General features: G+C 66.7%; 41 protein-coding genes, 1 tRNA gene and 1 pseudogene (1 of these 43 cut by a window edge). 21 read left to right on the top strand and 22 right to left on the bottom strand.

Annotation, left to right across the window (positions count from 1 at the left end):
- The 9 genes from ABLE91_RS02855 to ABLE91_RS02895 form a co-directional block, all read right to left on the bottom strand.
- Window positions 1–8, bottom strand: the 5' end (the start) of a protein-coding gene (locus ABLE91_RS02855) for an ABC transporter ATP-binding protein (protein WP_348928215.1). 769 nt of this gene lie to the left of the window's left edge; the window shows 8 of its 777 coding nt (coding positions 1–8); the start codon lies at window positions 6–8; its stop codon lies beyond the left edge, outside the window.
- Window positions 5–1198, bottom strand: a complete 1194-nt coding sequence (locus tag ABLE91_RS02860) for a branched-chain amino acid ABC transporter permease (RefSeq protein ID WP_348928217.1) — start codon at window positions 1196–1198, stop codon at window positions 5–7. Before ABLE91_RS02860 ends, ABLE91_RS02855 begins: the two co-directional genes overlap by 4 nt.
- A gap of 7 nt (window positions 1199–1205) precedes the next feature.
- Window positions 1206–2129: a branched-chain amino acid ABC transporter permease gene (locus ABLE91_RS02865; RefSeq protein WP_348928219.1), complete on the bottom strand. Its 924-nt coding sequence runs from the start codon at window positions 2127–2129 to the stop codon at window positions 1206–1208.
- A 79-nt stretch (window positions 2130–2208) separates the two neighbouring features.
- Window positions 2209–3375 (bottom strand): branched-chain amino acid ABC transporter substrate-binding protein, encoded by a 1167-nt coding sequence (locus tag ABLE91_RS02870; protein WP_348928220.1) that lies wholly within the window; start codon window positions 3373–3375, stop codon window positions 2209–2211.
- A gap of 497 nt (window positions 3376–3872) precedes the next feature.
- Complete coding sequence (locus tag ABLE91_RS02875) at window positions 3873–5006, bottom strand: DUF1513 domain-containing protein (RefSeq protein ID WP_348928221.1); 1134 nt, start codon at window positions 5004–5006, stop codon at window positions 3873–3875.
- Between the two features lie 13 nt (window positions 5007–5019).
- Window positions 5020–6093, bottom strand: coding sequence for an imelysin family protein (locus ABLE91_RS02880; protein ID WP_348928222.1), 1074 nt, complete (start codon window positions 6091–6093; stop codon window positions 5020–5022).
- 22 nt (window positions 6094–6115) lie between these two features.
- Entirely contained in the window at window positions 6116–7336 is a 1221-nt protein-coding gene (locus tag ABLE91_RS02885; protein WP_348928224.1) for a di-heme oxidoredictase family protein, read from the bottom strand.
- Window positions 7333–8805: a multicopper oxidase family protein gene (locus ABLE91_RS02890; protein WP_348928225.1), complete on the bottom strand. Its 1473-nt coding sequence runs from the start codon at window positions 8803–8805 to the stop codon at window positions 7333–7335. The genes ABLE91_RS02885 and ABLE91_RS02890 overlap by 4 nt, the downstream gene beginning before the upstream one ends.
- A 181-nt stretch (window positions 8806–8986) precedes the next feature.
- On the bottom strand, window positions 8987–10303 hold the full coding sequence (locus ABLE91_RS02895) for an imelysin family protein (RefSeq protein WP_348928227.1): 1317 nt from the start codon (window positions 10301–10303) through the stop codon (window positions 8987–8989).
- A 565-nt stretch (window positions 10304–10868) separates the two neighbouring features.
- On the opposite strand from ABLE91_RS02895, the gene ABLE91_RS02900 reads away from it, so the two are divergent.
- The gene (locus ABLE91_RS02900) at window positions 10869–11705 is read left to right on the top strand and encodes an FTR1 family iron permease (RefSeq protein WP_348928229.1); all 837 of its coding nucleotides are present in this window, start codon (window positions 10869–10871) and stop codon (window positions 11703–11705) included.
- Between the two features lie 168 nt (window positions 11706–11873).
- Window positions 11874–12095, top strand: a complete 222-nt coding sequence (locus ABLE91_RS02905) for a YodC family protein (protein ID WP_348928231.1) — start codon at window positions 11874–11876, stop codon at window positions 12093–12095.
- 191 nt (window positions 12096–12286) lie between these two features.
- Here ABLE91_RS02905 and ABLE91_RS02910 read toward each other — a convergent pair whose 3' ends face one another.
- Genes ABLE91_RS02910 through ABLE91_RS02925 form a run of 4 tightly spaced genes read right to left on the bottom strand, consistent with a single transcriptional unit; the run spans window position 12287 to window position 14971 of the window.
- Window positions 12287–13507: a CCA tRNA nucleotidyltransferase gene (locus tag ABLE91_RS02910; RefSeq protein WP_348928232.1), complete on the bottom strand. Its 1221-nt coding sequence runs from the start codon at window positions 13505–13507 to the stop codon at window positions 12287–12289.
- The gene (locus ABLE91_RS02915) at window positions 13504–13764 is read right to left on the bottom strand and encodes a DUF6111 family protein (RefSeq protein WP_348928234.1); all 261 of its coding nucleotides are present in this window, start codon (window positions 13762–13764) and stop codon (window positions 13504–13506) included. The genes ABLE91_RS02910 and ABLE91_RS02915 overlap by 4 nt, the downstream gene beginning before the upstream one ends.
- Window positions 13761–14417 carry a CoA pyrophosphatase gene (locus ABLE91_RS02920; RefSeq protein WP_348928236.1) on the bottom strand — a complete coding sequence of 219 codons (657 nt, stop codon included), beginning with the start codon at window positions 14415–14417 and terminating at the stop codon, window positions 13761–13763. The genes ABLE91_RS02915 and ABLE91_RS02920 overlap by 4 nt, the downstream gene beginning before the upstream one ends.
- Window positions 14414–14971 (bottom strand): DUF1285 domain-containing protein, encoded by a 558-nt coding sequence (locus ABLE91_RS02925; RefSeq protein WP_510181896.1) that lies wholly within the window; start codon window positions 14969–14971, stop codon window positions 14414–14416. Before ABLE91_RS02925 ends, ABLE91_RS02920 begins: the two co-directional genes overlap by 4 nt.
- Before the next feature lie 249 nt (window positions 14972–15220).
- Between ABLE91_RS02925 and ABLE91_RS02930 the strand changes: the two genes are divergently transcribed.
- From ABLE91_RS02930 to ABLE91_RS02945, 4 genes are all read left to right on the top strand, one after another.
- Window positions 15221–16222, top strand: coding sequence for an AAA family ATPase (locus ABLE91_RS02930; RefSeq protein ID WP_348928240.1), 1002 nt, complete (start codon window positions 15221–15223; stop codon window positions 16220–16222).
- Window positions 16223–16293: 71 nt separating this feature from the next.
- The gene (locus ABLE91_RS02935; protein ID WP_348928241.1) at window positions 16294–17148 is read left to right on the top strand and encodes a DUF58 domain-containing protein; all 855 of its coding nucleotides are present in this window, start codon (window positions 16294–16296) and stop codon (window positions 17146–17148) included.
- On the top strand, window positions 17145–19976 hold the full coding sequence (locus tag ABLE91_RS02940) for a DUF4159 domain-containing protein (protein WP_348928243.1): 2832 nt from the start codon (window positions 17145–17147) through the stop codon (window positions 19974–19976). The genes ABLE91_RS02935 and ABLE91_RS02940 overlap by 4 nt, the downstream gene beginning before the upstream one ends.
- Window positions 19977–20163: 187 nt before the next feature.
- The gene (locus tag ABLE91_RS02945; RefSeq protein ID WP_348928245.1) at window positions 20164–22230 is read left to right on the top strand and encodes a hypothetical protein; all 2067 of its coding nucleotides are present in this window, start codon (window positions 20164–20166) and stop codon (window positions 22228–22230) included.
- A gap of 3 nt (window positions 22231–22233) precedes the next feature.
- Here ABLE91_RS02945 and ABLE91_RS02950 read toward each other — a convergent pair whose 3' ends face one another.
- The 7 genes from ABLE91_RS02950 to ABLE91_RS02980 all read right to left on the bottom strand — a co-directional run bounded on the left by ABLE91_RS02950 (window position 22234) and on the right by ABLE91_RS02980 (window position 30161).
- The gene (locus ABLE91_RS02950; RefSeq protein WP_348928247.1) at window positions 22234–22563 is read right to left on the bottom strand and encodes a DUF6968 family protein; all 330 of its coding nucleotides are present in this window, start codon (window positions 22561–22563) and stop codon (window positions 22234–22236) included.
- A gap of 14 nt (window positions 22564–22577) precedes the next feature.
- Entirely contained in the window at window positions 22578–22904 is a 327-nt protein-coding gene (locus tag ABLE91_RS02955) for a DUF6968 family protein (protein WP_348928248.1), read from the bottom strand.
- A 32-nt stretch (window positions 22905–22936) separates the two neighbouring features.
- Window positions 22937–24874, bottom strand: a complete 1938-nt coding sequence (locus tag ABLE91_RS02960) for an acyltransferase family protein (RefSeq protein WP_348928250.1) — start codon at window positions 24872–24874, stop codon at window positions 22937–22939.
- Between the two features lie 121 nt (window positions 24875–24995).
- A complete protein-coding gene (locus ABLE91_RS02965; protein WP_348928251.1) occupies window positions 24996–25814 on the bottom strand; it encodes an ABC transporter permease in 819 nt (272 codons plus the stop codon).
- A complete protein-coding gene (locus ABLE91_RS02970) occupies window positions 25811–26728 on the bottom strand; it encodes an ABC transporter permease (protein ID WP_348928253.1) in 918 nt (305 codons plus the stop codon). Before ABLE91_RS02970 ends, ABLE91_RS02965 begins: the two co-directional genes overlap by 4 nt.
- Window positions 26729–26739: 11 nt before the next feature.
- Window positions 26740–27900 carry an ABC transporter ATP-binding protein gene (locus ABLE91_RS02975; protein ID WP_348928255.1) on the bottom strand — a complete coding sequence of 387 codons (1161 nt, stop codon included), beginning with the start codon at window positions 27898–27900 and terminating at the stop codon, window positions 26740–26742.
- A 185-nt stretch (window positions 27901–28085) separates the two neighbouring features.
- Complete coding sequence (locus ABLE91_RS02980) at window positions 28086–30161, bottom strand: elongation factor G (RefSeq protein WP_348928315.1); 2076 nt, start codon at window positions 30159–30161, stop codon at window positions 28086–28088.
- A 370-nt stretch (window positions 30162–30531) separates the two neighbouring features.
- Between ABLE91_RS02980 and ABLE91_RS02985 the strand changes: the two genes are divergently transcribed.
- From ABLE91_RS02985 to ABLE91_RS03005, 5 genes are all read left to right on the top strand, one after another.
- Window positions 30532–31848: a DUF4910 domain-containing protein gene (locus ABLE91_RS02985; protein WP_510181897.1), complete on the top strand. Its 1317-nt coding sequence runs from the start codon at window positions 30532–30534 to the stop codon at window positions 31846–31848.
- Entirely contained in the window at window positions 31835–32794 is a 960-nt protein-coding gene (locus tag ABLE91_RS02990; protein WP_348928258.1) for an NAD-dependent epimerase/dehydratase family protein, read from the top strand. The genes ABLE91_RS02985 and ABLE91_RS02990 overlap by 14 nt, the downstream gene beginning before the upstream one ends.
- A gap of 261 nt (window positions 32795–33055) precedes the next feature.
- Window positions 33056–33130: transfer RNA gene (locus ABLE91_RS02995), tRNA-Thr, on the top strand.
- An 81-nt stretch (window positions 33131–33211) separates the two neighbouring features.
- Window positions 33212–33568 carry a DUF6538 domain-containing protein gene (locus ABLE91_RS03000; protein WP_348928260.1) on the top strand — a complete coding sequence of 119 codons (357 nt, stop codon included), beginning with the start codon at window positions 33212–33214 and terminating at the stop codon, window positions 33566–33568.
- Complete coding sequence (locus tag ABLE91_RS03005) at window positions 33519–34799, top strand: tyrosine-type recombinase/integrase (protein ID WP_348928262.1); 1281 nt, start codon at window positions 33519–33521, stop codon at window positions 34797–34799. Before ABLE91_RS03000 ends, ABLE91_RS03005 begins: the two co-directional genes overlap by 50 nt.
- Before the next feature lie 211 nt (window positions 34800–35010).
- Here the strand turns inward: ABLE91_RS03005 and ABLE91_RS03010 are convergent.
- Window positions 35011–35582 (bottom strand): annotated as a pseudogene (locus ABLE91_RS03010) (RES family NAD+ phosphorylase).
- A gap of 138 nt (window positions 35583–35720) precedes the next feature.
- On the opposite strand from ABLE91_RS03010, the gene ABLE91_RS03015 reads away from it, so the two are divergent.
- The 6 genes from ABLE91_RS03015 to ABLE91_RS03040 all read left to right on the top strand — a co-directional run bounded on the left by ABLE91_RS03015 (window position 35721) and on the right by ABLE91_RS03040 (window position 38412).
- Window positions 35721–36188, top strand: coding sequence for a helix-turn-helix domain-containing protein (locus ABLE91_RS03015; protein WP_348928264.1), 468 nt, complete (start codon window positions 35721–35723; stop codon window positions 36186–36188).
- 69 nt (window positions 36189–36257) lie between these two features.
- On the top strand, window positions 36258–36515 hold the full coding sequence (locus ABLE91_RS03020; RefSeq protein WP_348928266.1) for a hypothetical protein: 258 nt from the start codon (window positions 36258–36260) through the stop codon (window positions 36513–36515).
- Window positions 36516–36529: 14 nt separating this feature from the next.
- On the top strand, window positions 36530–36664 hold the full coding sequence (locus tag ABLE91_RS03025) for a hypothetical protein (protein ID WP_348928268.1): 135 nt from the start codon (window positions 36530–36532) through the stop codon (window positions 36662–36664).
- 41 nt (window positions 36665–36705) lie between these two features.
- Window positions 36706–37071, top strand: a complete 366-nt coding sequence (locus tag ABLE91_RS03030) for a type II toxin-antitoxin system RelE/ParE family toxin (RefSeq protein WP_348928269.1) — start codon at window positions 36706–36708, stop codon at window positions 37069–37071.
- 4 nt (window positions 37072–37075) lie between these two features.
- On the top strand, window positions 37076–37453 hold the full coding sequence (locus ABLE91_RS03035; protein ID WP_348928271.1) for an XRE family transcriptional regulator: 378 nt from the start codon (window positions 37076–37078) through the stop codon (window positions 37451–37453).
- Window positions 37453–38412 carry an SDR family NAD(P)-dependent oxidoreductase gene (locus ABLE91_RS03040; protein WP_348928273.1) on the top strand — a complete coding sequence of 320 codons (960 nt, stop codon included), beginning with the start codon at window positions 37453–37455 and terminating at the stop codon, window positions 38410–38412. The genes ABLE91_RS03035 and ABLE91_RS03040 overlap by 1 nt, the downstream gene beginning before the upstream one ends.
- Before the next feature lie 219 nt (window positions 38413–38631).
- Here the strand turns inward: ABLE91_RS03040 and ABLE91_RS03045 are convergent, their stop codons facing one another.
- Complete coding sequence (locus tag ABLE91_RS03045) at window positions 38632–39624, bottom strand: GntR family transcriptional regulator (RefSeq protein WP_348928275.1); 993 nt, start codon at window positions 39622–39624, stop codon at window positions 38632–38634.
- A 217-nt stretch (window positions 39625–39841) separates the two neighbouring features.
- Between ABLE91_RS03045 and ABLE91_RS03050 the strand changes: the two genes are divergently transcribed.
- The 4 genes from ABLE91_RS03050 to ABLE91_RS03065 are packed head-to-tail and all read left to right on the top strand — an operon-like array spanning window position 39842 to window position 43896.
- Window positions 39842–41032 carry an alpha-hydroxy acid oxidase gene (locus ABLE91_RS03050; RefSeq protein ID WP_348928277.1) on the top strand — a complete coding sequence of 397 codons (1191 nt, stop codon included), beginning with the start codon at window positions 39842–39844 and terminating at the stop codon, window positions 41030–41032.
- A gap of 54 nt (window positions 41033–41086) precedes the next feature.
- Window positions 41087–41851, top strand: a complete 765-nt coding sequence (locus ABLE91_RS03055; RefSeq protein ID WP_348928279.1) for an acetoacetate decarboxylase family protein — start codon at window positions 41087–41089, stop codon at window positions 41849–41851.
- 54 nt (window positions 41852–41905) lie between these two features.
- Complete coding sequence (locus tag ABLE91_RS03060) at window positions 41906–43153, top strand: ABC transporter substrate-binding protein (protein ID WP_348928281.1); 1248 nt, start codon at window positions 41906–41908, stop codon at window positions 43151–43153.
- Window positions 43150–43896, top strand: a complete 747-nt coding sequence (locus tag ABLE91_RS03065) for an SDR family NAD(P)-dependent oxidoreductase (protein ID WP_348928283.1) — start codon at window positions 43150–43152, stop codon at window positions 43894–43896. The genes ABLE91_RS03060 and ABLE91_RS03065 overlap by 4 nt, the downstream gene beginning before the upstream one ends.
- The last annotated feature ends 184 nt before the right edge of the window (window positions 43897–44080 follow it).

Below are 44080 nucleotides of genomic sequence, written 5' to 3' on the forward strand. Positions count from 1 at the left end.
TCGCTCATGATGCGCCTCCCTTAAAGAGCGAGGAGAGGTCGCGCGGCGCCCGCGGCAGCATGCCGGAGGGGCGGAAGCGCAGGATAGCGATCACCAGCAGCGCGAAGATGATGAGCCGGTATTCCTGGATCGCCTGGAGCTTTTCCGGGATCACCAGGATCACCATGGCCGCGCCCACCGCGCCCCACAGATTGCCCATGCCGCCCAGCACGATGATGGAGAGCATCATCAGCGAGTCGCCGAAGTTCGCGCTGTTGGGGTTCACGAAGCCGTTCATCATGCCGTAGAGCGCGCCGGCCACCCCGATGATGGCGTTGCCGATGAGGAAGGCCACCGCCTTCCAGCGGGCGATGGAGAGGCCGAACACGGAGGCCGCCACCTCGTCCGAGCGCACGGCATCGAGGGCGATGCCCACCCAAGACATTTCCAGCCGCCGCACCAGCACGAAGGCGAGCGCGAACAGCACGCAGCCCGCCACCGCATAGGGCAGATAGAAGGAGACGTCGAAGGGGCCGATCTCGTTCAGCCGGTTGAAGGAGAGGCCGAACAGGTTGAAGCCCGGCACCTTCATGCCCTGCGGCCCGCCGAACGTGTCGTTCACCTCCAGGAAGGAGCGCATGAGGAGGCCGAAGGCGATGGTGACGAGGGCGGCATAGTGCCCCCGCGTGCGCAGCACCGGCAGCAGCATGGCGAGGCCGAGAATGCCCGCCACCAATCCCGCCGAGGCGAGGATGAGAAGATGGGGCACGCCCACCTTGCCCAGCACGGCGGCGGTGTAGGCGCCCACCGCGAAGAAGGCGGCACCGGCGAAATTGGGCACGCCGGCAAAGGCCATCTGCAGGTTCAGGCCGGCGCAGGCGGTGGCGAAGAGGGCCACCGTCGCCATCATCAGCAGGGTGTAGTGCTCCTCGCGGAACACGGCGATGACGGCGAGGATGGAGAACGCCGCCACGAGGTTCACCGTGCCCTGATGGGCGCGGCAGAGCGCGATCACGGTGCGGCCCACAGCAACGCGGTCGGCCAGCGCGAACACGAGCACGAAGGCGCCGAGCAGCGCGATCACCTGGCCCTGGTGCTCCGCATGGAGCAGCAGCCCGCCCCCGGCGAACAGCAAAGCGACGGTGGCCGCCACGATGAGGCGCGGAAAGCGCCGCAGGAGGGAGCCGGAGGCGGCGAGAGGTGTGGAGAGTTCGGCCATGCTCATCTCACACCCGCTCGCTCGACTTTTCGGCGATGAGGCCGGTGGGGAAGAGGCCGATCAAGGCGATGATCACGGCAAAGGCGACCACGTCCTTGTAGGCGCTGGTGAAGGGCAGAGCGACGGTCACAAGGGTCTGGATGCCCGCGAACAGGAAGCCGCCAAGGATCGGCCCCAGAAGGCTGCCGAGCCCGCCCACCACGGCGCAGGCAAAGCCGATGATGCCGAGCAGCACGCCCATGTTGAAATTGATCTCCCGGTAATAGAGCCCCAGCATCAGGCCTGCGAAGGCGGCGAGCATGGAGCCCAGCGCGAAGGTGCCGAGCACGGTGCGGTGGAAATCGATGCCCGAGAGCCGCGCCACCTCCCCGTCCTGCGCCACCGCGCGGATGGAGAGGCCGAGGCGCGTGCGGGTGATAACGAGGTGGGTGGCGAACACCACCGCAAGCCCCGCGAGCAGGATCATCACGCTGTCGATGCCGACGCTGAAGGAGCCGGCGGACAGCGTGCCCTGGGGCAGCAGCGCGGGGAAGGGCTTGGGATTGCCGCCGTTCGGCACGCCGAGGCGGATGGCCTCGCGCAGCACCGTGCCGGCCATGAGGGTGGCGAGCAGCACGTTCACCGCCGGCGCGTTCTTCAGGGGCAGCACCAGCACCCGGCCGATGACGACGCCGGAGAGCGCGCCCGCCCCCAGCGCCGCGAGGAGCCCGAAGGCGAGCGCCACCGGCGCGGGAAGGAAGGCGAGGAAGCTCGCCGCCAGGGCCGCCGCGCCCAGGGAGGAGAAGGCGCCCACGGTGACCACGTCGCCATGGGAGAATTTGATGACGTCGAGCACGCCGAAGAACAGCGAGAAGCCGACCGCGACCATCGCGTAGATGGTGCCGAGCATCAGCCCGTTGAACAGATATTGCGCCAGCAGGCCGGGATCCATGGCGGTCTCCGGAGGATCGGGACAGGGTGCCCGGCGCCTTGCAAGAATGGCGCCGGGCGAGGCGATGGAAAGCCTCAGCTCATTTTCCCGCGAGCTTCTTCGTGCCCGCCGCATAGACGCTGTCGGGCCAGTAGACCCACTTGCCGTCCTGCGCCACGTAGACGTTGGCGCTGACGATATTCTGGCGGTGGTCGTCGAAATTGATCTCGCCCACCAGCGCCTTGTAGCCCTTGGTGGTGTTCAGCACGTCGCGCACCTTCTTGCGGTCCGGCCCCACCTTCTCGATGGCGTCCATGACGAGGTTGGCGGCGGAAAAGGCGAACGGGCCATAGGCGTCCGGGTCCTCGCGAAAGCCCGCCTTGGCATAGGCGTCGAGGAACTTCTTGCCGTCCGCATATTTCGTGATGGGCGCGCCGTTATGGAACGAGACGGTGCCTTCGGCGGCCGTGCCTGCGCCCTCGATGAAGCCGGCGGTCATGATGCCCGAGACCCCGGCGAGCTGGGCGTTGATGCCGAGCCGGTCCATCTGCGAGCGCACCCTGACGCCCAGCGGCGTGAGGCCGCCGATGAAGATCACGTCGGGTTTGAGCTCCTTGATCTTGGTAAGCTCGGCGGTGAAGTCCTGCTGGTCCGGGGAGACCGGAAAGGTGGCGAGGATATCGCCGCCCGCGGGCTTCAGGAATTCGGAGAAATACTTGTTCTGGCCCTTGCCGTAATCGGTGGTGTCGTGGATCACCACGAAGGTCTTGAAGCCCTGCTTGGTGAGGAACTCCGAGGCCATCTTGCCTTCATTGATCATCGTGCCGTTGACGCGATGGATCTCGGGGTAATCGTTGCCGTAGGTGATCTCGGGCAGAACGGCGCCCCACACCACCACGGGAAGCCCGAAACGGTTATAGGTATCCACCGTGGCGATGCCCACCGCCGAGCAGTAGTGCGTGATGCCGGCAATGATGGACTTGTCGGAAGCGGCCTTGGTGGCCACCTGCACGCCCACGTTCGGCTTGCACTCGTCGTCGAACACCACCAGCTCGTAGGTGTATTTCGCGGCCGGGTCGGCATTGCGCAGGTCCACGGCGAGCGTCGCGGAATTGCGCCCGCCGAGGCCGGGGGCCGAATTGCCGCCGGTGAGCGGGCCGATAAAGGCGAGCTTCACCGTGTCCTTGGCGGCGGCGGGGGTGGCAAGAAGGCCGAGGGCGGTGAGCGCGGCACAGCCGGATCGCAGGAGTTTTGCAGTCAGCGTCATGGTTTCACCTCTGGATTGTTGGCTTTGATTTGATGTGAGCCTAATCCAGCCGTGCCGCGATGCGGGATTGCAGATTTTTGCAAAGCGGTGTGCGAAAGGGCGCGTGATTTCGCGCGGGGGTCGAGGAGCCCCTCGCCTGGGCAGGCGAAACCGCAAACTGAGCACAGGTCCGGGAAAGGACCTGGCCTGATCCGTGTCGCCAAAAACCTCGATGAAGCAATCGAACCGTCATCCCCGGACTTGATCCGGGGATCCACGTCCATCCCTTAAGCTGCACCAAGCGAAGCCCCGTGGATGCCCGGGTCAAGCCCGGGCATGACGGTGGTTCCGGTGGGACGCGCCCCCCCTCTCCCCGCGGGGGGAGGGCTGGGGTGAGGGGGAACCACCCTCTCAGTTCTGAAGCGCCGGAGCCCCCTCACCCGGCTGCTCCGCAGCCGACCTCTCCCCCTCGGGGAGAGGTGAAACACACGGTCTAACAAGGGCAGAGGGAAACTCCCCTACCCCACCTCGACCATGTGATTGTCGAATTTCGGCCCACCCGTGTGGCGTGCGGCGACGCCCACCGCATCGCCCTCCACCGAAACCAGGATCACCTCGCCATAGCCGCTCGTTGCGATGAAGCGGCCCGGCTCGGACGTGCCGGCCAGCCCGCAGCCGTCCATGAGCGGCACGGCGCCGAGATAGCGCCCGTCCCGCCGCCACACGGCCACGCGGTTTCCTCGCGGGGTGGCGCAGGCGACGAACTGGCCGGAGCAGTCGAAAGCCACCGAGCCCACATAGCCGCGCAGGGCCATCAGCTCGTTCTCCGGGGCATCGAAGGGCGTGAGGGCGCCGTCGCGGGCGATGGAAAAGAGCAAGGGCCGCGAGACCCCGTCCTTCAGGAGATCCTGCGCCGCCACCACGGTGCCCCCCTGCCCGTCCCGCGCCAGATGGCGGAGCGAGAGGCTGGCAAGGTCGGCGGAGAGCGTGCCTTCGCCCCGCGCCGCGCCGGTGGCGGGGTCCAGCAGCGAGATGGTGCTGCCGGTGGCTTCGGCGTCCCGCGCCTCCGGCGTGTTGGGCTCGATGCCGCCATTGGCCACCACCAGCACCGCGCCGGAGCGCATGAGATCGTGCGGGCCATCGCCGCCGGTCGGCCATTCGGCGACGATCTCGAAATTGCCGGCAACGCTGCGCGCCGCCACCATGCCGCGCCCCATGGTGCGCACGGGGCCCTCCTCCGGGCGCTCGATCTCGTTGGTGAGGAACAGCGCGCCGTCCGCCGAGAAGCGGCCATGGCCGGAAAAGACACGTCCTGCGCCGGGGCCGAACTCACCCACCTTGCCGCCCTTCTCCCGGTCGAACACCAAAGCGATGCGGCCGGGCCGGCGCCCCACCGCCACCGCCAGCGGGCCGCGCGGGCTCGCCTCGATGCCGTGAAGCCGCGCGGGGGACGACACGCGGGCGGCGGCGTCCAGTCCGTCGCCCACCGCGAACGCGCCAAAACCCTCGCCCTCCCCGGCCGTGGTCAGCCAGCCCTCGTCCAAGGCGTGGGCCTTGGCGTGGAGGGCGTCGTTCACCTGCGCCAGGGCGGCGCGCGGGAGAAGGAGCGCGGCACCGGCGCCGACGAGGAGGCTGCGGCGGGTGAGCATCATCGTTTCCTCCCGGTCAGTCCCCGTCCAGCGCGTTGAAGCCCAGCGAGATGCCGAAATAGGACGCGATGGGCCGGTAGACGGTGACCTGCGCGCTCTTGAAGGCCTTCACCGCCGCCTGGATCTTCACCACATCCTCCGGGGTCGGCCCGCCATTGCCACCAAGGTTCGCCGGGAACTCGGCCGCGGCCTTGTCGGCGGCGGCGGCGGCCTTGTTCACCGCCCATTGCGGGCGGCTTGGAAGCTGCTTCGCCACCTCCTGGAGGAGCGCATCGGCGGAAGTGATCATCACCTTCACCACCTGCCCGGAGCGGCCGGAGCGCCAGCCTTCCGCCAGCATGGGCTTGGGGTCGCCATTGTTGAGCACGGGGAGGATGCGGACGTCGGTGACGCGCTGGTAGGCGCCGGAGAGGTCGGTGAGGATCATGCCGGGCACCGCGCCCACGTCCGGGAACAGCGCCGGGTCGCCCGCACGGGAAATGATGGCGCCGAGCGCGCCCGTCGCCCGGTCGCCCCAGCCGGTGCGCACCTCCTTGGCGATGGTGGCAAGGTTGACGGCGATGGCCGAGCCGAACATGCAGCGCACGGAGGCTTCCGGCCCGCCCGCCAATGCGGCATCGGCCCCCTCGTCATAAAGCAGCCGCTCCAGGGCCGGCAGGCCCTGCGTCGCCGCATTGGAGCGGGCGAAGCGCTCGGGCTCGAAGCGGGACGTGTCGGTGCTGGCCAGCACCTCGGCCATGCCGCGCTGGATGGCATTGCGGCGGTCCGGGAAGAAATTGAACCGGTCGGGGCGGAGCGACAGGGTCACCGGCCCCATGGTGACGAACTCCACCGCGCTCCAGGCGTCAGCCGCCTTGAGGAAGGCCGCCTTCAGGCCCGGCACGCCGGCAGGTGCCGGGGCGGCGCAGAAGGCGGTCCAGGCGTCCTTCTGGGCCGCGGTGGTGGCCACCAGGGCGTCGTAGCGCGGCAGGAGCCAGCTTTCGATCAGAACCACGGGGTCGAGGGCCGGCGCGGTCGCGGCTTTGGCGGGCGCCGCAAGGCCGGCAAAGGCCGCGACGGCGATGGCGAGGGGGCCGAACAGGGTTTTCATCTTCAGGCTCCAGTCCTCTTCCCTATAGCTTGGAAACATAAGCGATGAGCGCGGCCTTCTCGCGCGGCGGCAGGGCCGAAAAGCGCTTGGCCGCGCCTTCCGCCTGCCCGCCGTGCCAGGCGATGGCCTCCGCCACCGAGCGGGCGCGCCCGTCATGGAGCAGGCCGGTGTCGCGGGCGATGGCCTCGGAAATGCCGGCGAGCGGGGCCGTGCGCCATTCGGCGGCGGACGCGCCCGGCTCGGGCAGGGTGTCGGCAAGGCCGGGGCCGAGATCGTGCAGCAGCAGGTCGGTGAACAGGCGCGCCGCGCCACCGCCTTGGGTGGGCAAGGACGGCTGGTGGCAGGCGGCGCAGCCGGCGGCGGCGAACAGGCGCGCGCCTTTGGTGTCCTTGGGCGCCAGCGGCACCGGCAAGGAAGCCACATAGGCGACGACGCGGGAGAGCAGCTGGTTGGGGATCTCCACGCCGCCCTCTTCCTCGCGCCCCTGTGGGGCGTTGCGGCAGGCGATCTGTGCCTCGGTGCAGTCTCCCCATGGCTCGGGATGGAGCGGGGTGGACATGCCGATGTCGAGGAAGAAGGCTTCCGAGCTCTGGCTGGCGAGGCTCGGCTGGGACGCCTTCCAGCCATAGCGGCCGATGCCCTGCGTGCCGTCCGGCAGCGCGACATGCCGGATGCGCCCCCGCACCTCCGCCGGCTGCCCGGCGGCGACGGCGAGGAGTGCGCTTTCCGGCACCTGATCGATAAGCCCCCGCCCGCGCAGGTCCGGCGCGGCGCGCAAGGAGAGGCCGGTTGCGGGATCGAGCGGGCCATAGGCGAGATGGGTGGGCGCGGGCACGCGCTTCGTGCGGCCGTCCGGCAGCGGCGTGTCGGTGACGGCGAGGATCCCCTCGGGAATGAGGCCCGGCACGGCATCGAGCTGGAGGCGGCGGCCATAGACCGGATCGCCGGAGCCGTCCGGCCGCGCCAGAACGAGCACCGCGCCGCGCCCCTCGATGGCGCCGTCCTTGCCGAACATCACGGCCGCACGGCCGTCGCGGGGATGGCAGGCGGCGCAGGAGCGGGCATCGAACAAAGGCCCGAGCCCGTCATCGCCGCGCGTGGAGGCGGGCGCGGGAATCCAGGCGCGGTCGAACAGCGCCTTGCCGATACGCAGATCGAGCCCGTCCATTCCGCCGACCGCCGCCCCCGCCGCCAGGAGGCCGGCGGCAAGGCTCGCGAGCGCCGTGGCCCGGCGGCCCGTCACGTCACCCGGAACCAGCCCATGAGGCCGGTGTCCATATGTTCGAGGATGTGGCAGTGGAACACCCAATTGCCGCTCGCCGCCTTGAAGGCGAACTGCACGCTCTCATTGGGCTCTACCACCACCGTGTCCGCCAGATATTGCGGCATGCTCTGCTTCTTAGTGGAGGAGAGCACGCGGAACACGTGGCCGTGCAGGTGCATGGGGTGGACGTGCTTGGTCACATTGGTACAGGTGACGATGTAGCTGCTGCCGGCAGTGAGCTGCTCCAGCGGCGGCACGAGGCGCAGCGCATCCTTGGTGGACCATGAATCCCGGCTGATGGCCCAATGGGTCTTGTCGCCGACGCACAGCGAATCCACCAGCGCCTTGGAGAGCGGGTCGTCCGCCGGCAGAGCGGGACTCACGATGGTGGGCCCGGCGGAGACCTGGAGCAGATACTCCATCTTCTTCGCCTTGGAGACGTCAGGCATGGGCGCGGTGGAAGCGGGCAGCGGCTTCGGTTTGAAGGGGGTCTTGCGCTTGCCCTTGTCCACGGCCACCAGCGTGGTGAGGAGATAGGGCTCGCTGGAGCGATAATCGTAGATCTTCACTTCCTTGCCCGGCTCGGGCATGCGCACCTGGACGTCCGCGCGCATGGCGGGGCCCATGCGCCAGATGCCGTCCGGCAGCTTGTCGAGATGGGCGGGCGGCAGCAGCGCCTGCCCGTCGGTGGCGACGAGGAAGGCGTCCTCCGTATCGCAGCCGAGGTCGATGACACGGGTGGCGTCGGCGACGATGGTGCGTACGCGCACGTCGCCGTAAGCAGGGGCCTCGACGCGGGGCGCAACGGTGCTGCCATTGGTGGCGCGCACCGTGCCGAAGGTGCCGGCGGTGGAGGCGCCCTCGTCCGTGCTCATGGCGATCCACTGGCCGTCATCGCCCAGGCGCCAGTCCTTCACCACGATGAAGCATTCGGCATCGTAGCCGGCCTTCTTCTCGGCCGGGTCGTCCACCACCAGCAGGGCGAACAGGCCGCGGCCGATCTGGCCGGTCTCGTCGCAATGGGGGTGGAAGAAATAGAAGCCGCTGTCCGGTAACGGCACGTTGTAGCTGAACTTACCGCCCGGCTGGATCACCTCCTGGGTAAGCGGGGCGACGCCGTCGGAGAGATAAGGCACGCGGATGCCGTGCCAATGGACCGTGGTGGGGTCGGGAAGCTGGTTCTCGAAATCCACGGCGAGGCGCGTGCCCCGGTCGAAACGGAACACCTTGAAGGGCTCGCCGTCATAGGCGCAGAAGCGCTTCGTGGCTGGCTGGCCCGGGCCGAGCAGCTTCCAGTCGATCTCCCTGGCGATGAGGGGAAAGCGCTTCACCGGCGCAGAGGGCGGCAAAGTGTCGATGGAGGCGGGCACTTGGCCGATGGCGGACGGCGCGAGGGAGACGAGCCCCACCGCCGCGCTGCCGAGCATGAGTCCGCGCCTTGAGATCATGTCGGGTCCTCTCACCTTCTCCGCAAGCCGGATAAGCCCCCTCTCCCGCTTGCGGGGGAGGGTTGGGGAGGGGGTAGACGCGACCTCTCCCATTGTCCGGCCATTTCCGGCCTTCGGCCGGCCCCCTCCCTAGCCCTCCCCCGCAAGCGGGAGAGGGAACTTTCGGGCGAGGGTCACACCCTCACTTCTTCGTCGCCTTGGACGGGTTGTCCAAGCTGTCCGAGCCCTCGACCTTGATCTGGATCTTGAGCGCCGCGACGCCGCGCTCGATGGCATGGGCCTGGGCCACCAGGGCGTCCACGCCGTCCTGGATCATCTTGTTGCCCTTGTCGTTCCCCTCCGCGAGCATCATGTCGTAGAACATGTCGCCGCTGTCGGCGCTGTCCTTGATGACCTTCAGCTTGGCGAGGGCGTCCTTCATCTTGGCGTCGATCTCGTCGGCGATCTTCGGGTCGGCGGCGCGCACGAGGTCGGCCACGGAAGGGCCGCTCATGGTGGTGCCGTCGATCTTGGTGAAGCGGCCGTAATAGACGTCCTGGATGCCCACTTCGTCGTAATAATGCGAGTTGTGGGTGTTGTCGGAGAAGCAGTCATGCTCCTCCTCGGGATCGTGCAGCAGCAGGCCGAGCTTCATGCGCTCGCCGGCCAGTTCGCCATAAGAGAGCGAGCCGAGGCCGGTGAAGATCACCGCGAGGCCGGGCTTGTCCTTCTTCTTCAGCAGCGCGGCGCGGGCCTTGCCCCTCGCGCCCCAATCGTCCGCCATCTCCTTCAGGTCGGCCACCAGGGTGTCGGTGGCGACGCGCAGATATTCGGCGCGGCGGTCGCAATTCTTGTTGGTGCAGTTCTTCAGGTCGTAATCGGTCCACGGGCGCTCGCCGGCGCCGCGCTCGGTGCCGTGCAGGTCCTTGCCCCACAGCAGGAACTCGATGGCGTGCCAGCCGCTCGCCACATTGGCCTCCACGCCGGCCGCGGTGTTCAGCTGGTGCAGCAGAGCCGGCGTGATCTTGGTGAGGTCCACCGTCTTCTTGCCGATGCGCAGCGACTTCGAGGCGATGATGTTGGCGGTGTAGAGCGGGTTCTCGTCCGAGGACGTGCCGTAGCTCTTCACGTCCACATAATCGATCAGGCCCTCGTCCAGCGGCCAGGCATTCACGTTGCCTTCCCAGTCGTCGACGATGGAATTGCCGAACCGGAAGGCTTCCGTGATCTGGTAGGGGTCGCGCGCCTTGCGCCACGCCGCCTGGGCCGCCTTGTGGGTGTCGGCACTGGGATTGGCGAGGAAGGCGTTGATGGCCTTCTGCATCTCCACGGCCGCCAGATACGAATTCGTGTACATGGCCTGCGCCTGATCGGCGTAATGCACGATCACGTCGCGCGGCTTCGGCGCGGCGGGCTTCGCAGCAGCCGCGGCGGGCGGCGCGCTGGTCGCCTGGGCGGATGCCGGACCCGCTAGGCCGACGGCGAGGGCAAGGGCGGCGGCGGCAATCAGCGCGCGCATGGATCTACTCCTGTGATGGACGAACCGGGGCCGGTCCTCAGGCGCCGGTCGGCGCGGGCGCGACGGCTTGAAATCCCCCGCCCGCACGGCCGTCGGCACCCTAGACGTTGGCGGTACCGGGCGACAAGGTTGGCGCCAAATAATGGAATTATTCTATGTTTCAGCTTCGGAACAACTCTGGCGCCTCCCGCGCCGGCGCACCGGACTTTCCGGCTCCGTGCGGTCTCTTTCCCATGTCGGCGTGTGGAAACCCCGCGCCGGAAGGCCGCACGGCCTCACTTTAAAACTGGAGCGAAGAAAGCGAATACTTCAATCGTCATGGCCTGGACGATGCGGGAACACGGTGACAGGGCTCACCTTCCCTAAGAGAAACTTAGATTTTAATAATTCCAATGGAGTGTCTGCACCGGTGACAGACCCGGAAAGGGCGTGTACCACCCACTATAATACAAGCACTTTCATGCAAAGCGGCCTTTCACTGGGAAAGGCTTTGCTTTCAACGCGCAGGTGCTGCGCCGCTCCCTTTTCGGGATCGGCACAGCTTGCGGTGCGAAGGGATCGCCTCATGCTCGCTGCCTTGATCATCGTGTTCCGCGAGGTGCTGGAAGCCGGCCTCATCGTCGGCGTGATCCTGGCGGCATCCGAGGGCATCAAGGGGCGCGGCACGGTGATCGCGCTGGGCATTGCCGGCGGCGTCCTCGGCTCCGGCATCATCGCCGTGTTCGCGGAGCAGATCGCCAACCTGTTCGACGGCTCCGGCCAGGAACTCCTCAACGCGGCCATCCTCGCGGTGGCCGTGGTTATGCTCGTCTGGACCGTGGTCTGGATGGCGAGCCATGGCAAGGAGATGGTCATGGAGATGAAGGCCGTCGGCAAGGATGTGAAGGAAGGCAAGAAGCCCCTCGCCGCCTTGGGCATCGTGGTGGGCATGGCGGTGCTGCGCGAGGGCGTCGAGGTGGTGCTGTTCATGTACGGCATCGCGGTGACGGGCGAATCGCCCATCAACGTCGCCATCGGCTTCGCGCTGGGCGTTCTGGCGGGCGCCGCCGTCGCCTATGTGCTCTATCGCGGGCTGGTGGCCATCCCCGTGAAGCTCATGTTCAAGGTCACCACCATCCTCATCACCCTTCTGGCGGCGGGCCTTGCGGCGCAGTCCATCGGCATCCTCCAGGATGCCGGCTTCATCCAGTCGCTCTCCGATCCCCTGTGGGATTCCAGCTGGCTGCTGGCCGACGACAGCGCGGTCGGCCGCGTGCTGCGCACCATGGTGGGCTACCGGGCGCAGCCCACAGGCATGCAAGTGATCGGCTATCTCGGCACCATCGTGGTGATCCTGGTCCTCTCGCGCATCGTCAACGGCCAGCTGCAGAAGGCGAAGCAGACCTCCACCCGCGCCGCCTGAGCGCGCGGCCGGCGTCGCCTGCACGCAGAACGGAGTCCCGCCAAGCCTGCGATAGGTATAATATGCGAACAAGCGCCGGGCAGTGCGGCGCGGGGAAATCTGCACGGTGTGATCGCACTGTCACGGAAGATGGCTAATCCGGCGTCAGTTCGTCGAGGAGATGCCACCATGGCCTTCGCACCGGGTGAAATCGTCCAGCTCAAGTCTGGAAGTCCGGCCTTGACCATTGTCGCCGTGGACGGCGAGATGGTGGAAGTGGTGTGGTTCGCCGAGGAAGTGGCGGAGTTCCGCGCCCAGAAGATCCCCGCCATCGCCCTCGACGCGCTTGAGATCGAGGATTTCGATCTCGACGAAGACGAGGAAGAAGACGAGGAAGAGGGCGCGCACTGAGGCGGGATGCCTTCGCGCCGTATCCACCCTTAAGCTTATCCCAGCCTCAAGGGCCTGCCGTCATGGCCGGGCGTGTCCCGGCTATTCACGGGGCTCCGCTGGGTGCTGGCTTAAGGGATAGACGTGGATGCCAGGGACAAGCCCGGACATCACGGATGTAAGAGACGGAGGCCGCGCGCTTTTCGCCTCGCCTATGCTCTCTCCATCGCTCCTTTGACGAGTTCCGCAACAGCTTCCTCCCCTTGGGGGAAGCCGGCGGCGATCCAGGCCACCTCGGCCCGCGCCAGCGCCGCGCCGAGATCGGGCCCCGGCTTCAGCCCGCGTTCCAGAAAATGCGCCGCCCGCACCGGGAAAACCGGCGGCTCCCAGCCCTCTGCCAGCGCCAGCGCGGCCTGCGCATTCCGCAGCGGCACATCCTTGCGCGCCGCGCCCAGCAACACCCGGTCGGCGAATGTCGTGCGCCCCAGGCGATAGAGCAGCGCGTGCGCGGCGCGGGGCGCCATGTCCGCCGCGATCGCCCCCTCGGCCAGGGACAGCAGACGGCGGTGCTCGTCATTGGTCAGGCGCAGGCGCTCGCGCAGGCGGTCCGCATCTTCCGCCACGCGCACCGCCAGCACGGCGAGCCGCAGCACGGGGTCCGGCGCATGGCCCAGCGCCCGCTCCAGGCCCGCAAGGCGGCGGAGGCCGGGGAGATCCCCCACCCCGCCGAGCACGCGTGTCAGGAAACCGGCATCGCTCATGGCCTCAACGGTGGGCGGCGCATCCGGGGCGGCGAGCAGCTTCAGCATTTCCGCGCGCACCCGCTCGCGCGAGAGGCCGGAAAGGCCGGCGCGGCAGCGGATGGCGGCGGTGAGCGCCGCCGCGTCCAGGGGGCCGGTGCCGTATGTGGCGTGAAAGCGGAACAGGCGCAGGATGCGCAGATAATCCTCGCGGATGCGCCGCTCCGGATCGCCGATGAAGCGCACCTTGCGCGCGTCGAGATCGGCAAGGCCGCCCACGAGATCGATGACCGTCCCGTCCGGCGTCGCGAACAGGGCGTTCATGGTGAAGTCGCGCCGCTGCGCATCGTGCAGCCAGTCGCGGCCGAAGCGCACCACGGCGTGGCGCCCATCGGTCTCCACGTCCTCCCGCAGCGTCGTCACCTCGAAGGGCGCGCCGTCGATCACCACGGTGACGGTGCCGTGGGCGATGCCGGTGGGCACGGCCTTCAGGCCCGCCGCCTCGGCCCGGCGCGTGGTCTCATCGGGATGCGCGGTGGTGGCGAGGTCCACTTCCTTCACCGGCACGCACAGGAGCGCATTGCGCACGGCGCCGCCGACAATGCGGGTCTCCTCGCCCGCCCCGTTCAACACCTCGAGCACGCGGGCAAGGCGCGGGTCCGCGAGGAACGGCGCGCCCTGAAGCGTGGTCATTCGAAATGGCCGGGCTGGAACACGCCATCCTTCATCTGCGCCGGCACATAGCGGCTGCCGGGCGGCGCGCTGGTCCCCTCCTCGAACAGGAACAGGCCGGCGGCCACCAGCGCCACCGCCAGGACCGAGCAGATCACGATCGCCTGGGGCGACCAGTTGGCCGGCACCAGCGAGCCGCGCGTCGCCATGAGGATGACGGCATAGAGGACGAAGGGCGTGAGGAAGAGGGCGCCTTCGATCAGGATCTGGCGGATCATGATGCGTATATCCGCTCATAGAGGTTGCGCAGCATGCCTGCGGTGGCGCCCCAGATGAAACGCTCCTCATAGGGCATGGCGTAGAAATGCCGCAGCACGCCGTTGCGCATGGCGGACTGGCGCTGGTGATTGGCCGGCGTCATGAGGAAGTCGAGGGGCACCTCGAACGCCTCCTGGACCTCGGCGGGGTTCAGCGTGAGGGTGTAGCCCGGCATCACCGTCGCCACCACGGGGGTGATCCAGAAGCCGCTGCGCGCGAGATAGCCGTCGAGAAAGCCGATGGGGGTGATGAAATGCAGCCCGAGCCCCACTTCCTCCCACGCCTCCCGCAGCGCCGCCGCCACCTCGTCCTTGTCCTCCGGATCCATCCGGCCGCCGGGAAAGGCGATCTGGCCTGCATGGGTGGAGAGCGTCGTCGCCCTCAAGGTGAGAAGGACGGTGGGCTCCGGCCGCGCAACGATGGGTACCAGCACGGCCGCATGGCGCGGCTCGCGGTCGAAGGCATCCGCGGCCGGGTCGGGCGCCAGGGCATGGTCGCCGTTCACATCCCCCACCAAGGCGCGGGAGAAGGTGGTGGGCGGGGTGGAGCGAAGCCCGGTGCGGGCGCGTGCGAGGAAATCCTCCAGCGGCGCCACGGTCTGCATATGGTTCATTGCGACGCCCGCTCCAGATCGGCCGCCGGCATCATGGGATAGAAGCGCCCGCCAGAGGCGACGCCGAACATGGGAACACCCGATATCTCACGCACCTGCGCCACTTCCACCAGTTCCATGAACACGGCGCGCGTCAACCGCGCCTCCAGCCCCCGCCGCACATGGATATAGGGGATCACCTCGCCTTCGTCCCCCCCGCTCGCGAACCTGAGATCGTGCCCCTCCCCGCAGCGCACCAGATCGTCGAGATTGGTGCGGAAGACCAGGACCGGCCCCGCCGCCCCGTCCTCCTGCGCCATATCCACCGCCAGGAAGGGCGCATCGTCCACCCGGATGCCGATTTTTTCTGCCGGCGTCTTCAGGACGAAGCGCTCACCTTCGCGGGTCAGCACGGATGCAAAGAGCTTGACCAGGGGGAGCCGTCCTATGGGCGTTCCCGCATAGAACCAGGTGCCGTCTGCCGCGATGCGCATGTCCATATCGCCGCAGTCCGGCGGGTTCCAGCGCTCCAGAGGCGCCGGCCCGCGGCCTCCCGCAGCGGCAGCGGCGGCCATCAAACTGTCGAGCCGGCCACTGGCCGCCGGGGTGTTTTCGCCTTCCGCCACTGTCACAACCTCGCAATGAGTTGAGCGCTCTGCCCGGTGGATGGGCACCAAGCCGTGTCGACGCAGCGCAAACATATCGTAAGCTGCCCCTCCCATCCCAGGGAACGCATCCTGCTGCGCTTCTTGCATGGAGGGATTGTCGGGCCTCGTCTTGCCGTCTTTCGGCTCGAAGATGGCGGGCCAAGTGGAGATGCGTGCATGTCGGCACCGAGCGAGACCTTCGATCTGGACCAGATGATCATCCGCAATGCGGAGACCGCCGCGGCGAGCATCTCCGCCGCCAGAACCGCGATCGGCAGCGTGATTTTCGGCCAGGAGGCGGTGGTCGACCGCGCCCTCATCACCATCCTCGCCGGTGGCCACGCGCTGCTCGTTGGCGTGCCGGGATTGGCCAAGACCAAGCTTGTGGAAACAATGGGCACCGTGCTCGGCCTCGATGCACGCCGCGTCCAGTTCACGCCCGATCTGATGCCCTCCGACATCCTCGGCGCCGAGGTGCTGGAGGAAAGCGCCGGCGGCAAGCGTGCGTTCCGCTTCATTCGCGGCCCCATCTTCGCCCAGCTCCTCATGGCCGACGAGATCAACCGCGCGAGCCCGCGCACCCAGTCGGCTTTGCTCCAGGCCATGCAGGAATACCACGTGACCGTGGCAGGCGAGCGGCACGATCTGCCCAAGCCGTTCCACGTTCTCGCCACCCAGAACCCGCTGGAGCAGGAGGGCACCTATCCCCTCCCCGAAGCCCAGCTCGACCGCTTCCTCATGGAAATCGACGTGGACTATCCGGACCGGGACGCTGAGCGGCGCATCCTGTTCGACACCACGGGCGCGGAGGAGACCAAGCCCCGCGCCTCCATGAGCGTGGAAGATCTTCTGGCCGCCCAGCGCCTCGTGCGCCGGCTGCCCGTGGGCGAATCCGTGGTCGAGGCGATCCTCACCCTCGTGCGCTCCGCCCGCCCGGGCGCGGACGGCCCCGAGCAGCGGCTCATCGCCTGGGGCCCCGGCCCGCGCGCCAGCCAGGCGCTGATGCTGGCGGTGCGCGCCCGCGCGCTGCTGGACGGGCGCTATGCCCCTTCCGTGGATGACGTGGTGGCGCTGGCCGAGCCGGTGCTGAAGCACCGCATGGCGCTGACCTTCGCCGCCCGCGCCGAAGGGGAGAGCGTCACGCGCATCGTACGGCGCCTCGTGGACCGGCTGGGCTGAGGCGCGTGGAGGACAGCACGAAACAATCGGTCGCACGCGCTTCGCGGGACTCGGCGGCCCTTGCGGCCGCAATGCCCCGGCTCGTGCTGGAAGCGCGCCGCATCGCCTCTAGCGTGCAGCACGGCCTGCACGGACGCCGACGCGTGGGGACTGGCGAGAATTTCTGGCAGTACCGCCGCTTCACGGACGGCGAGCCGGCCAACCGCGTGGACTGGCGCCGCTCCGCCCGCGACGACCATTTGTATGTGCGCGAGCGCGAGTGGGAGGCCGCCCACACGGTGTGGATCTGGCCGAACCTCTCCGAGTCCATGGATTATTCGTCGGCTAAGTTAGCGCCGAAGCGCGAGCGCGCGCTGATCATCGCCTTTGCCCTGGCCGAGCTTCTGGTGAAGGGCGGTGAGCGGGTCGGCATGCCCGACCTCATGCGCCCCTCCGCCTCGCGCCGCATCGTCGAGCGCATGGCGGAAGCGGTGCTGCACGCCCCCGCAACGCCGGCCTTGCCGCCGAACTTCAACCCCTCCCCCTTGTCGGAGATCGTGCTGCTGGGTGACTTCTTCAGTCCCACGAGACAGGTGTGCGAGCGCATCTCCAGCCTCGCCGGCACCGGCGCCCACGGTCAGGTGGTGCAGATCGTCGATCCCTCGGAAGAAGCCTTCCCCTTCTCCGGCCGCATCGAGTTCCGCTCGCCTTCGGATGGACCGACCCTCACGGTGGGCCGCGCCGAGACCTGGCGCAACGACTATCAGGTGCGCCTCGCCGCCCACCGCGCTGCCATGCGCGCCGCCGCCGAGCATATGGGCTGGGGCTTTGCCGTGCACCGCACCGACCGGCCGGCCAGCGAGCTGCTGCTGGCGCTCCATGCGCGCATGGGCTCCGGCGACATCGCCTTGCCCACCGCGCCCGCCGAGGAGGGAGCAACCGCATGATGGGCCTGCCCCTCGGCTTCGCCGCGCCTCTGATCCTCACCGCCTTCCTGGCCTTGCCGCTGCTGTGGTTCCTGCTGCGCGTGGTGCCGCCCAAGCCCCGCGAGGTGGTGTTCCCGCCCACCGGCCTGCTTTTGGAGATCGACCCGAAGGAAGAGACCCCGGCCCGCACGCCCTGGTGGCTCACCGTGCTGCGTCTGCTTCTGGCTGCGCTGGTGATCCTCGCCGCCGCCGGCCCCATCTGGAACCCGCCCGCCGCCGTGCCGGGCGCCAGCGGGCCCATGGTGCTGGTCATCGACCAGGGCTGGCCCGCCGCCTCCTCCTGGGAAACCCGCATGGATGCCGCCGCCGGCTTCGTGGACCAGGCGGAGAGCGACGGGCGCGGCGTCGCGCTCGTCCCCACCGGCGAGGTGCCGAAGGACGTCTCCCTCCTCCTGCCCGTGCAGGCGCGCGACAAGCTGCGCTCGCTCAGCCCCGTGCCCTACGCCCCGGCCCGCAAGGAGGCGCTGGCGCTCGCCGCCCGGCATCTCGCCGCCGAGCCGGAAGCCGGCCTCGTCTTCATAAGCGACGGCGTGGACCTCAAAGCCGACAGCGATCTTTCCGCCGACCTCGCGGCCCTGAAGCCCGCGCGCCCGCCGCTCCTCATCAGCGGCGGCATCGCCTCTCCCCTGGCGCTTGCCGCCCCCGACAATGCCGCCGGCGCGCTGACCGTGAAGGTGCTGCGCCCCGACACCGGCGCCGGCCGCGCGGGCCGGGTGGAGGCGAAGGATCTGAAGGGCCTCAGCCTCGGCGAGGCGCCGTTCGCCTTCGATTCCGGCGCCACTGAGACCGAAGCCCGCTTCGACTTGCCCGTGGAGATCCGCAACGAGATCGCGCGCCTCGAAATCGTCGGCGAACGCTCGGCGGGCGCCGTGCAGCTCCTCGACAAGCGCTGGCGCCGCCGCGCGGTGGGCGTCGTCTCGGGCGCCTCCTCCGACACCGGCCAGCCGCTGCTGGCGCCCACCTATTACCTCTCCCGTGCGCTCGGCCCGTTCGCCGATATCCGCCTTGCGGAAAGCGGCGCGCCCAGCGAGGCCATCGCCCGCTTCATCGAGCAGCGCGTGCCCGTGATCGTGCTGACCGACGTGGGCACCATCCCGCCCGCCACCCGCCAGCGGCTGGTGAAGTATGTGGAGGAGGGCGGCGTGCTCGTGCGCTTTGCCGGCCCGCGCCTCGCCAATGCGCAGGACGACCTCCTGCCCGTGCGCCTGCGCCGTGGCGGGCGGGTGCTCGGCGGCTCGCTCTCCTGGGATACGCCCCAGCCGCTGGGCAGCCTCACCGCCGAAGGGCCGTTCCGCGACCTCACCTTGCCCAACGACGTGATGGTGAACCGGCAGGTGCTGGCGGAGCCGGACGGCGCATTGGGCGAACGCACCTGGGCGACGCTGAAGGACGGCACGCCGCTGGTCACCGGCGCCAAGCGCGGCAAGGGCATGGTGGTGCTGTTCCACGTCACCGCAGACACCTCCTGGTCGAACCTGCCGCTTTCAGGCACATTCGTTGAGATGCTGCGCCGCGTGCTCGCCCTTGCAGACACCACCGCCGCCACCGAGGAGGGGCCGGCCGGAAGCGCCGCCGTGCGGTCTCCGCAGGCCGCCATCCCGCCCGCCCACCTCCTGGACGGCTTCGGCGCCTTCCATCCCGCCGGCCCGCTGGCCCGTCCCCTGCCCGCCGGCTTCACCGGCCGCGCCGACGCCGAGCATCCGCCCGGCTTCTATGGCCCACCGGACGGCCTCGTGGCGGTGAATGCCCTCATGCCCGACGACCGCCTCGCCCCCCTCGATCTGTCCCCCCTGGCCGGCACCACCGAGCCGCTGAAAGCCAGCGAGCCGCGCGACCTGCGCGGCCCGGTTCTGGCCGCCGCCATGGGCCTGCTGCTGCTGGATGCGCTGGCCGTGCTGTTCCTGGCCGGCGGCCTCTCGCGCCTCGGCCATCGCCGGGCCAAGGCGGCGGCACTCCTGCTGGCCGCTGTGCTCGCGACCGGCGCGCTCGTGGGTACGCCTTTGCCGGCGCACGCCCAGACGCAGGCCAAGCCGGGCGACGACTTCGCCCTGAAGGCCACCTCCCAGACCCGTCTTGCCTATGTGACCACGGGCGATGGCGAGGTGGACGGCATCTCCCGCGCCGGCCTTGGCGGGCTCACCACCTTCCTCGGCCAGCGCACCGCGCTCCAGGCGGGCGAGCCCATGGGGGTCGACATCGCGCGGGACGAACTGTCCTTCTTCCCTCTCCTCTATTGGCCGATCCTGGCCAACACGCCCGTGCCCCCCGCCGCCGTTCTGGCGCGGGTGGACGCTTATATGAAGCAGGGCTGCACGGTCATCTTCGACACCCGCGACGCGCTGGAGAGCGCGGGCGGCCCCGGCGCACCGCTCACCCCCGCCGCGCAGCGGCTGCGCGAGATCCTCTCCGCCCTCGACATTCCCGAGCTGGAGCCGGTGCCGCGCGACCACGTTCTCACCAAGGCCTTCTATCTGCTGCGGGATTTCCCCGGCCGGTTCACCGGCGGCACCACCTGGGTGGAGGCGCTGCCCGCCGCCCATGACGGTGAGGAGCGCCCGGCCCGCGCGGGCGACGGCGTCTCCCCGGTTATCATCACCGGCAACGACCTCGCCGGTGCCTGGGCGGTGAGCGAGGCCGGAGAGCCGCTTCTGCCCCTCACCCCCGGCGAGCCGCGGCAGCGCGAGCTTGCGTTCCGCACCGGGGTGAACATCGCCATGTACGTGCTCACGGGCAATTACAAGGCGGATCAGGTGCACGTGCCCGCGCTGCTGGAGCGGCTGGGGCAATGAGGGAGATGATCTTCTCCGCGGAGCGCGGCACCATCCCCTCTCCCGCTTGCGGGGGAGGGTTAGGGAGGGGGCCGGCCGAAGGCCGGAAAGGACTAGGGACATGGAGAGGTCGCATCTGCCCCCTCCCCAGCCCTCCCCCGCAAGCGGGAGAGGGAGCCCGTCGCGCTACCCACCTTAAGGACGCCGCATGAATTACGGCCTCGCCTTCGATCCCTTCGTCCCGCTGCCCGTCCTTCTGGGCGCGGCGCTTGTCGCCCTCGTGCTGGCGGGCCTGCTGCTCGCCTCCCGCACGCGGGGCGCGGCGTTCCGGGCGCTGGCGCTGGCGGCGGGCCTCGCCGCGCTGGCCAATCCCTCCCTGACGCGCGAGGAGCGCGAGCCGCTCTCCTCCGTGGTGGCCGTGGTGGTGGACAAGAGCTCCAGCCAGGATTTCGGCGACCGCACCGCCCAAACCGAGGCGGCCCGCGCGGCCGTCGCCGACCGGCTCTCCCGCATTCCCGGCATCGAGGTGCGCACCATCGAGGCCAACGCCCGCGATGGCGAAAGCGACGGCACGCGCCTGTTCGGCGCCCTCTCCGCAGGGCTTGCGGACGTGCCGCCCGAGCGGGTGGCCGGCGCCATCATGATCACCGACGGGCGCGTCCACGATGCTCCGGCGGACACGAATGCCCTCGGATTCTCCGCGCCCGTCCACGGCCTCATCACCGGCCGCGCCGGGGAGCGGGACCGGCGCGTGACGCTGGAGAAGGCGCCGCGCTTCGGCATCGTGGGCCAGAGGCAGACCATCACCTTCCGCGTCACCGACGAGGGAGCCCCCGCCGGCGCCCGCATCCCCATCACCATCCGCCGGGACGGCGAGACCATCGCCACTCCCGTCGTCACCGCCGGCCAGAGCGCCAGCGTGGAGGTGGAGATCGCCCATGCGGGCCAGAACATCGTCGAGATCGAGGCTCCGCCGCTCGCCGACGAGCTGACCCCCGTCAACAACCGCACCGCCGTCTCCATCGACGGCGTGCGCGACAAGCTCAGAGTGCTGCTGGTCTCCGGCGAGCCGAACGTGGGCGAGCGCACGTGGCGCAACCTCTTGAAGAGCGATGCGAACGTGGACCTCGTCCACTTCACCATCCTGCGCCCGCCGGAGAAGCAGGACGGCACGCCCATCAACGAACTCTCGCTGATCGCTTTCCCCACCCGCGAGCTGTTCCAGACCAAGATCCGCGATTTCGACCTGATCATCTTCGACCGCTACTCCCAGCAGGGTGTGCTGCCGCAGATCTATTTCGACAATATCGTGCGCTATGTGCGCAACGGCGGCGCCGTTCTGGTGGCGGCGGGCACGGACTATGTGGACCCCGGCTCGCTCTACAACACGCCCTTAGAGGACATCCTGCCCGGCGTGCCCACGGGCAACACCACGGAAGAGCCCTACCACGCCCGCCTCACCGATCCGGGCAAGCGCCACCCCGTCACCCGCGCGCTCCCCGGCTCGGAGGCGAACCCGCCCCACTGGAGCCGCTTCTTCCGCGTCATCGACGCCGACGCGCGCTCGGGCACGGCGGTCCTCTCCGGCCCCGGCAACAAGCCGGTCCTGCTTCTGGACCGGGTGGGCGAAGGGCGTGTGGCGCTGCTGCTCTCCGATCATATCTGGCTGTGGGCGCGGGGCTATGAGGGCGGCGGCCCCTATATCGACCTGCTGCGCCGCCTCTCCCACTGGCTCATGAAGGAGCCGGACCTGGAGGAGGAGCGCCTGAAGCTCTCCACCTCCGGCCGCGACCTCGTGGTGGAGCGCCAGACCATGGGCGACAGCGTGCCCGTGGCCCGCGTGACGCCGCCCACGGGGCCAGAGCGCACGCTCACCCTCACCCAGGCCGAGCCGGGCCTGTGGCGCGCCACCACCCCTGCCGACCAGCTCGGCCTGTGGCGGGCGGCCAATGGCAATCTCAACGCGCTGGTGAATATCGGCCCGCTGAACCCCAAGGAATTCGCCGAGGTGACCTCCACCCGCGACGTCCTCACCCCCATCGCGACCGCGACGGGCGGCGGGCTGTGGCGGCTGGCGGACCTCTCCGGCGGCGTGCCGCGCATCGTGCCCGTCTCCTCGGGCGAGCGCCTCGCCGGCGAGGACTGGATGGGCCTGCGCACGCGGGATGTGAGCGTGGTGACGGGCATCGGCCTGTTCCCGGTGTTCGCGGGACTGTCCGGCCTGCTCCTGCTGCTGGGGCTTCTGGCGCTGAGCTGGGTGCGGGAGGGGCGGTAAAGGTCAGAGAAATCCGACGTCTTCGCCGACCAGCATGTTCCGCATTTCGGCGACGACGGGGAAATAATAGCCCTTGCGCCCAGGGCTCAGCCAGAGTGCGCCGCTGTCGTGGTGGTCGCTGTGGTAGATGTGGAAGCCGACCATCTGCATGGCATGCAGAAGCGCCTGGACAGAGTCGATGCCCTCCGCCTCCTTCACAAGAGAGCCTTCGGGCCAGTCGATTTCATAGCGGCAGCACCATGCGCCGCCCTTGCTCGCCGGCGCAAAAATGCGGATGGGGATTTGAATCTCGCCATCTGGCTTTCCAAGCGTGAGGGTCCGGCCCGCGATCATGGGAGCATCAGGGCTCATAGGCGCAGATCGTCCTCCGCAAGCTCGTCCCTCATGTTGCTGGTGACAGGAAAGCCATAGCCCTTCCATGTTCCCCAGTGCATCAGTCCATCTTCGTGAGGGTCACTCAGATAGAGATTGATGCCGACCATCTGCATGGCGATGTAGAGAGCCTGCACGCTGTCCAGACCGCAGCCCTCAAAGCTTTCGACACCGTCCGGCCAGTGAATTTCCCATCGGCATGCCCAGTGATTGTCGAACGGCAACGGCGCGAAAAGCCGGATCGGCACATCCACTGCGCCGTCCGGCATCTCCATCCTCAAAACCCGCTCGGCGATGATCATCGGCGCCCCCGCTTCCGCTGAGGCCCACCCTATCACCTCAACACACGCCCTCGCATCCCGGACAGCACTTCCTGCCAAGCCTTCGTCATGAAAAGCGAGCCCGTCACGTTGAGGTGCCCGCCATCATAGAAGAGCGGCACGCCGTCGGCGGCGGGCTGGCAGGTGTCGGCCGTGCAGAAGAGGGAGCGGGGCAGGAAGACCGTCACGTCCTGCCGGTCCTTGGCGAGGGCGAGCAATTCGCGCTCCATCGGCCCTGAAATCACGTCCGACCATGCGCGCGTCTCGCCGCAGACGCCATCGCCCACCCCCATGAAGCGCGTGCGGACGATGCAGCGGCCGCCGCCATTGCCGAAGCTGCCGATGGGGCCCACCAGAGCAACCGGCTTGCCGGCGGCGGTGATCTTGTCCACCGCCTCCCTCAGCTGCCCCATGGCGAAATTAAGGGACACCTCGTTCGTCCACTGGCCCGCAATGATGACGAGCGCCACCTTCGGGTCGCCGAGGATGCGGTCCAGCGCGGCGGCGCGCAGCGCGTTGCAGGCCTGCAATTCCCGGCTCGCCAGAGGGCCGAGCTCCGGGGTCGGCGCCTGCGGCGCGCAGCCGGGCCGCGTGATCTGGAGGAAGCTGAAGCCGTCGGCACGCCCCAGGGCATCCAGAGCGGGGCCGTGCTGGTCCCCCTGGGAATCCCCCCACAGGACAAAGAGCGGCGCATCCGGGCTCGGGTCGCCGAAGCGGCAATCCACTTCCGGCGCCTTGGTCCGGCCGAGAAGGCACGCCTCCCGCCCCTTCCAGAATTCGTTCACCGTCGCTTCCGCCTTCAGGAACGCGGCGCTCCCCCGGCCCGGCAAGCCATTGGTGAGGATCATGATGGAGGCGAGCCCCACCAGCCCGCCCAGCGCCAGCACCCCGCCGCCGACGGTCGCCCATTCCACCCGCGCGGTGGAGGGTCCATACCGGCGGAACGGGTTCTCCACGAACCGCCAGGAGAGCGCCGAGACCGCCAGCATGGCCGCAAACAGCCCCACCCCGTCCCAGAAACCCGGACCATGGAAGGTGAGGTAGCGGTGAAGGGCGATGATCGGCCAGTGCCAGAGATAGAGCGAATAGGAGATGAGCCCGATGGCGGCGAAGGGCGCGAAGGAGAGGAGCCGGCCCACCAATGTCGGGCGTCCCTCCTCCCCTGCCCACAGGATCAGCAGCGCGCCGCCGGTGGGCAGGAGTGCGCTCACGCCGGGGAACACCACATTGTCGTGCCCGAACAGCGCGAGCGCGGCCACGATCATGAGAAGCCCGGCGGCCGCCACGGCCTCGGCAAGCCTGCGGTCGCGCAGGCGCGGCAGAAAGCCGAGCGCCAGCACGGCGCCCATGAGCAATTCCCAGAACCGGCCGTTGGAATTGTAGAAGCCGGCAATGGGCCGCAGCACCGCATTGCGCGTCGCCACATAAAGCGACACCGCCATCAAGGCGAGGACGATGTAGGGCAGCCACCGCCTGAGGCGCGGATGGAATAGCACCGCCAAAAGAAGCGGCCAGACCAGATAGAATTGCTCCTCCACCGAGAGCGACCAGGTGTGCAGCAGGAAGAGTTCGTCCGGCGCCGCCCCGAAATAATGGGTGACGGACAGGAAATAGCGGTTGGCCAGGAAGATGGACGCCCATTTCAGGGATTCGCCATAGGCCTCCAGAAGCACCGGCGGCATCACCACCATGGCAATGATGGCGGTGACGAGCGCCACCGCGAAATAAGCCGGCACGATGCGCCGGATGCGCCGGTCATAGAAACGCAGCAGGCTGAAGCGGCCTTCCCTGAGGTCCGCCGCCAGGATGGAGGTAATCAGATAGCCCGAGATGACGAAGAAGATATCGACGCCGACATACCCGCCGGGGATAAGATTCTCGTTCAGGTGAAATAGAACCACCGGCACAACCGCAAGCGCGCGGAGGCCGCTGATATCCGACCTATACTTCATGAAGAGACTGATTCTACCCGAGATACGCCCAAAGCGATCCTAAACAGGCGGACGCCGCTTGCCCATACTGGGCACTTCAACTTCGTGTTGGGTGGTATCAAGATAGGCAGAAACGCCTCGCTTATTGGGCGGCGGCCGCCTGTTCCTCCCGGCGCCGCAGGGTCTCCTGGCGCTTGGTCATAATGGAGGCGAACACCACGATCACGGTCACGATGCCGATCATCACCGTGCAGATGGCGTTGATTTCCGGCGTCACGCCCATGCGCACCTGCGAATAGATGCGCATGGGGAGCGTCGTCGCCCCCGGTCCCGTGGTGAAGGAGGAGATGACAAGGTCGTCCATGGAGAGGGTGAAGGCCAGCATGAAGCCGGAGACCACCGCCGGCAGGATGAGCGGCAAAGTGATGATGAAGAAGGTCTTGAAGGGCGGGCAGCCGAGGTCGAGCGCGGCTTCTTCCAGCGAGCGGTCGAAGGTGACGAGGCGCGATTGCACCACCACCGCCACGAAGCACATGGTGAAGGTGATGTGGGCGAGCGTGATGGTCCAGAAGCCGCGCTCAAAGCCGATGGCCACGAACAGGAGCAGCAGCGAGAGGCCGGTGATCACCTCCGGCATTACGAGCGGCGCATAGGTCATGCCGGAGAAGAAGGTGCGGCCGATGAAGCGCCCATAGCGGGTGAGCGCGATGGCCGCCATGGTGCCGAGCACGGTGGCGATAAGGGAGGAGACGAAGGCGACGCGCAGCGTCACCCAGGCGGCATCCAGAAGCTGCTCATTCTCCAGAAGCGACCAATACCATTGGGTGGAAAAGCCGCCCCAGACGGTGACGAGCCGCGAGCCGTTGAAGGAATAGATCACCAGCAACAGGATGGGGATGTAGAGAAAGGCGAACCCCAGAACCAGCGAGGTGACATTGAGCCAGGACAGTCCCCTGTTCATTTCCCCGCCTCCAGCTGGCGCGCCTGGATGTTCTGGTAGATCACGATGGGCACCACCAGCACGATGAGCAGCAGCACCGCCACCGCCGATGAGGCGGTCCAGGAGCGGTTGACCGTGAATTCGGTCCAGAGGGACTTGCCGATCATCAGCGTGTCGGAGCCGCCCAGCAGGTCCGGGATCACGAACTCGCCCACCGCCGGGATGAAGCAGAGCAGCGCGCCCGCCGCCACCCCCGGCAAGGAGAGCGGGAAGGTGATGAGCCAGAACGCCCGGATGGGCGGGCAGCCGAGATCCTCGGCGGCTTCCAGCAAGGTCGGATCCTGCTTCTCCAGCGCCGAATAGAGCGGCAGCACCATGAAGGGCAAATAGGAATAGACGATGCCGATATAGACCGCGAGATCGGTGTTCAGGATCTCCAGCGGGGCATCGATCCACCCCAGCGACAGCAGCGCCTGATTGAGCAGCCCGTCCTGGGAGAGAATGCCGATCCAGGCATAGACGCGGATCAGGAACGAGGTCCAGAAGGGCAGGATCACCAGCATCAGCAGCGTCGGCTGCAAGGAGCGCGGCGCCCGCGCCATGGCGTAGGCGATGGGATAGCCCACCAGAAGCAGCAGGAGGGTGGAGACGGAGGCGATGATGAGGCTGGAGCCGTAGGCGTTGAGGAACTCGTTGTCCCAGCTCAGCACGTACCCGTAATTGTCGAAATTGAGCTGGGAGATGAAATCCTTGAAGCCCGCCCAGCCCTGCGAAAGGTCCAGGGTCGGGGAATAAGGCGGCTGGGCGAGCACGTCCTGCGACAGGCTGATCTTCAGCACGATCAGGAACGGCACGAGGAACAGTAGCAGCAGCCACAGATAGGGGACGAGGATCACCACGATCCGCCCGATCCCCTTGCTTCCCGCCAAGGCCATGGCCCCCTCCCCTATTGTCCGAGGACCACGCCGGCATGCGGCGTGAAGGTGACATAGACCTTGTCCTCCCAGGTGATGGGGCGCTCCACCATGCGCGAGAGGTTGGGCTGGGAGACCTTGATGCGCGTGCCGCAGGGCAGCTCCACATGATAGATGGAGAGGTCGCCGAGATAGCCGATGTCCCAGATCTCGCCCTCGAAGCAATTGCCGGCGACGGCGTCGGGCGGGTCGAGCGAGATGCGCATCTTCTCGGGGCGGATGGCAAGCCAGACGCTGTCGCCCACCTTCGCGTCGCTGTCCTGGGCGATCTGGATGGGATGAGGCGTGATGGGGGTGGAGAGGCGCAGATCGCCGCCGAAGCAGCCTTCCACCTTGCACTCCATGATGTTCACGTCGCCGATGAAGTCCGCCACATATTTAGTGGCCGGCTGCTCATAAAGGGTGGCGGGCGGGTCCACCTGCACCAGCACGCCATGGTTCATCACGGCGATGCGGTCCGCCACCGTCATGGCCTCCTCCTGGTCGTGGGTCACGATCAGGAAGGTCATGCCGAGCTCCATCTGCAGGTCCATGAGCTCGAACTGTGTTTCCTCGCGCAGCTTCTTGTCGAGGGCGCCGAGCGGCTCGTCCAGCAGAAGCACCTTGGGGCGGGTCGCCACCGAACGGGCGAGCGCCACGCGCTGGCGCTGGCCGCCGGAGAGCTGGTGCGGCTTGCGCTTGGCAAAGGTCTCCAGCTTCACCAGGGCCAGCATCTCTTCCACGCGCGCCTTGATCTCCGCCTTCGGCATGCCCGCCTGCTTGGGGCCGAAGGCGATGTTATCCTCGACGCTCATGTGCGGAAACAGAGCGTAGGACTGGAACATCATGTTCACCGGCCGCCTGTAGGGCGGCACGCCGGCAAGGTCCTCGCCGGCCAGCGTGATGCGGCCCTCGGTGGGCTCCTCGAAGCCTGCGAGCATGCGCATGAGGGTGGTCTTGCCGCAGCCGGAGGGGCCGAGAAGGGCGAAGAACTCTCGCTCGAAGATGTCAAGGCTGACATTGTTGACTGCGGTGAACTCGCCGAAACGCTTCACCACGTTTTCGAAGCGGATGAGGGGCGTGGCGGCGGGATCGGTCCAAGGTGAGAACTTGCGCCGAACGGCGCCGATGGTCTGCGTCCGCGCTTTGGCCATGAGCCCCGCTGTCCCCTTCTCGCGTCCTGACCGAAGGCTAGCCCCCTCCCGCGCAACGCTCAAGTCTTGTGCAGGCGCAAAAAACGAGCGCACTGCGTCATGAACGCATCATATGAAGGCACGCGCGTCTCAGAGCCTGCGCGATTTCGAGAGCGCGGGCTCTGAGACGATAACTCGCGGCCGACCTATGTCGGCGCCTGCTGCCGGGCGGCCACCACCTGCTCGGCCTCCCGGCCCACAAGCTCCGCCAGATGATGAAAGCTCGCATCGAACGTGCCGACGCCGGCGGTCACCGAGCGCAGCTCGATGATCAGGTCCGCCATCTCAGCTTCCGGGATCAGCGCCTCGACCACATCCCAGCCGGTCCAGCCCTCCCGGCCATTGAAGCCGAGAATCTGGCCGCGCCGCGACGACACGATCGCGTTGACCTTTGCGGTGGCCTCGGACGGAGCCGCGATGCTGATGGCCAATACGGGTTCGAGAAGCACCGGCGCACAGCGCGGCAACGCCTCCGCCATGGCGATGCGGGCCGCCTGCTGGAATGCCATGTCGGATGAATCCACCGAATGGTAGGACCCGTCCGTGAGGGTGACGCGGACGTCCACCACGGGAAAGCCCAGCGGCCCCTTCTTGAGGGACGAAACGACGCCGGTTTCCACCGAGGGGATGTACTGGCGCGGAACGGCGCCGCCCGTGATCTTGTCCTCGAACACGAACCCATCGCCGCGCGGCAAGGGCGCGACATCGATCACGATGTCGCCGAACTGGCCGTGGCCGCCGGACTGCTTCTTGTGGCGGCCGCGTACCCCGGTCACGGGCTTGCGGATGGTCTCGCGGTACCCTACCTGGGGCGGCCGGGCGGAAATCTCGATGCCGAACCGCGATACGAGCTTCTCCACCGCCACCCGCAAATGCAGTTCGCCCTGCCCGCGCAGGATCATTTCGCCAAGCTCCAGGTCGTTCGCCAGAGCGAGCGAGGGATCCTCCTCCACCAGCTTACGAATGGCGGCGCCGAGCCGCACGTCGTCCTTGCGCTCCCGCGCCCGGATCGCAAAGGCCATGACCGGCCGGGGCGGCGGCGGGGCCACGAGCGCCTTGGCGAGAGGGCCGAGCGACAGCGTGTCCCCGGTATTCACCGCATCAAGCCGCCCCAGCGCCACCACGTCCCCGGCCTGCGCCTCGCTGAGCTTCTGGCTCGCCTGCCCCGTCAGCCGGACGAGGCCGGAGATGCGCCCGCCGTGGCCCGAGGAGCTGGCCACGTTCGCCCCGTCCTGGAGTGCGCCGCTCAGCACGCGGACGACGGAGAGCTTGCCGGCCTGGCCTACATGAAGTGTCTTCAGCACCTGGGCAACGGGCAGCCCCTGCGCCGCGACGCCCAGCCGCCGGGCGGTGCCCGCAACGCCTGGAACCTCGTGACGCAGCGCCTTCATCAGGCGCCCCACCCCATTGCCGTTGAGGGCGGAGCCGATGAGCACCGGCACTGCCAGGCCGTCACACATTTCGTGGGCGAGATCCTCGAAGACGCGCGCACGCTCCGGCTCGATCTCCTCGACCAATTCCTCCATCAGCCGGTCGTCATGCTCGGAGAGCCGCTCCAGCATGGCGTAGCGCACCTCCTTCTCCTCTGCGGCGGCATCGGCCGGGATCTCGACCGCGCGGGAAGGCGCGTGATCCTGGTAGAGGAAGGCGCGCTCCAGCGCGAGATCGACAAACCCCACCGCAGCGCCATTCCTGCGGATCGGCATGTGCCGGGGCAGCAGGGGGACGCCGGAGGCGGGCTGGAGCAGGGAGATGGCCTCTTCAATGCTCCGGGTCGAGGCGTCGATCTTGTTGAGGAACAGCAGCCGCGGGATGGCCTGCGCCTCCAGCTCCCGCAGGATGACCTGAAGGGCCGGGATCTTCTTGTCATCCGCGTCGCACACCACCACGGCCGCATCCACGACCGGCAGTACGGGCTGCATTTCGGACAGGAACTCAATCGAACCCGGGCAGTCGATGAACGTATAGGCCTCGCCCAGGAAATCGGCGGCGGCGATATTCAGCTCGACGCTGATGCGATGGGCCCGTGCTTCCGCGCACGCATCGCCGACACTGTTTCCGGCGGCAACGCTGCCCTGGCGCTGCAGGGTGCCCAATCGGGCCAATATGGCTTCCAGAAGGGTCGTCTTGCCGCTCTGGAACGGGCCCACGATGGCGACGCATCGCGGACCCGTGCGACTTCTCCCGGGTGAATGATCCTGGCTTAGGGTGCGGGCTTCCATCATGGCGATGACCTCCCATTTGCAGTTTTCAGATCCTCTTCGAGTGGAGGATGCTTCTGCACAACAGGAATGCTCGTCCTAAGTTTCATCGGCCGCAAGCCTTCGGGTGCCGCTGCGGCGCGGATTCATTCGATGACCCGTCCTCATCCTCTCCGGCGGAGATGGCGTAGCGGCTGGCGGCGCGCGCTGCGACCGTTCGGAGAAAGCCGTGCCCCCTGCGCGCAAACCTCATCAGAAAGGATGATCGGCCGCCCTCCGATGCGCCCCGAGCGTCACGGACACGCTTGGCTCATTCTTCAGGGCAGGTTGCGCGCGCCCGCGCAGGACAGCAATCGGGGCGAACTCCGTGGATCAGATTTCGACCCAGCCGATGGCGATGACCGGGCAGGACATCCTTGCGCTGGTGCGCGACCTGTTCCCCATCTGCCGCAGCCTGACGGGGGACGGCGTGCGCCGGACGCTGGCGCGCCTCGCCGAAATCTGCCCGCTCGAGGTAACGGAAACCGCCAGCGGAACGCCGGTATTCGACTGGGTGGTCCCGCCGGAATGGAACGTGCGCGGCGCGACCATCCGCACCGCCGCGGGCGAGACGGTGGTGGATTTCGCCGACAGCAATCTTCATCTGGTGAGCTACAGCACCCCGGTGCGGCAACGCATGAGCCTTACCGCGCTTCGCCCCCACCTCCACTCTTTGCCGGAGAAGCCGGGCCTCATTCCCTATCGCACGGCCTATTACAAGCCGGATTGGGGATTTTGCCTGGAGCATCGGCGTCTCGCGGCGCTGGCCGAGGGCGAATACGATGTGGAGATCGACACGACCCTGGCCCCCGGCCACCTCACCTATGGGGAATGCTTCATTCCCGGCGCCTCGGATGAGGAGATCCTCATTTCAGCGCATGTCTGCCACCCCTCGCTCGCCAACGACAATCTGTCCTCGGTGACGGTGGCGGCGTTCCTCGGCCGGGCCCTTGCCGGCCGGCGGCTGCGCCATGGCTGCCGTATCCTCTTCGTGCCCAGCACCATCGGCACCCTCACCTGGCTGGCGCGGAACGAAGCGCGGCTCGGCCGCATAAAAGCGGGCCTGGTGCTGAGCTGCATCGGCGATGCCCATGCATTCCAATACAAGCGCACCGTCGGCGGGGCGGCGCTGATCGACCGCGTGATGGGCATCGTCTTCCGCGATCATCACCAGGACGCGTCCATCATCGACTTCTTCCCCTATGGCTATGATGAACGGCAATACAATGCGCCGGGCTTCCGCCTTCCCGTCGGCAATCTGTGCCGAAGCACATGGGGAGAATTTCCGCAGTACCATACCTCGGCCGACAATCCCCAGCTCCTCTCCGCCGAGGCGCTGGAAGGGTCGCTCGATCTCCTGCTGCAGGTCATCGAGACCATCGAGGCGGACCGGACCTATGTGAACCTGTCGCCAAAGGGCGAGCCGCAGCTCGGCCGGCGCGGCCTTTATGGGGCGATCGGCGGCGCCCAGAGCCCCAGGGACTTCCAGCTCGCGCTGCTCTGGCTGCTCAATCAGTCGGACGGGACGAGGAGCCTGCTCGATATCGCGGAGCGCTCAGACATGCCGTTCGCGCTTCTCGCCCAGGCCGCCGAGGCGCTGGAGGAAAATGGCCTCATTGCCGCCGTGGAAGCGGACCAGGGGGACCGGCAGCGCCATGCCTCGGACTGACCTCTCCGCCCTGCGTGACGCGCGCATTCTGGTGTTCGGGGGAACGGGCTTCATCGGCGCCCATCTGGTGCGCACGCTCGCCGGGGCCGGCGCGCAGGTCGTGTCCGCATCGCGCAGCGCCGCGCCGGGGCTTGCCGGGGCCACCGCAGCCCGACCGGGCGCAATCCGCGTGGAGCGCTGCGATGCCAGCGACCAGGAGCAGGTGGTGCGCCTCGTGGGCAATGTGCGGCCCGATCTCATCTATCACCTCACGAGCGACAGCCGCGGCGGGCGCGAGCTCCACCTCATCCCCGACAGCATCCGCAACGATCTGATGGCCGCCATCCATGTGCTGCTGGCGGCCGCCAACACCAGCACGCGCATGGTGATGGCGGGATCGTTCGAGGAGCCCACTGGGGCGGCATCCGAGGCGGTTCCCTGCTCTCCCTATGCTGCGGCCAAATGGGCGGGCTGCGCCTATGCGCGCATGGCGGCAGCGCTGCACGGCCTGCCCGTGACGGTCCTGCGCCTGATGATGACCTATGGCCCCGGCCAGAAGGACTACAAGGTCATTCCCTATGTCATCCGCAAGCTGCATGCGGGCGAGCCGGCGCAGCTCTCCAGCAGCGCCCGCCTGCTGGACTGGGTCTATGTGGAGGATGTGGCCGAGGTTTTCGCCCGCGCCGGCGCGGCGCCCTGGGCCGGTGCCCAGTCCATCGACATCGGCAGCGGCCGGCTCATCCCGCTGCGGGAGCTGCTGAGCATGATCGGAGACATGATGGGCCGGCGCGACCTCCTCTCCTTCGGCGGCGCCGAGGAGCGCCCCATGGAGCGCGAAGAGGCCGCCGACACCTCGGCGGCCCTTAGCGCATTCGGCTGGCGGGCCCGCACGCCGCTGGAAGAGGGGCTCGCCAGGACAATTGAAGCCTACAGGCCCGCTTTGGCTCCCCCTTCGAATGCGGGCTGAGCGACAGGCTGCGCGCGGAACGGCCAAGGTCAGTTCGGGCGGTTTTGGTCTCTTCTGGCTGGACCGCATGTGTGGATAACGCGGATGGTTCGGGCCATGTGCGGGACGCATGGGCAAGGTAAGCGGCGGGGAAGGCTTGCGCCCTCCGCCCGCATGTGGCAGGAACGGCGCGCTTGCGGTGGGTCCCCCCCCACCGCCTTCCGGTTCCGCCCGCGCCATGCGGGTGATTGCCGAACCTTCGGCGTCAGACCGGACCCGGTCGCTGCGGTAGCTCAGTGGTAGAGCACTCCATTGGTAATGGAGAGGTCGAGAGTTCAATCCTCTCTCGCAGCACCATCCCAAAAGCCCTGAAAACCCTAGATTCCTTGCCTCGCAAGGATTTGGCAACGTGTCGGGTGGTACACCGAGGTGGTACACATGGCATTGGCGATGGCACGGCCCTGGAAGCACCCAAAGACCGGCGTTTTCTACCTTCGCGTGAAGGTTCCGCGCGACGTCGTGTCGGTGTTTGGCACCGAACTGGTCAAACAGAGCCTGCGCACCAAAGACGAAGCGGCCGCCAAATCGGAGCACACAGCCCGACTCGCCGAGCTCCACAAAAGGTGGGCGCAACTGCGCACGGGCGTACAGTCGCTAAGCCACCGCCAAGTCGAGGCACTTGCGGGCGAAGTGTACCAAGCCATCTTCGCGACCTACCCCGGGGACATGAGAAATTGGATTATCGGTGCCCACACTGGCATTCATTTGGTGGTACCTCGTAGAAAACGCCGTTAAGTCCGAACCACCATATTGCCGCCCCAACCCACATGATGACCGGCCTGCGTGGGTGATTCTAGACACCGTGATTGGCCATCACATCTCCAGCATCCTGTCTAAGCATGGGCTGCTGATCGATGAACCGAGCAGGCGACGGCTGCTGATTGCCGGCGGAAAAGCCACCCTACAAGCATATCGGCAGGTTATGCGGGAATCGGATGGCGATTATCGTCCCGACCCAGACGCCAACCGCTTTCCGTCACTGAATTTGCCAAACTCTGGCGCTTCGCCCCTACCAAGTACGTCCGTAAGCAAAGTGTTTGAGCGTTACGCCACTGAGAGCAAGCTGAAGCCCCGCACCGTGAAAAGGTGGCGGCCGATCATGGCCGCAATTGATGCCAAGGTCCCCGCGTTTTCGGAAATAACGCAAGCGTGGGTGATCGTATGGAAAGACGAGCTTATCGCCGCCAAACTTTCTCACCGAACAGTTCGAGATGTATACTTGGCGGCACTTAAATCTGTTTGCGCGTGGGGCGCGGTAAATGGATATATATTATCGAACCCAGTCCTTAATGTGAAACTTAAGGTTCCGAAAGCGAGAAAGAAACGCGAGAAGGGCTTTAGCAACAGCGAAGCCGTCCGTATCCTCATAGCGTCACATGCTGAACCACCGCGTAGACTGAGCCCTCACCGCCAAGCCGCGCGCCGCTGGATTCCGCTCCTTTGCGCCTACACGGGCGCGCGCGTCGGCGAAATCGCCCAGTTGCGACGCGAAGACCTCAAGGAAGAATCTGGGATAGCTTTGATGCATATCACGCCCGAGGCAGGAACGGTAAAGACAGATCAGGCGCGTTGGATTGCACTGCATCCCGCAATTTTACGATCAGGTTTTCTCGATTGGGTCGCCAAGCGTCCGGACGGACATCTGTTTTACAATCTGCGCGCCCACCGCGGCTTGACCCCGCCCTCTGAACGCGTCGGCCAACATCTGTCCGATTGGGTCCGGGAAGACGTCGGCATTGACGACATGAGAATTGCGCCAAATCACGCGTGGCGCCATCGGTTTGCAACGCTCGCACGGCGTTACAAACTTCTCAGCGATGCGAGGCGCTATATGATGGGGCACGCACCAGCATCCACAGACGAGGAATACGGAGATCACACCCCGCAGGAACTCTTCGACGAGATCTTAAAGATACCTGAGGTAGAAATAGGCAGCCTGGGTACGAGGAATTCGGGGTCAGACTGATAATTTGAATAAATTACCTTGCGATCTCTCGAAATTCTGGTTCAAGATCTGACATAAACGCCATCACATTGGGGAACCTTATTGTCGCAAATTTAGAATTTAGCTTCGCGGGCGACCGAAGGCGTTAAATCGTCAGCCCCTAGCCTGATTTCAATCGACCTCTTCGATCCTATAGAGGCGCTGCATGCGCTCAGAAAGTACCTTAATCGTCTCAGTGGGACGCGATCGATTTGCCATACCGATCAAGGATCGCCGCGACTTCGCTCAGCATCGCCGATAGCAGACGTGTTTCGCTGATGGTGAAGCCGATGGGTTGCCGCTCGAAGAGCGCGAGGCACACCTCATTCGGATCGTGCCGAGAGAGAGATAGGCGATCCCGTCAGGTTGATCCGGATGATCCCAGAGCGCATCGGCCCATAGCCCGCACGGCGCATATGGCCCTGTCGATATCGCGTTGTCGGTTCCAAGAGCCTGGAGCCCTGGGCCATGCATGTTCACAACGCGCAGATCGCGATCGCAGGTGAGCCTTGTCGCCGACCTGGACGTAGTCTCGGACATCGCCACCATGTGCCGCTGCGGATTGCGCAGGACCGTTTCCGCAAGTGCCCCGTCCAGCGCGACGCCCACGTACAACACTCCAAACCTACTGGTGGCGCTATCGAACCGATAAGTGGGCGGCACGCCGGCGCCAGGACCGAAGAATACCGGATCGTGCTGCGTCCGGTGGACACGATGCAATGTTTTCTCCGGCAATGGGGATGGGAGTGGCTGCGCGTTGCGCAGGCGACGAGACTGATGCGAGGCATCATGACGACATGGAAGAGTAGAGCCCGAGATGGAACCTCCGCCCACTTCGATTAGTTCGTTTGTTGCGTTTATTGCGAATATCGGGTAGAAGCAGACGATATCGTAGACAGCCCCATGACCATGCCAGCATATGCAGAGGGACTCGGTGGCCGCCTTCCTTCAGACAATGAGAAGGCAGCTGCAAATCAGTTGCGAACGATCCTGGCGGCCCATGCTGCCGGCGATGCGAAGCTGCGCGTCCTTGATGAAGCCACTAATCGGCCGGCCGAAATTACGCTGACGCCAGCTCTATCGAATTTGCTCATGGAGCTGCTGCGGCATGTCGGCCGGGGCGATGCGGTGACGCTTGTGCCGGTTAGCAAAATGCTGACGACGCAGCAGGCCGCCGATATCCTCAATGTCTCGCGCCCTTTCCTAATCGGGCTTTTGGAGCGTGGCGAAATTGCTCACACGACTGTAGGCCGGCATCGGCGGATCAAGGCTGACGACTTGTTCGCTTTCAAGAAGAAGCGGGCGGCTAAGCGTAGCGACGCGCTTGCGGAGCTGGCCGAGCTGGCCGAGCTGGATGGGGACCATCTCTGATCCATGTTTGCAAACCGCTTCACCGCGTTCGTAGACGCTTGCACGCTCGCCGGAGCGCTGAAGCGAAACATGTTGCTCACGCTGGCGGAGGCGGAGTTTTTCCGTATCCGCTGGTCCGCGCCGGTGTTGGCGGAAACGCAACGAGCCATCGAGAAGATGCTTGCGGGTAAGGGTGTCGTTGATGCCGCGGACCGAGCGGCGCGGGCGCGGCAGAGCATGGAAAATGCCTTCGAAGAAGCGCTGGTCAGCGATTTCAATAAGTTCTTGTGTGTGTGTGCGACGACCTCCCTGACCCAAATGATGCTCACGTCGTTGCCGCCGCATTGAAGACGCAGGCCGCAATGATCGAGGGATCCCCCGATCTACATATTAGTGTCGATATTCTGCGCTGCTCTTCAGCTATCGTAACCATGAAAACTGGGCGATCCATTGGCGGCATGCTGCGCCAAGCCGAAGCGGCGGAGGGCGGCAATTGATGCCCGCCTCCACTATTGACTTAACATAGCCTGGAAGCTATATGGATTGGAACGTCAGACTGCACGATGCCTTTGAGGCGGAGTTTCAGACTTTCGCGAACGAGGTACAGATCGAAATGCTCGCCCTCGCAAAGCTGCTGGCCGAATTCGGGCCGCAACTTGGTCGACCTTACGTCGATACGCTGAAGGGCTCGAAGCATGCCAACATGAAGGAGATGCGCTTTTCAGCGGCCGATGGCGAGTGGCGAACCGCCTTTGCCTTCGACCCAGAGCGTAACGCAATCCTGCTTGTAGCGGGTGACAAGTCGGGCGGAAGTCAGAAGCGTTTTTACAAGCAGCTTATCGCAAAGGCGGACAAGCGGTTTTCCGACCATCTGGAAAACGTGAAATCCGTAAGGAAGGGATAGCCTGATGGGACGCAGCATCACGGACGTTATCGCTTCGCTGCCCCGCGACCAGCAGGAGCAGGTCGAGGCCCGCTACCAGGAGCTTCGGCGGGAAGTCGAGGGTCTGCGCGAGCTGCGACAGATCGCGGGGAAAGCGCAGGAAGATGTCGCCGGTGCGTTGAACATCAAACAGCCTTCGGTCTCGAAGATCGAAAAGCAGGCCGATATGTATCTATCGACATTGCGCAGCTACGTCGAGGCGATCGGCGGCAAGCTTGAACTCACTGTGAAGCTGCCCTCGCATCCGCCCCTCCAGCTTCACAGCCTGGGCGACGTGATTGCATCGAATACGCCCACGCGCGGCCCCGCCCGCGTGCGGAAAGCCGCTAGAGCCCGCTCTTGATGCTTCAGTTCGACGGCAATTGGCGGTTCGACAGCCCTGGCCGCCTCGCCATCGTCACCGGCGGCTATGCCGGTCTCGGCCTGGAAGCAGCCCGCACGCTCGCCTCTGCCGGCGCCCGCGTCATCGTGCCGGCCCGCGATGCGGAGCGCGCGCGCAATGCCGTCGCCGAAGTCGGCGGCGCGATCGAAGTCCAGGCAATGGACCTCACCGACCCCGCCTCCATCAATGCCTTCGCGCACGGCATCGTTCAGTCGGGCCTCGCCCTGCATATGCTCGTCAACAGCGCTGGCATCATGGCACTGCCCGAGCTGGCACGGGATGGGCGCGGCAACGAGCTGCAATTCTCCACCAACCATCTCGGCCATTTCCAACTGACGGTGCGGCTGTGGCCGGCACTGAAGCGGGCGGGCGGAGCGCGGGTGGTCTCGGTCTCCTCCATGGGCCACCGCTTCTCCGACATCGTCTGGGACGACATCAATTACGTGCGCCGCGCCTATGATCCGTGGAACGCCTACGGCCAATCGAAGACCGCCAATGTGCTGTTCGCGGTGGAGCTGGACCGGCGGGGACAAGATCTCGGCATTCGCGCTTTCTCGCTCCATCCCGGCGGCATCATCACCGGGCTCGCCAAGCACATCTCGCTCGCGCGGCTGAAGGAGATGGGCAATGTCGACGCGAACGGCGAACCCGTGATCGATCCCGAGCGGGACACGAAGTCGATCCCCCAGGGTGCCGCGACCCATATTTGGTGCGCGGTGAGCCCGCAGCTCGACGGCAAGGGCGGGGTGTTCTGCACTAATTCCGACATCGCGCCACTCCAGGAGGGCGAGATCGTCATGTCTCTGGAGGGACGCGACCGGCGCACCTCCAGGGTCGCGCCGTATGCGGTCGATACCGCCTCGGCCGAGCGACTGTGGGCCGTCAGCGAGGCGATGACAGAGGTGAGCCTGCCGGGCTGACCCCTCCGGGGTGAGCGCGACGGCGGACGCATCGCCTCACCCCACCGCTGCGTCCTATGTGACCTGAATCGCGCTCGCATTCGGTGAGGTAATGCAAGCCTCCGCCAAGAGCGCGTCCATGAGGATTTTCTCTCACTTCGCCAAGTCCGAGCTTCGGCTCATTGCGGCTGCGAAGCATCGTGCTGGCGACTTAGGAGGAACGCGAGCCCGAATGTGGGGTCACTTCGGTGTCAGATAGGCCGGCAGTTGCTGCGGCGTCATGTGGGTCGTGATTTCGAATCGCTTGAGCCAACGGTCAACGGCGTCTTGAAGATGGTCCTTCAAGGCGTCCGCAGCCTTCCCCGGCTTTCCGGCGAGCAGGAACTCGATGATGGCGAGATGCTCCTTTAGCGCGGTTTCGATCAGCTCGATCGGGATGCCGAGGAAAGGATCGAACAGATAGCGCGTGGGGCCGAACAGCAGGTGGGTTCTGCGCAGCGCACGCAGGAGTTCGTCGTTCGGACAGTGACTGAGCATGTCGATATGCATGTCGCTTTCGGCACGGTCGAATTGGGCACTGTCTAGAGGCGTCGTTCGGCGGGCTGTGACGATGTGGTCCCGCATGCTTTCAAGCACCTCCCTCGGCACGAGCGGAGCCGCCTGCTTCAGCGCGGCCGGCTCCAGCAGGCAACGCATCTCGTAAAGATGGCGGATGCGGTCCGGGGTGACTTTCTCGGCGATCCAGTGGCCGGCGCTGTCCTTCAACACGAGCCCCACGCCGTGCATGCGCGCCAGAAGATCGCGCGTGACCGTGCGGCTGACGTTGAAGTGTTCTGCGAGGCGCATCTCGTTCACCCGCACCGAGCCGAACAGGGTGCGGACGAACAGCTCCTGCTCCACTTCCTTGTACATGCGCTCCCATTGCCGAGGCGCTGAGATGTCAACGGCACCAAGCGCCGCCAGCCCGGTTCCCTCGCCGTTGGAGGAGCCCGCGACCTTGTAGCCGCGGCCGGGCAGTTCCTCCACTAGGCTGTCTTCACACAGCCGGTTCAGCGCCTGGCGCGCCGGCGATCGGCTAATGCCGAAGGCCCGCACCACCTCCGCTTCCAACAGGCGCTCGCCGGCCTTGATCTGGCCGTCCGCAATCATCCCCTTCAGGAGGAGATAGATCCGCTCCTGCAGCGAAGCCGCTTCCGCACCTGAGGCTGGAATGGGGATCCTGGCGTCCTTCATGACCCGCTTTGCTCTTTTCCCGTCTGGTCCGGCCTAGCCGAGACGGCGGGCCGGAGGCAAGCCGATCGCATGCCTGGATACAGGCGCTTGACAGACGCAGACGGATGTCTTTTAACAGAAAACGTACTTTGGATGCAAAGTACGTTTTAATGTAAGAGCCCTGCACGGTGGCGCCAAGGCGGCCCGAAGCGGGCCCGGAAACGATACGGACGGCACAGTGGCACCCAGGCGCGCCAGCATCACGAGCATCGAAGACCTGCGCCGCCTCGCGGAACGCCGGGTGCCCCGCATGTTCTACGACTATGTGGATTGCGGCTCCTGGACCGAGGGCACCTACAGGGCCAATTCCGAGGACCTCGCAAAAATCCCGCTCAGGCAGCGCGTGGGTGTCGACATCTCGAAGCGCACTCTGGCCTCGCGCATGGTCGGGGAGGCGGTGACCATGCCGGTCGCCCTGGCGCCGACCGGGCTCGCCGGCATGCAGTGGGCGGACGGCGAAATCCTCGCCGCACGGGCGGCCGAGCGTTTCGGGGTGCCGTTCGCACTCTCCACGGTGAGCGTGTGCTCCATCGAGGACGTGGCGGCCCACACAACGCGGCCGTTCTGGTTCCAGCTCTACATGATGAAGGACCGTGCCTTCATGGAGCGGCTGATCGGCCGCGCGCGAGACGCCAACTGCTCCGCGCTGGTGCTGACCCTCGACCTCCAGGTGCAGGGCCAGCGCCACAAGGACATCAAGAACGGCCTCTCCACGCCGCCCAAGCCGACCCTGCGCAACCTCGTCAATCTCGCGACCAAGCCGCGCTGGTGCCTGGGCATGCTGGGCACGAGGCGCCACACATTCCGGAACATTGTCGGCCATGTGAGCGGCATCGAGGACGTCTCCTCGCTCGCCCATTGGGTGAGCGGCCAGTTCGACCAGAGCCTGAGCTGGGAAGATGTGCGCTGGGTCCGCAAGCTGTGGGACCGCAAGCTGATCCTGAAGGGCATCCTCGACCCGGAGGATGCCCGCATGGCGGCAAGCACCGGCGCCGATGCCATCGTGGTCTCCAACCATGGCGGGCGGCAGCTGGACGGAGCGCCGTCCACCATCTCCATGCTGCCGGCCGTCGTGGAGGCGGTGGGGGATCGCACGGAGGTTCTGTTCGATGGCGGGGTGCGCTCCGGGCAGGACGTGCTCAAGGCCCTCGCCCATGGTGCGCAGGGCGTGCTGGTGGGGCGTGCCTTCCTCTACGGCCTCGGCGCCATGGGAGAAGAGGGCGTCACATACTGCCTCGAGCTGCTTCAGAAGGAGCTCGACCTGACGATGGCGCTCTGCGGCGTCACCGATATTGCGAATGCCGCGCATGCGCTGCTGGCACCTGCGCAAAATGTCCCGCCCGAGCGGCAGTTCGCCCGGCGCGCATAATCTTCAGGATGCGGCCTGCGCAGCGGCGGCCCTTCGAAACACGGAGAGACTGAGATGTTCGGTGACTACAAGATGCACCCCAATAGCGGAGTGAATCCGCCTTATTCCCCGGCCTATCCGGTGGAGTGGGAATGTGCGCTCCGCACGCTCGAAGTGATGACGAGGGTCGACCAGAAGAAGGTCGCCGCGCTTCTGGCGGACACGCCGTTCGAACTTGTGAACGACCGCGTCGCCTTCCGCTTCATGGCCTCTCCCGGTCATACCCTCTCGCTGCACCAGGGGCGCATGTTCGACCTCATGGTGAGCGTCGCCGTGCGCTACGAGGATCTGTTCACGCAGACCCATATCTACATGTATTGCAGCGATCCCATGGGTATTGCCGCAGGCCGTGAGCTGTTCGGCTACACCAAGAAGGACTGCACCTTCCGCTTCGACGAGGCCGCCGACGGCAAGATCGAGGGATGGGTCAACCGCCGTGGCGTCCAGCTCGCGGACTTCTCCTTCACGCCCGATCCAGCCGCGCCCGTGGTGCGTCTCGTGGATGCGGCGGAGCAGCCGGGCGGCGAGATCCATGTCCGCCGCCTGCCGCATCCCGAGCGCCTGGAAACCGCCTACGCGGACATCGTCTACCGGCGCACGCCGCTGGCCTATTCGGCCCCCGTGCCGGGGCGGGTTTCCATGACCCTTCATCCGAGCGCGTTCGATCCGCTCACTGATCTGGAGCCGGAGATCCTGTCGGCCCAGTTCATGGTCTCGGACGTCTATGGCGGCGGCTTCGCAGTGGAGGACCGACGACTGCTGAAGCGCCTCATTCCTTGAGGAACGGTCTGCATCGGGACCAGTGAAAAAAGCAAAACGGGAGGAACCTTTCAGATGAACACGCACACATCCGCATCATGGACGGGCGCGCTGGCGCGCCGGTCCCTCCGGCTGGGCGCGGCGGCGGTCTTCGTCCTCGGTGCGCCGGCCTTCGCGCAGGAGGCCAAGCCGCTGAAGATCGGCGTGCTCACCGACATGTCGAGCCTCTATGCCGACGTGACGGGCAAGGGCTCGCTCGTGGCCACCCAGATGGCGGTGGAGGACTTCAACGCCGCGGGCAAGCCACTGAAGATCGAAGTGCTCCACGCCGACCACCAGAACAAGGCGGATGTGGCGGCCTCCATCGCGCGCAAATGGATCGATCAGGATGGCGTCGACGTCATCGTGGACGTGCCCAATTCGGCGGTCGCGCTGGCGGTGGGCAACATCGTGCGTGAGAAAAACAAGGTGATGCTGGCTTCGGGGCCCTCATCCTCCGACCTCACGGGCAAGTCCTGCTCGCCCAACACCATCCACTGGACCTACGACACCTATGCGCTGGCCACGGGCGCGGCGACCGCGGTTGTGGAATCCGGCGGCAAGACCTGGTTCACGCTGACCGCCGACTATGCCTTCGGCCATGCCATGGAGCAGGACGTCAAGAATGTGGTGACCCGCACCGGCGGAAAGGTCATCGGCAATGTGCGCGCGCCGCTCAATACGCAGGATTTCTCCTCCTTCCTGCTCCAGGCGCAGGCTTCCAAGGCACAAGTGGTTGGCCTCATCAATGCGGGCGGCGACACCATAAATTCCATAAAGCAGGCCGTGGAATTCGGCATCCCTGCTGGGGGCCAGCGGCTCGTGGCAACGGTGCTCTATATCACCGACGTGCACTCGCTGGGCCTGAAGGTGGCCCAGGGGCTGCAATTCACCGAGGCCTTTTACTGGGACCTCAACGACGACACCCGCGCCTGGACCAAGCGCTTCGTGCCCCGCAATGAGGGGCGATATCCGAGCGCGCTTCATGCCGGTGCCTATGCCTCCGTGCTGCACTATCTGCGCGCGGCGAGCGCGGTGGGGAGCAGCACCGATGGCGCGGCGGTGGTTGCCAAGATGAAGGAACTGCCCACGGACGATCCGCTGTTCCGCAAGGGCAGCATCCGCGTGGACGGCCGCAAGCTGCACCCCATGTATCTGTTCCAGGTGAAGACCCCGGCCGAGTCCAAATATCCCTGGGACTATTACAACGTGGTCAAGACGATCCCGGCCGAGCAGGTCTGGCGTCCCCTCAGCGAGGGCGGCTGTTCCCTGGTGAAGCTGTGAGCGTTGCGCTCGTGACGGGCGGTGGCGGCGGCATCGGCCGCGCCATCGCCCTGCGCCTCGCGGCCGGCGGGGCGGATGTGGCGGTGGTCGACATGGACGAGGGCCTTGGGGCGGAAACCGAGCGGCTGGTGGAGGAGACCGGCCGCAGGGCCCTGTTCCTGAAGGCCGATGTTTCCCGCAGCGAAGACGTGGCGGGGTTCGTCGCGCAGACCGAGGATCGCCTCGGCCCCATCCATGCCTTTGCCAACAATGCCGGCATCGAGGGCGTCGTCGCCCCCATCTTCGAGTATCCGGAGGATGTATTCGACCGGCTGCTGGCGGTGAATGCCAAGGGCGTGTTCCTCGGCCTGAAGCACGTGCTCGCACGCATGCGGACGCGGGGCGCGGGGGCGGTGGTCAACACCGCCTCCACGTCCGCTATCAGGGGCCGCGCCGGCCTTGCCGGCTATGTGGCCACCAAGCATGCGGTGCTCGGGCTCACGCGGGTCGCGGCCCTCGATGTGGCGGGCACGGGCATTCGGGTGAACGCGGTGCTGCCGGGTCCCATCGAGACGCGCATGATCCATGCGCTGGATACCCAGGCGCAGCAGGCCGGGGGTATCAAGCGGGCGGGGGCTGAGGCCGCATCGGCTTACGGGCGGCCCGAAGACGTGGCGGGCGTCGTCGCCTTCCTCTTGTCAGAGGAAGCCGGCCACGTAAATGGCGCCGCCTGGACGGTGGACGCGGGCTCGACGATTGCGTGATCCGCGCTTCCATTCCCACAACTGGAAGAATATCCACGATGGCCAGAAAGTACGGGCTCTCGGACGTGCCCTTTATCGTTGAAGCAAGTGGACTGACGAAGGAATTCAAGGGTTTTGCGGCGGTCAAGAACGTCGACCTAAGGATTCGCCGGCACACCATTCACGCCCTGATCGGGCCGAATGG

The sequence above is a fragment of the Aquabacter albus genome, assembly GCF_040049275.1.
GTDB lineage: Bacteria > Pseudomonadota > Alphaproteobacteria > Rhizobiales > Xanthobacteraceae > Aquabacter.

What these genes read in the sequence shown, in the direction of transcription:
- ABLE91_RS02860 (WP_348928217.1), bottom strand. Translation starts at nt 1,198, where the DNA reads ATGGCCGAACTCTCCACACCTCTCGCCGCCTCCGGCTCCCTCCTGCGG.
- ABLE91_RS02865 (WP_348928219.1), bottom strand. Translation starts at nt 2,129, where the DNA reads ATGGATCCCGGCCTGCTGGCGCAATATCTGTTCAACGGGCTGATGCTC.
- ABLE91_RS02870 (WP_348928220.1), bottom strand. Translation starts at nt 3,375, where the DNA reads ATGACGCTGACTGCAAAACTCCTGCGATCCGGCTGTGCCGCGCTCACC.
- ABLE91_RS02875 (WP_348928221.1), bottom strand. Translation starts at nt 5,006, where the DNA reads ATGATGCTCACCCGCCGCAGCCTCCTCGTCGGCGCCGGTGCCGCGCTC.
- ABLE91_RS02880 (WP_348928222.1), bottom strand. Translation starts at nt 6,093, where the DNA reads ATGAAAACCCTGTTCGGCCCCCTCGCCATCGCCGTCGCGGCCTTTGCC.
- ABLE91_RS02890 (WP_348928225.1), bottom strand. Translation starts at nt 8,805, where the DNA reads ATGATCTCAAGGCGCGGACTCATGCTCGGCAGCGCGGCGGTGGGGCTC.
- ABLE91_RS02895 (WP_348928227.1), bottom strand. Translation starts at nt 10,303, where the DNA reads ATGCGCGCGCTGATTGCCGCCGCCGCCCTTGCCCTCGCCGTCGGCCTA.
- ABLE91_RS02900 (WP_348928229.1), top strand. Translation starts at nt 10,869, where the DNA reads ATGCTCGCTGCCTTGATCATCGTGTTCCGCGAGGTGCTGGAAGCCGGC.
- ABLE91_RS02905 (WP_348928231.1), top strand. Translation starts at nt 11,874, where the DNA reads ATGGCCTTCGCACCGGGTGAAATCGTCCAGCTCAAGTCTGGAAGTCCG.
- ABLE91_RS02910 (WP_348928232.1), bottom strand. Translation starts at nt 13,507, where the DNA reads ATGACCACGCTTCAGGGCGCGCCGTTCCTCGCGGACCCGCGCCTTGCC.
- ABLE91_RS02915 (WP_348928234.1), bottom strand. Translation starts at nt 13,764, where the DNA reads ATGATCCGCCAGATCCTGATCGAAGGCGCCCTCTTCCTCACGCCCTTC.
- ABLE91_RS02920 (WP_348928236.1), bottom strand. Translation starts at nt 14,417, where the DNA reads ATGAACCATATGCAGACCGTGGCGCCGCTGGAGGATTTCCTCGCACGC.
- ABLE91_RS02925 (WP_510181896.1), bottom strand. Translation starts at nt 14,971, where the DNA reads ATGGCCGCCGCTGCCGCTGCGGGAGGCCGCGGGCCGGCGCCTCTGGAG.
- ABLE91_RS02930 (WP_348928240.1), top strand. Translation starts at nt 15,221, where the DNA reads ATGTCGGCACCGAGCGAGACCTTCGATCTGGACCAGATGATCATCCGC.
- ABLE91_RS02935 (WP_348928241.1), top strand. Translation starts at nt 16,294, where the DNA reads ATGCCCCGGCTCGTGCTGGAAGCGCGCCGCATCGCCTCTAGCGTGCAG.
- ABLE91_RS02940 (WP_348928243.1), top strand. Translation starts at nt 17,145, where the DNA reads ATGATGGGCCTGCCCCTCGGCTTCGCCGCGCCTCTGATCCTCACCGCC.
- ABLE91_RS02945 (WP_348928245.1), top strand. Translation starts at nt 20,164, where the DNA reads ATGAATTACGGCCTCGCCTTCGATCCCTTCGTCCCGCTGCCCGTCCTT.
- ABLE91_RS02950 (WP_348928247.1), bottom strand. Translation starts at nt 22,563, where the DNA reads ATGATCGCGGGCCGGACCCTCACGCTTGGAAAGCCAGATGGCGAGATT.
- ABLE91_RS02955 (WP_348928248.1), bottom strand. Translation starts at nt 22,904, where the DNA reads ATGATCATCGCCGAGCGGGTTTTGAGGATGGAGATGCCGGACGGCGCA.
- ABLE91_RS02960 (WP_348928250.1), bottom strand. Translation starts at nt 24,874, where the DNA reads ATGAAGTATAGGTCGGATATCAGCGGCCTCCGCGCGCTTGCGGTTGTG.
- ABLE91_RS02965 (WP_348928251.1), bottom strand. Translation starts at nt 25,814, where the DNA reads ATGAACAGGGGACTGTCCTGGCTCAATGTCACCTCGCTGGTTCTGGGG.
- ABLE91_RS02970 (WP_348928253.1), bottom strand. Translation starts at nt 26,728, where the DNA reads ATGGCCTTGGCGGGAAGCAAGGGGATCGGGCGGATCGTGGTGATCCTC.
- ABLE91_RS02975 (WP_348928255.1), bottom strand. Translation starts at nt 27,900, where the DNA reads ATGGCCAAAGCGCGGACGCAGACCATCGGCGCCGTTCGGCGCAAGTTC.
- ABLE91_RS02980 (WP_348928315.1), bottom strand. Translation starts at nt 30,161, where the DNA reads ATGGAAGCCCGCACCCTAAGCCAGGATCATTCACCCGGGAGAAGTCGC.
- ABLE91_RS02985 (WP_510181897.1), top strand. Translation starts at nt 30,532, where the DNA reads ATGGCGATGACCGGGCAGGACATCCTTGCGCTGGTGCGCGACCTGTTC.
- ABLE91_RS02990 (WP_348928258.1), top strand. Translation starts at nt 31,835, where the DNA reads ATGCCTCGGACTGACCTCTCCGCCCTGCGTGACGCGCGCATTCTGGTG.
- ABLE91_RS03000 (WP_348928260.1), top strand. Translation starts at nt 33,212, where the DNA reads ATGGCATTGGCGATGGCACGGCCCTGGAAGCACCCAAAGACCGGCGTT.
- ABLE91_RS03015 (WP_348928264.1), top strand. Translation starts at nt 35,721, where the DNA reads ATGACCATGCCAGCATATGCAGAGGGACTCGGTGGCCGCCTTCCTTCA.
- ABLE91_RS03020 (WP_348928266.1), top strand. Translation starts at nt 36,258, where the DNA reads ATGTTGCTCACGCTGGCGGAGGCGGAGTTTTTCCGTATCCGCTGGTCC.
- ABLE91_RS03025 (WP_348928268.1), top strand. Translation starts at nt 36,530, where the DNA reads ATGATCGAGGGATCCCCCGATCTACATATTAGTGTCGATATTCTGCGC.
- ABLE91_RS03030 (WP_348928269.1), top strand. Translation starts at nt 36,706, where the DNA reads ATGGATTGGAACGTCAGACTGCACGATGCCTTTGAGGCGGAGTTTCAG.
- ABLE91_RS03035 (WP_348928271.1), top strand. Translation starts at nt 37,076, where the DNA reads ATGGGACGCAGCATCACGGACGTTATCGCTTCGCTGCCCCGCGACCAG.
- ABLE91_RS03040 (WP_348928273.1), top strand. Translation starts at nt 37,453, where the DNA reads ATGCTTCAGTTCGACGGCAATTGGCGGTTCGACAGCCCTGGCCGCCTC.
- ABLE91_RS03045 (WP_348928275.1), bottom strand. Translation starts at nt 39,624, where the DNA reads ATGAAGGACGCCAGGATCCCCATTCCAGCCTCAGGTGCGGAAGCGGCT.
- ABLE91_RS03055 (WP_348928279.1), top strand. Translation starts at nt 41,087, where the DNA reads ATGTTCGGTGACTACAAGATGCACCCCAATAGCGGAGTGAATCCGCCT.
- ABLE91_RS03060 (WP_348928281.1), top strand. Translation starts at nt 41,906, where the DNA reads ATGAACACGCACACATCCGCATCATGGACGGGCGCGCTGGCGCGCCGG.